Below are 48188 nucleotides of genomic sequence, written 5' to 3'. Positions count from 1 at the left end.
AGTGGATGCGCCATCGTGTGAGGGTAATCCAGCTCAAGCAATGGAAGCACGGCAGGACGATCTTTCGGGAAATGATGGCAAGGGGAGCGAAACCTGGGGTGGCCCAGCAAGTGGCAGCAAATGCCGGTCGCTGGTGGCGCAACAGCGGCAAGCTCCTTAACGCCACCCTCACCATTAGATGGGCTGACCAACTTGGAATGCCCAGGCTCGTCTAACCTCAATCTCTCGAACCGCCCGGTGCGGACCCGCATGCCGGGTGGTGTGGCAGGGGTGCGATCACATCGATCGTCCCCTATGCCGATTTGGAGCTGTATTGGTAAGTCGCGGACGGGATCAATCGCTGTCGAGTTCGATACCCTGCACCTTCTTCAGCGGGCTGAAGGTCATCCTGTGCAGCGAGCAGGGACCGTGCTTTTCGATACCGGCCCGATGTTGCGCGGTGCCATAGCCGGCATGCGCGGCAAAGCCGTAAGCCGGAAAGGTGCTGTCGGCGCGCGCCATCATCCGGTCGCGCGTCACCTTGGCGACGATCGATGCGGCGGCGATCGAGACGGAGCGCGCATCACCCTTCACGACTGCCTGGCCGGGGCAGGCGAGCCCAGGCGGAACGTCAAGCCCATCGGTCAGGACAAAGCTAGCTGGTATCGACAGGCCGCAGATGGCGCGGCGCATGGCATCCAGACTGGCCTTGCGGATATCGGTCTCGTCGATGCGCGTCGAACTTGAAGAGGCGATCGAGACGGTCGCGGTTGCGAGAATCTGAACGAAAAGCTCTTCGCGCCTCAGGGCCGAGAGCTGCTTCGAATCGTTCAGGCCTTCAGGAAAGCGTTTCGGATCGAGAATGACGGCTGCCGCCACGACGGGACCGGCCAGCGGCCCCCGTCCGGCCTCATCGGCACCTGCAACCGGCCAGTGACCGGCCTTGCGCGCGTTCAGCTCCAGCCGGAAATCCGGCACGAGGGGGACATCTTCGAAAAGCATGGGAGAATCGGGTGACGTGCGACGGCTCATGAAGCTGACCCTCGCACGCCAACCCGATTTCCTGCAAGTCCCCGGATCAGGGCGGCGGGCCAGGGACTCGAGCGCGGAAGGGCAGGGCGACCATCCGCGAAGCTGAAATGTCAGAGCAGCGAGAGCTGGACGCCGCTGCCATCGGGCGGAACGAACAGGTCGTCCCGCAGCGGTATGCTGCGCCGGGTCATGCCTAGCCGTTTCGTCGCCATTTCGAAACGGCGCGCAATCTGCCAGGCATAGGGTCCGGCGCCCTTCATCCGCTTGCCGAACTCAGCATCGTAATCCTTTCCGCCGCGCATCGAGCGGACCAGCGACATGACGTGACGATAGCGGTCGGGATAGTTCTGCAGCAGCCAGTCGCGAAACAGTGGCGACACCTCGAGCGGGAGACGCAGGATGACATAACCCGCCTCGGTGGCACCCGCCGCGTGCGCCGCATCCAGAATTCGCTCAAGCTCATGGTCGTTGAGCGCCGGAATCATCGGGGCAGCCAGGACCGATGTCTGGATGCCTGCCTCGGAGAGCGCGCGGATGGCCTCCAGCCGGCGCGTCGGCGTCGAGGCGCGGGGCTCCATGGTCCGCGCCAGCTTTCGGTCGAGCGTCGTCACCGACAGTGAAACGCGGACAAGGTTTCTTTCCGCCATCGCCGAGAGAATGTCGAGGTCGCGCAGGATCATTACCGACTTGGTTACGATCGAAACCGGATGGTTCGCCTTTTCCAGCACCTCAAGGATCTGCCGCATGATACGCCATTCCTTTTCGATCGGCTGGTAGGGATCGGTGTTGGTGCCGATCGCGATCACCCGCGGCTTGTAACCGGGCTTCGCCAATTCTCGCTCCAGGAGTTTCGCCGCATCCGGCTTGGCAAACAGCTTGGCTTCGAAGTCCAGACCGGCCGAAAGGCCCATATAGGCATGCGTCGGCCGCGCGAAGCAGTAAATGCAGCCATGCTCGCAGCCGCGATAGGGATTGATCGAGCGGTCGAAGGGAATGTCCGGCGACTCGTTGCGGGTGATGACCGTTCGCGGCTTCTCGATCTGCACGTCGGTCTTGAACGGCGGCAGATCCTCAAGGTTCTGCCAGGCATCGTCGAACGCTTCCCGACGCAGAGGCTCAAAACGCCCGCTCGGATTAAGCCCGGCCGCACGCCCACGGCGGCGGTCGACATCGATCCGCAGGCCGGCAGATACGATCATCGTATCGGCAATATCTGCCGTATGGGCAGGCGCGAATGCGGCCTGCCCTGCAAGGGACTGCTCATTCATCGGATTCTCCGCTGGCGGAAGCTTTGCTTCCATCCGTTCTGATGATTAAATTCCTATCGGCAAAAAGAGAACAATGCAAGAACAAAATGAGGAAAGTGTCGCTGGCAAATTTTTGTGCGGCGCTCTATGAATAGGCAATGTTGACAGTTGTACTGGAATGCCAGGATCAGGAACCGGAACTGGCGCAGACATTATCGGTGTTGGTTGCAGGCGCAGTGGAGGGGCTCGTCAGCGACGTCGTGGTGCTGGACCACGACTCGCGGGATGGAACGTCGAGGGTGGCCGACGCCGCCGGCTGCCGCTTCCATTCACAATGGGATATCAAGGACATAGTGCATTCGGCGCGAGGCGAGTGGCTCCTTTTCGTGGAACCGGGGGCGCGACCGCAGACCGGCTGGATCGACGAGATTGCTGAGTATATGACCCTGAACAAGCTACCGGCGCGGTTCACCGCGTCGCGCGGATACCGACGGCCGTTCCTGCAGCGTATCGGGCGTGCTTCGTCGCCGCTGGAGCTAGGGCTTCTCCTTCCGAAGGCGCAGGCGATCGCTGCCGCAAGAAGCGGAATGCGTCTCGCGGAATTCGCGAAGGGGCAAAAGCTGCGCAAGCTCAGCAGCGAGCTGATTCCATCCTGGGTCGCGCGCGCGGCGCGATAGTAGGTAGGGCGCTGCTCCGCGTGCTACCCATGCAGATAATTGGCGCCCGATACAATTTTGCGCTATAATTTCATCATGGCGCCGCCCGAGCGCCTCGCTTCGTGACGGTCGACCATGGAATGCCGGCAGACGGCAGAACAGGTCAGCGGAAGTCTCCTCTTCTGCCGGTTTCCGGCAAAAGGAGGTGCGTCATGAAACGCAATATGATCCGCGGCCTGATAGCGGCCGTCATATTGACGACATCGATGATCGCGCATCCGCATTCGGCAGCATCGCAGATGATGCGCAGTTGCGCAGGCCGATCCGAGGTCGTCAATTTCCTCGACAAGAATTTTGCCGAGAGACTGACGGCGGTCGGGCTGATCAACCAGAACGCCATGCTTGAGGTCTACGCCGCGCAGAGCGGCACGTGGACGCTGCTCGTCACGGATGTTCACGGCGTAAGCTGCATCCTGCTGTCGGGTGATAGCTGGGATACGATGCCTGCTCTGCCGGGCATAGGGGCATAGAGCGGCAGACGGTCGCCTGCCGAAGCAGTCCGTTACTTGCCGGCGCCGCGCTTCAGATGCTCATCGAGGCGCGGCATGATCTCCACGAAATTGCAGGGCATGTGGCGGTAGTCGAACTGGGATTTCAATATGCCGTCCCAGGCGTCCTTGCAGGCGCCAGGTGAGCCCGGCAGCGCGAAGATGAAGGTCGCGTTGGCAACGCCCGCCGTGGCGCGGGACTGGATCGTCGAGGTGCCGATCTTGTCGTAGGAGATACGGTGGAACACTTCCGAAAAGCCATCCATCCTCTTCTCGAAGAGCGGCTCCAGAGCTTCCGGGGTGACGTCGCGGCCGGTAAAGCCGGTTCCCCCCGTGGTGATGACGACGTCGATATCGTCGCGTTCGGTCCACGCCTTCACGCGGGAAGCGATCGCCTGCCGATCATCGGGGACGATCGCGCGGTCGACCAGCCGGTGCCCCGCCTCCTTGATCCTGGCGGCCAGCGTATCGCCGGAGCGGTCATCGGCAAGCGTGCGTGTATCCGAGACCGTCAGCACGGCAATGCCGACAGGAATGAAGGGACGCGTTTCATCCAAACCCGGCATCATGACCTCCCGCAGTCGTTTCCGTGGCTTCGAAATACCAGTCCGGCCGTTCGCTGTGAAGCGCGGCGGCGGCGTCTTCCGCCGCCGCAAGCGTAGGGAATATACCGTAGCAGGTCGCACCGGAACCAGACATGCGAACGAAAGATGCGCCCTGCTTCTTGAGCATCGTCGAGATCTCGGCAATTTCGGGGAGCAGGCCGCGAGCGACCGGCTCAAGGTCATTGCGCGTAGCGCGTATCGCCTCGACCCAGTTGAAACGCGGCGTCATGTCGAGCGGCGGATTGGCCTTGTTCGTCAGCCTTCGGAAAACCTCGGGCGTTGATACGCCTTTCAACGGGTTTGCCAGCACCATGGCAAAGGCCGGCATGTCGTCGACAGGCACGATTTGATCGCCAATGCCCCTGGCGATCAGCGGTCTGCTCGCCAGGCACATAGGCACGTCGGCGCCAAGTCGAATGGCGATTGCCTCGATGGTCGCGTTCAGAAGCGAGACATTCCAGAGCCGCATCAGACCGCGAAGCGTAGCCGCCGCGTCGGCCGAGCCGCCGCCGATACCGGAGGCAATCGGCAGGTTCTTTTGGAGATGGATGCGGACGGCGGGAGCGGAGCCGCCCTCGCGAGCGATCGCCTCGCGCATAAAGTCCCGAGCCTTCAGGACGAGGTTGTCGTCGCGGCTGTCGTCAAGCGCCTCGGCAAAACGCCCGGAGATCACGAATTCATCTTTATCCGCCAGCGCAAAGCCCAGCCGGTCACCATGTTTGGTGAAGGTCACGAGCGTGTCGAGCCGATGGTAGCCATCGGATCTCTGGCCCGTCACATGCAGGGCCAGATTGATTTTTGCCGGAGCGTCCTCGATGACAGTCACGTCATCGCCCATACTCGCCTCTGGCATCGCCGATCAGGACTTCTTATCGGTAGGCTTCGGTTGGATCGGCGCCGGGTCAGGCTGTTTCTTGTCCGCAGCCTTGGAGTTGTCTGTATCCTGCGGCAGGCCGTTGGCGATCTTGTCCTTGATCTTCGGGATCTCGGATGCCTCAGGGTCGGAGCCGAGCGCGCGGTTCCACTGGTAGACGGCTTCGAGCTTGCGTCCGACGCGCCAATAGGCATCGCCCAGATGGTCGTTGATCGTCGCGTCGCCGGCCTTGATCTGCGCAGCCTTCTCCAACTCCTCCACCGCCTCGGCGAAGCGGTTCAGCCGGAAATAGGCCCAGCCGAGAGAGTCGATGATGTAGCCATCGTCGGGACGCAGGTCGACCGCCTTCTTGATCATCGCCAGCCCCTCGTCGAGGTTCCGGTTCATGTCGATCCACGAGTAGCCAAGGTAGTTTAGAACCTGCGGCTGATCCGGGTTGAGCTCCAGCGCCTTGCGGAAATTCGGCTCGGCCTGGTCCCATTTCTTCAGGCGCTCATAGGCAATGCCACGCTGGAAGAAGACAGTCCACGCGCCCTTGCCCGGCAGTGGGCCGATAACTTCGACAGCCTTGTCGTAGTTTTCGGCCATCGCGGCGTAATCCTTCACGTCCGACAGCACGCTGCCATAGGCGAGGTAGCTGCGAACGTCGTTCGGATCGGAGGCAATCAGGTTCTGAAGGTGCTTGCGTGCCTCTTCCACCTTACCGCCCTGTGCAAGCGCAAGGCCGAGCTGAAGCTCGGAGATGCGGCGCATCGGCGAGTTTTCGGGTACCTGCTGATAGAGCGCGATGGCGCGGTCCATCTGCTCCTGTTTCTCGGCAATGCCACCGAGCATGACGAGCGTATCGGCGCTATCGGGATCCAGCGTCTTGGCGGTCTGCAGGTAGAGCGAAACAATATCCTCGGCGCCGTCGCGGTTCAGCGCGCCACCGATGGAGAAGAGCACGCCGGCAGCACCCTGCTTGGCCGTCTGGATCTGCTGCTCCTGCTTCTCGCCCTTTTCGATGCTCTGGCGCAGCGCTTTGAGCGGCGCGTAGTTGGGCAGCAGGTTGTCGCCGACGGAAATTGCGTCGAGCGCCTTCTGCTTGTTGCCCTGTGAGGCTTCGAGCCGGGCAAGAGCGATGACGGCGCGCATGAAGGTATCAGGAGCGGTCGCGCCGCCGTCCTTGTCGAGCACGGCGTCGTTGAGGTTCTGGCGAGCGGCCCTGATGTCGCCGTTCACGATCGCGATCGCGCCGGCATTGTATGACTTGAAGATGCCGACCCAATCCGGTCCCTTCATCTTCTGGATCGTGGTGAGGGCTTCCTTGCCACGGCCGGCGCCGACGCGGGCCCAAGCGGCGAGCAGATCGTTCATCATCCGGTCGAGATCGTTCGGTCCGGTATATTTCAGAAGGGATTCAGCCGTCTTATATTCGCCACGGCGAATGGCATCCATGCTGCGCACGATGGTCGTGATGCGCTCGACGGTCGGATCACCCTTCAGGTCGTTGGCGTATTTCACGCCGTCCTGGATGTCGCCGTTCAAAAGCAGCGAGATCATCAGGCGCTGGCGGATTTCCGGATTTCCCGGCTCGATCTGCAGCGCCTTCTTGTAGAGTTCGATCGCCGTCTCGTAATCGTGATCGACATCGGCGGTCCGGGCAGCCAAAAACGCACCGGAGAAGCTCGTGACGCTATCCGGATCGAAGATCACTGTCGCGGCATCGTCCTTCTTGGCCGTCTCTTCGGCATTCACGCCGCCGAGCGCTGCCAGCGATATGACCGCTGCCATGGCTGCGCTCGAAAGAAGACGGATGGCAAGTTTTTGCCGCATTAGAAAACCTCTCTTGTGGCAGCCGGCCTCGTCCGACTGCAAATCAGTTGAAATGACTGACTCACAACAGGATGGCTTTTTTGAAGCGGTCCTGCAATAAAATCAGCCCGCGATCAGTGACCGTCGATTAATTGACGCGCTCGATGCAAAAGTCGATGACTTCCATCAGGGCCGATTTCCATGCCGTGTCGGGAAGGGGCGCAAGCGCATCGCGTGCGATCGTGCCGTAGTGAACTGCCCGGGCGATGGTATCGTTCAGCGTGCCGTACTTGGTAATCAGGCCAAGTGCCTTTTCGAGATGCTGGTCGCTGCTTTCGCCGCCTTCAATGGCCTGACGCCAGAAGGCGCGTTCTTCCTCGGTGCCGCGGCGATAGGCCAGGATCACAGGCAGCGTGATCTTGCCCTCGCGGAAGTCGTCGCCGACATTCTTGCCGAGATCGGCTGCCTTTCCGCCGTAATCCAGCGCGTCGTCGACCAGCTGGAAGGCCAGCCCGAGGTTCATGCCGTAGGACTTCAGCGCGTTACGGCCGGATTTGCCGGCATCGGCGACGATCGGGCCGACTTCGGCAGCCGCGGCAAACAACGCCGCCGTCTTCGCGCGGATGACGGCGAGGTAGTCGTCCTCAGTAGTTTCCATGTTCTTGGCGACGGAGAGCTGCAGCACTTCGCCTTCCGCGATCACGCAGGCAGCTGAGGAGAGCACGTCGAGCGCTTCGAGCGAGCCGACCTCGACCATCATGCGGAACGCCTGGCCGAGCAGGAAGTCTCCGACGAGCACGCTGGCCTGGTTGCCCCAGATCATGCGAGCCGTGGACTTGCCGCGGCGAAGGTCGCTCTCGTCGACCACATCGTCATGCAGCAGCGTCGCGGTGTGCATGAACTCGACCGATGTCGCAAGCTTGATGTGGTTTTCGCCCTTGTAGCCGAACAGCGCAGCCGAGGCCAAAGTCAGCATCGGGCGCAGACGCTTGCCGCCGGACGAGATGAGATGGTTGGCCACCTCAGGAATCATCTGGACGTCGGAACCGGCCTTGGAGAGAATAAGCTGGTTGACCCGTTGCATGTCCGCCTTGGTCAAATCGACCAGCGGCTTGACGGATGCCAGTTTGTTTTTGCTTTCTTCAAGCGGTATGACCACGCCCAACGACCCGGACTCCTGTTAAATTATTGGGTTCGACAATAGAAAGGGGCGATTGGCGCGGCAAGGGGTGAATTGTCGCGTCGCGCAAATTTGAAAGGGATTTTCCCGCAAATGCATGAACTTATTCGCGCCAATGATCCCGTACTGCTCTCCTTTGCGGAAAGTCTGCTGAAGGATGCGGGGATTCACTGCTTCATCGCCGATCAGGGCATGAGCATTCTGGAAGGGTCACTCGGCATGCTGCCGCGCCGGCTTCTCGTCGATGATGACGAGGCGGATCGGGCGCGCCGCATTCTCGTGGATGCCGGGCTCGGCGACGAACTGCGGATGCCGAAGTGAGCTTTTGATGACGGAAGATGTTGCCGAGACCATAGATGCCTTTCACCGGGGGCTGTTCCATGTGGTGCAGCCGAAGGGCAGGGGGCATCGCTCCGGCATGGATGCAATGCTGCTCGCAGCGCTCGTTGCCGACGATCGTCCGATCAAGGTTGCCGATCTCGGTGCCGGCGCGGGTGCTGCAGGCTTGGCCGTCGCGTCACGGCTGCCGGCCGCGGAAGTCGTGCTCTTCGAGCGCTCGGGCGAGATGGCTGACTATGCGCGCCGCAGCATCCTCCTGCCTGACAATGCGCATATGGCCGGCCGCGTTTCAGTCGTCGAGGCGGATGTGACGCTAAGGGCGAAGGCGCGAAACGAAGCCGGTCTTGTCGATGAGAGCTTCCATCATGTCATCATGAACCCGCCGTTCAACGATGCAGGCGATCGCCGGACGCCCGATGCCTTGAAGGCGGAGGCGCATGCGATGACGGACGGACTGTTCGCAAGCTGGGTGCGGACGGCCGGGGCGATCATGATCCCCGGCGGACAATTGTCCTTGATTGCGAAGCCGGAATCGATCGCCGAAATCATCGATGCCTGCGGACGCCGTTTCGGCGGCATCGAGGTGACCGCAATCCATCCGCGCGAAGGCGAGAACGCCGTGCGCATCCTCGTCACGGCGATAAAAGGATCGCGCGCGCGGCTTTCGCTGCGCGCGCCACTCATCATGCACGAGGAGGGGACGCATAAATTCTCCCCCTTCGTGGACGATCTCAACAATGGCCGGGCGGCCTATGCCAGGCGCTAGCCGGTCACGAAGTCAAACAGCAGCTTGACGTTCAGGCCGGCAATCAGGACCGCGATCACATAGGCGATGGCGCTCAGCCAGCGCGGGGCGACCAGCGCACCCATCTTCGCCTTGCTGGTGGTAAACATCACCAGCGGGAAGACGGCGAAGGAGAGCTGGAGGCTGAGCACGACCTGCGTCAGGATCAGCAGTTCCGCCGTCCCTTGGTCGCCATACCAGATCGTGACGAAGGCGGCCGGAATGATGGCGATCGCGCGGGTGATGAGGCGGCGAACCCATGGCTGAAGCCGGATCTTCAAGAAGCCTTCCATGACGATCTGGCCGGCAAGGGTTGCCGTTACCGTCGAATTCAGGCCGCAGCAGAGCAAGGCGATGCCGAAGAGCGTTGGCGCGATTGCCAGGCCGAGCAGCGGCGAGAGCAGCGCAGATGCTTCGCCCAGTTCCACGACATCCGTCTTGCCGTTGGCATGGAAGGCGGCTGCTGCAAGGATCAGGATCGATGCGTTGATCAGCAGCGCAAAGCACAACGCTATGGTCGAGTCGATCGTGGCGTAGGTCAGCGCCTCGCGCTTCTCCGGCACCGAATGGCCGTAAGCGCGGGTCTGGACGATGCCGGAATGCAGATAGAGATTGTGCGGCATCACCGTGGCGCCGAGAATGCCGAGCGCGAGGTAGAGCATCTCGGGGTTGGAGACGATCTCGGTCGTCGGGAAGAAGCCCCGGATCACGGCGCCCCATTCCGGATCGGCAAGGAAGATTTGCACCCCGAAGCACACCGCAATGATACCGAGCAGAGCGATCACGAAGGCTTCCACCCAGCGGAAGCCGATCTTCTGCAGATAGAGAATGAGGAATACGTCGAGCGACGTGATAAGCACACCGAGCTCGAGTGGGATTCCGAAAAGCAGATTGAGGCCGATCGCCGTGCCGATCACTTCGGCAATGTCGGTGGCGATGATGGCGACTTCGGCAAAGGCCCAAAGCGGCACGGAAACATATTTCGGGAAGGCGTCGCGGCAGGCCTGGGCGAGGTCGCGACCGGAACCGATGGCAAGGCGCGCACAGAGCGACTGCAAAACGATCGCCATCAGGTTGGACAGCAGAGCAACGGTCAGCAGCGCATAGCCGAACTTCGATCCACCGGCGAGCGAGGTTGCCCAGTTGCCGGGGTCCATATAGCCGACGGCAACCATGTAGCCGGGTCCGAGGAACGCTGCGATCCGTCGCCAACGTGTGCCATGCTTGTGCGTCTGGACGGAACGGTAGACATCGGAAAGCGATGCCTCTTCGCGCTCGTGTCGCCAGCCGGTCTTTGCGTTCGGATTTACGATGTCCATGCAGTGTCCGCCTACTATCAATGCGGCCAGTATGTCTGATTAGAATGATAATGCAAGTCATTCGCAACAAGAATTCTGAGGTGGCAGATGTTTTCTGCGCCGGCCATTGCGTTTGTCGCGCCGTTGCATACATGGAAGACGTTCGCTGATCTTGTCGCAAAGGATGGAAAATGGCCGGATTTTTGAAGAGGTTGCTGCCGAAGCGGTTCCGCAAGGAAGGCGTGGTCATCCCCGTCGTTCGACTTCACGGTCCGATCATGAGCGGCGGAAGCCAGTTCCGGCCGACCCTCAATCTCGCCGCAACTGCACAAGTCCTCGAAAAGGCTTTCAGCTTCAAGGATGCGCCGGCGGTCGCCATCTCGCTTAATTCACCCGGCGGCTCCCCGGTCCAGTCGCGGCTCGTCTTCGCGCGCATTCGCGATCTTGCGCGTGAAAAGCAGAAGAAGGTTCTCGTCTTCGTCGAGGATGTTGCGGCATCCGGCGGTTACATGATCGCTCTTGCTGGCGACGAAATCATTGCCGACCCCACCTCCATCGTCGGCTCGATCGGTGTCGTCTCCGGCGGCTTCGGCTTTCCCGAACTCTTAAAGAAGATCGGCGTAGAGCGCCGCGTCTACACGGCCGGGGAAAACAAGGTAATCCTTGATCCGTTCCAGCCCGAGAAGGAAAAGGACATCGAATACCTGAAGACCCTGCAGCTGGAGATTCATCAGGTCTTCATCTCCATGGTTCGTGAACGCCGCGCCGGAAAGCTGAAGAGCGACGAAGTGGTCTTCTCCGGACTTTTCTGGACCGGCACGCGTGGTCTCGAACTCGGCCTCATCGACGGGCTCGGCGACATGCGGCAGGAGCTGAAGCGTCGCTATGGGGCGAAAACCAAGCTCGAGCTAGTGATGCCCGCGCGCGGCCTTTTCGGAAGGCGCATTCCGGGTATATCGTCAGCCAACTTGGAAGGCGCCGGAGCTGGCCTTGCGACTGGACTTGTCGAGGCCGCCGAGGAGAAGGCATTGTGGAGCCGCTACGGGCTCTGAGGGATAAAAGGCTGGCATTATGCCGCAACTGATAATCATCATCGTGCTGGTGGTCGGAGCCTGGCTTCTCTACCGCCGCTTCGTTGCCGATGCACAGCGGCTCGCCGAGCGATCCCGGCGTGCCGAGAAGGAGCGCCAGACGGGCGCCATCGGCACGCTGGTCAAGGATCCGGTCACCGGCGAATATCATCTGAAGAAGGACGAGGACGAGTAGGGCCGCAAAAGCCTTGACCCGTCTGGCGCGGCGTGGCACCTGTCCGCGCACTTTTTGTACGAATTCGGAAGCCGTTCCATGTCTGCAGCAATTCCCGACCACATGAACCCGAAGCGCTCGTTCCAGGCGCTGATCCTCACGCTCCATAATTATTGGGCGGACAAGGGTTGTGCGGTGCTGCAGCCTTACGACATGGAGGTCGGTGCCGGCACGTTCCACCCGGCAACGACGCTGCGCGCGCTCGGCCCCAAGCCGTGGAAGGCCGCCTATGTGCAGCCGTCGCGCCGCCCGTCGGACGGCCGCTACGGCGAGAACCCGAACCGTCTGCAGCACTATTATCAGTACCAGGTCATCCTGAAGCCGAATCCGTCGAACCTGCAGGAGCTCTATCTCGGCTCGCTGGCTGCGATCGGCCTCGATCCGCTGCTGCACGACATCCGTTTTGTCGAGGACGACTGGGAAAGCCCGACGCTCGGTGCCTGGGGTCTCGGCTGGGAATGCTGGTGCGATGGCATGGAAGTGTCGCAGTTTACTTATTTCCAGCAGGTCTGCGGTATCGAATGTTCGCCCGTCGCGGGCGAGTTGACCTATGGTCTCGAGCGTCTGGCGATGTATGTGCAGGGCGTCGACAACGTGTACGACCTGAACTTCAACGGCCGCGAAGGCGACGAGAAGATCAGCTACGGCGATGTCTTCCTACAGGCCGAACAGGAATATTCTCGCCACAATTTCGAATACGCCAATACGGAAATGCTGCATCGCCACTTCATCGATGCCGAAAAGGAATGCCAGGCGCTTCTCGCCGCCGGCGCTCCTGGCGACAGCGGTAACCAGAAGCTGCACAAGTGCGTCTTCCCGGCTTACGATCAGTGCATCAAGGCGTCACACGTTTTCAATCTGCTGGATGCGCGCGGCGTCATCTCGGTTACCGAGCGTCAGAGCTACATCCTGCGTGTGCGGACGCTGGCGAAGGCCTGCGGTGAGGCCTTCCTGCAGACGGATGCGGGTGGGGTCAACTTGGCGAAAGCCGCCGCTTGAAGAGCGGCAGTCAGCGGCGCTCGTCGCTTCTGATCTCGACCCGGCGTTCCACCGGACGAGCCTTGCTTTGGAGGAAAAAGTACGTTGCGATGGCCAGTATGTTGAGCAGGAAAATAAACGCGCTCATGGTCTGAATGATCCTTGTCGCAGTTTGCGTATGCACGCTAGTTCAACGTGCAGAGTGAAAATAAGGCTTCGGCCGGTGCGACGGTATCGTGATTTTTCACTACCCCCGTCCAGTGATTGCCCCGAAAGAGGGCCGGAAAGCGGGATGACAATCTGCGGTAACCCGCATAGTCTCCGGGCATACTTTCGGTCGTTGCGGGGGATTCGCGAATGTATGTAATTCTTGGCCTTATTGTTCTGGTCGCGCTCTATGCCGTCTTTGTCTACAACGGCCTTGTTCGCGCGCGGCAGATGGCCGAGGAAGCCTGGTCCGGTATCGATGTGCAGCTGAAGCGCCGCGCCGACCTGATCCCGAACCTGATCGAGACGGTCAAGGGCTATGCCGCCCACGAGAAGACGACACTCGAAGAGGTCGTTGCCCTCCGCAATAAGGCGCAATCGGTTCCGACGGGCGACGTCGCCGGTCGCGCTCAGGCAGAAGGCCTGCTCGGCCAGGCGCTTGGACGTCTGCTGGCACTCGCCGAAGCCTATCCCGACCTGAAGGCAAACGAGAATTTCCGCGAGTTGCAGACCTCGCTGGAGACGATGGAAAGCGAAATCCAGATGGCCCGCCGTTATTACAATGGCGCCGCCCGTGATCTGAATGTCAGGGTCGAAAGCTTCCCCTCCAACCTTGTCGCTGGCCAGTTCGGGTTCCAGAAGCGGGACTATTTCGAGATAACCAACGAAGCGGATCGCGCCGTTCCGACCGTAAAGTTCTGATATCCGCCATTTGCCTTTGCGTAAAAACTGCTATGAGCAGGGCATGATCGTGGCCTGATGTGGCCCTCGCGCAAAGACGGAAAAGACAGGCAATGAGTAAAGACAAGCTCACCATCATCCCGCCGGACAAGCCGCTGACAGGTCGCGCCGTCCCGCCCGGCTCGAAATCGATCACCAACCGCGCGCTGCTCCTGGCAGGTCTCGCCAAGGGCACGAGCCGCCTGACCGGCGCTTTGAAGAGCGACGACACGCGCTATATGGCCGACGCTCTCCGCGCCATGGGTGTCATCATCGAAGAGCCGGATGATACGAGCTTTGTCGTCACGGGCAGCGGCAAGCTGCTGCCGCCGCAGGTGCCGCTTTTCCTCGGCAACGCCGGAACGGCGACGCGCTTCCTCACGGCCGCTGCCGCCCTGGTGGATGGCACCGTCGTCGTCGACGGCGACCAGCACATGCGCAAGCGCCCGATCGGTCCGCTGGTCGATGCACTGCGTTCGCTCGGCATCGACGCGTCGACCGAAACCGGCTGCCCGCCGGTCACCGTCAAGGGCACTGGCCGTTTTGAGGCGAGCCGCATCCAGATCGATGGCGGCCTGTCGAGCCAATATGTCTCGGCGCTGCTCATGATGGCTGCTGGCGGCGACAGGGCGGTGACGATCGAACTGCTAGGCGAGGACATCGGCGCGCTCGGCTACATCGATCTGACCACAGCGGCGATGCGCGCCTTCGGCGCCAAGGTCGAGAAGACGAGCGCGGTGACCTGGCGCGTCGAGCCGACCGGCTACGCGGCAGCAGATTTCGTGGTCGAGCCCGACGCCTCTGCCGCGACCTACCTCTGGGCTGCGGAGGTGCTGACATCAGGCAAGATCGACCTCGGCGTTGCAAACGGCGCGTTCACGCAGCCGGACGCGAAGGCCTATGACCTGATCGCCCAGTTCCCGCATCTTCCCGCGGTTATCGACGGCTCGCAGATGCAGGATGCGGTTCCGACCCTTGCTGTGCTCGCCGCCTTCAATGAGACGCCGGTCCGCTTCGTCGGCATCGCCAATCTGCGCGTCAAGGAATGCGATCGCATCCGCGCCGTCTCGACCGGCCTGACGCAGATCCGCCCGGGTCTCGCTCACGAGGAAGGCGACGATCTGATTGTCCAGTCCGATCCCTCGCTCGCCGGACAACGTCTGCCTGCCAAGATCGATACCTTCGCCGACCACCGCATCGCCATGAGCTTTGCGCTCGCCGGTCTGAAGATCGCGGGCATAACGATCCTTGATCCGGACTGCGTCGGCAAGACCTTCCCGGCCTATTGGCGGACACTGGCCGGGCTTGGCGTGACTTATGCCGATGAGAGCTGACATTATCTGACGCGGCCAGGACGCCGCAGGCGAGGGGTATGATGATCCGACGGCTTTCCGGCCTTTGCTTCGTTCTGTTTCTGATGCTTGCGGCGCGTGGCGCCATCGCTGCGGAGGTGATCAACGCCTTCGCGTCAAACATTGCGCTGGAGAAGAGCGGCGCGATGACGGTGACGGAGACGATATCAGTTACCGCCGAAGGCAACCGCGTTCGGCGTGGCATCTTCCGCGATTTTCCGCTGACTTATCAGGATGAAAAGGGCCGCCTCCGCCGAGTCGATTTCGACGTCATCGCGGTCAAGCGCGATGGCCGCGACGAGCCCTGGCACACCGAATCCATCAGCGGCGGCATCCGCATCTATGCCGGCTCGGAAGACGTTACGGTGAGCTATGGCCGGCACGAGTATGTCTTCACCTACCGCACCAATCGCCAGATCCGCTACTTCGACGATCACGACGAACTCTACTGGAACGTAACCGGCAATGGTTGGATCTTCCCGATCCTGATGGCGACGGCGACGGTGAACCTTCCAGATGGCGTCAGCTCGATCGATACTGCTTTCTTCACCGGCCCGCAGGGCGCGACGGACAGGAATGCAAAGATTTCAGGCGGCGGAAGTCGACTGTTGTTTTCGACGACCCGGGCGCTGAACGCAGGCGAAGGGTTGACGATCGCAGTCAAGATGCCGAAGGGCTCGATCAATCCGCCGAGCGCTGACGATGAGCGGCGCTGGTGGCTCAGCGACAACCGCGACTACTTCCTCGGCTTTGGCGGTCTCATTCTGGTCTTCCTCTATTACACGCGCTCCTGGCTGAAGGTCGGCCGTGACCCGGCGCGTGGCGTGCTGGTGCCGCGCTGGGATCCGCCTGATGGAATCTCGCCGGCGCTGGTGAACTACATCGACAATCGCGGCTTCTCCGGGCAGGGCTGGACGGCGCTGTCGGCAACGGCCCTCAATCTCGCGGTGCGCGGCTTTGTCGTGCTGGAGGACCTCAAGAACGCGATCGTCATCCGCCGCACCGACAAGCCGGTCGGCAAGGATAAGCTGGAAGCAGGGGAAGCCAGCCTGCTTAACTCAGTCGGAGCCAAGGGCTCGCTGACGATCGATGAAGCCAACGGAACGAAGGTGAAATCAGTCGGCGACAGCTTCCGCACAGCTATCGAGCGCGAGCACCGCGGCAAGTACTACAACGCGAATGCCGGCTACACGACCGGCGGCATAGCGCTCAGCGCCGCTTCATTGGTGGCCCTCTTCGTCTTCGGAACGCTGGAACCCGATGCGATCGCCCTGATGATCATTCCGATTGGCGTCGTCGTCTTCATCTCGGTGTTCGTCGCTGGCTTCGCCAAGTCGTTCCGCCCCGGCAGATCGCTCGGCGCGAAGATCATGTCGGTGATCGCGATCGCTATTGCTGTCTTCATCGGCTTCAGCATCGTCTCGTCGCTGGTTTTGGCACTGTTCTCCTCGCTGGTCGAACTCCACGAGACGCCGATGTTGTTTGCGATCGGCGGCATCATTCTCCTGAACCTGCTCTACGTCTTCATCATGGGTGCGCCGACCCCGCTCGGGGCCAAGCTGATGGATGGCATCGACGGTCTGCGCCAGTACATGACGCTGGCCGAAAAGGACCGCATGAACATGGCGGGCGCCCCTGAGATGTCGCCCCAGCATTTCGAGAAACTGCTGCCCTATGCCGTGGCGCTCGGCGTCGAAAAGCCATGGTCGCGTGCCTTCGAGACATGGCTTGCGGTAGCCGCAGCGGGAGCGGCGGCTGCCTACGCTCCCTCATGGTATTCCGGCAATTTTGGCAGCGGCAATTTCTCCGGTCGCATCGGTGGCTTCTCCTCGTCCATGGCCTCAACGATCGCCTCCACCATTCCGGCTCCGCCGTCCAGTTCGTCCTCCGGCTTTTCCGGCGGCGGCTCGTCGGGCGGCTTTTCCGGCGGCGGGGGTGGTGGTGGCGGTGGCGGCGGCTGGTAAGGCGTCCTCAAGCATTCCTGCTTGAGCCCCCCGGTCAAGCGCTCCGCTTGACGTGGCAAGCATTCCTGCTTGACCCCGGGCAAGCATTCCTGCTTGACCTTTCGACGCTCTCCCCTTAACCGCCAGACGGAAACGCGAAAGGGACGGGCATGAAGGTTCTGTTGATCGGATCGGGTGGACGCGAGCACGCATTGGCCTGGAAGCTGGCGCAATCGCCTCTCATGACGGAATTCTACGCCGCGCCCGGAAATCCCGGCATTGCCGACCACGCGACCCTGGTTGCCGTCAATGTCGACGATCATGATGCCATCCTTGCCTTCTGCAAGGACAAGGCGATCGACTTCGTCGTGGTTGGCCCGGAAGCGCCGCTCGTCGCCGGCATTGCTGACAAGCTGCGCGCCGCAGGCTTTGCAGTCTTCGGCCCATCGGCAGCGGCAGCCCAGCTCGAGGGTTCGAAGGGCTTCACCAAGGATATCTGCTCCCGCTACGACATTCCGACCGGCGCCTATCAGCGCTTCAACAACCCGCCGAAGGCGAAGGCCTATATTCGCCAGCAGGGCGCCCCGATCGTCGTCAAGGCGGATGGCCTTGCTGCCGGCAAGGGTGTGACTGTTGCCATGACCGTTGATGAGGCGCTTGCTGCCGTCGACGGTTGCTTCGAGGGTGCCTTCGGTGCCGCTGGCGCCGAGGTCGTTATCGAAGCCTATCTCGATGGCGAGGAAGCGAGCTTCTTCTGCCTCTGCGACGGCATGCATGTCCTGCCGCTCGCAACCGCCCAGGATCACAAGCGGGTGGGCGAGGGCGATACCGGCCCGAATACTGGCGGCATGGGCGCCTATTCCCCGGCGCCCGTGATGACCAAAGAGATGGTCGAGCGCACGATGAAGGAAATCATCGAGCCGACCATGCGCGGCATGGCCGAGAGCGGCTATCCCTTCTCCGGCGTCTTCTTTGCCGGTCTGATGATCACCGCCAAGGGCCCCGAGCTTATCGAGTACAATGTCCGCTTCGGCGATCCCGAGTGCCAGGTGCTGATGATGCGTCTGAAGAGCGATCTTCTGCCGCTTCTCCACGCCACCGCCACCGGGACGCTCGATCAGGTGTCCGCCGAATGGACGGATGATCCGGCCCTGACGGTCGTCATGGCATCGGAGGGCTATCCGGGCTCCTACGACAAGGACACGCCGATCCGCCATATCCCGGAAGCGGGCGAGGGCGCCAAGGTGTTTCATGCCGGCACAGCGCTCAAGGACGGAGCGCTGGTCGCAACGGGTGGCCGCGTGCTGAACGTCACCGCCACAGGGAAGACGGTTGGCGAGGCGCAGACGCGTGCCTATGCGCTCCTCGACAAGGTCGATTGGGACAATGGCTTCTGCCGCCGCGACATCGGTTGGCGCGCGATCGACCGCGAAAAAGCGTGAGCAAACCCGAAATCGGGTCAGTTCTCTAAATTTTTACCCTTTCCCCTGACGGGATGGAAACAAAGCCACGCTAGTCTCTTCTCAACGTGAGACGGAGTGTTCCATGCGTCAGGTCATCTTGGGTGCGATAGCTGTGTTTACGGCAGGGTCTGCCTGTGCCTCCTCGATCGAGGTCGTGGGCAAGGACGCGCGCACCAATGGCGGGAGCATCAGCCAGGAAAGCTGCCAAACCTGCCCGCCGCTTGAAAAGGTCGAGCGCAAGAAGGACTACACCGTGCCGACGCTGGCACCTGGCGCGCTGCAATCCTCGGAAGTTCGCGACGTCAACGGTGAGAAGAAGCTCTATCGCACCGAAGGCTGGATGGGCGGCTCGCCCGTCGTTTTTGTAACCAAGGCGCCAGCCGAACCAATGACAGCCGCCACGCAGCCGGCCGACAACATCGACCGCGCCTCGACGACGGCTGCAGTCGTCGGTGGCGACGTCAAGCCGGTCGCGGCAGGCGTGGCAGGCGTGCCGAAGGAACAAAAGGCGCCGCTCGACGTTTTCAACTTTGAACTTCGACCCTGATTTCCATTTCCCTGCCCCAGCCTGACCAAAGTTTCGGTCGTCCGGGGTCCACCCCGCGGTGGATAAAATGCGTCCCTGAGAGAAGCAGGGACGCATTTTTTCTAGTGAGCTTTGCCGAACGGGGAGTTGCCAAAGCTCGGCGCAAGCAGGCGCGCAAGTGCGTGCAATCCAGTCGAAACATCCAGCCAACGCAAATGGTGTTTGGTGCCCTGGGTATCAGCAACGGCAGCGGCAGCTTCAACAGCCGTCAGCTCGGGAACCGGCTCCGGCGGAGGGGAGTAGATGCGTCCCTGATCGAGGGAAAGGATGGTCAGCGTCGTAATCATGGCCGTCTCCCACTTGCGGTTTTGCTGTGGGAAGCAGTCTCTGCCGGTTGCGGCCTTCCGGTCCTGAAAGGCCCAAGGAAAAGTTCCGAAACGATCCGAAACTAGCGCTCAGGGACACCCGCCAACCTCAACCCGTCGAGGAGGGCAGCAATGCGATCCGGATATTTGCCGGGTTGGCCGGCACGGATGCGCTCGACGGTTATATCAGGCGTCAGTCGTCTCAACGCCGCTAGGTGGCGATGGGCTTCCTCCATGCGGCCGAGATGCGCACTTGCAGCAATGAGCACCCATAGCGTTGGCTCGAAATTCGGATTGCTGGCCAGCGCTCTCGAAGCCCAGGCCACCGCCTGCTCGTATTCTCCGAGGATCACGTGGGCATGTGCGATGCCGCAATGCGAGAAATGCGCGCCGCGGTCACCTGGGGTCAAGCGATTGGCCCTGTGGAAGTGGCTGAGTGCGTCGTTGACGTTGCCGCAATGAAGATGCCCGATGCCGGCCCTGACAACGACCATCGGGTTGTTGGGATTGGATTCGGCGGCCGCCTGCAGAACTGCAGGACCCCAATCGTAGTCTTTCACCGTCTGCATCAGGGCGACGCCGCAATGAGCCATAACCATGGCGTCGCCGGCGCAGTGCTCCAGCGCCCGCCGCGCCAGTGCGCCGCAGGTTTGCACGTCGTCCTCGGTGAGCGACGGCCAACCCATCGTGTAGCGATGCTCGAGCGCCCATGCCGCATGGGCAAGCAACTGCGCATTGTCAGGCTCGACGGCCAGCCCTTGCATGAGAAGCGCATAGGCGGCAGCGTTATCGCTTTCGATTTCGGTCGAGATCTTGGCCAGCGCCTGCAGGTAGATGTCGTAGGTGGCTACGCTTCCGGGCCTTTCACGTCGTGACCGCTCGATCTCGGCCGTCTGGATCAGCGGTTCGATCAGCGTTGCGACGCGCTCGGTGATGCGATCCTGAAAGTCGAATATCTCGTCCAGCGTCCCGTCGAAGGTCTGCGCCCACATATGCGTGCCGCCTTGACCCTCGACGAGTTCGGCGACAATGCGCAAGCGGTTGCCCTGCTGCCGGATGCTGCCTTCAAGCACGTAGCTGACACCGAGTTCCGCCGCGATCTTGCGCACATCCATCCCGCTGCCCTTGTAGGCAAAGGAGCAGTCCCGGCCGACGACGGCAAAGCTTCGGAACCGGCTGAGGGCTGCAATAATGTCGTCGACGATCCCATCGGCAAAGTAGTCCTGGTTTGGATCGCCGCTAAGATTGCTGAAGGGGAGGACAGCTAGGGTCGGCTTCAACTCCGGGGCTGGAACAGCGGCTTTCGTTTCAATGTTCGCGCGGATGAAGCGGTAACCGACACGCGGCACCGTCGCAATCCATTCCTGCCCATCGGGTGTAAGACCGAGCACTTTGCGAAGCGCCGCCACCTGGACAGTCAGGTTGCTTTCCTCGACTGCGGTTCCGGGCCAAACGCGCTCCATCAGCGCATCCTTGGAAACAACATTGCCGCGGGCTTCAAGTAACACTTCAAGAAGAGCCGCGCCGCGTTGGCCAAGCGCGACTGCCCGCCCATTCCGCAGCAAGCCGCAGCCGGGATCGAGAACGAATTCACCGAAGGCATGCGAAGCCTCAGCCATGCAGCAAGTATAGCGCAACCGCCAGAGTCGGAAAACTGTACGGCGTGCCTTGCGACACCACTTCAACTTAAGGGCGCGCAGATGAATCAAACTTGCCGCACACTGCAAGAATGCACTGATTATATTTGATAATCCTTTGAGCGCCCGCACTTGGCAATTGTTAATTCATTCACTCTAACTCTAACAACCAAAGCCGGAAGACGCATGATTGTCGTCGCCACGCGTGGTCAACGCAGAGGTCGGGAGTTCACCGATCCGGGATTGCCGAACCCACCGATTTTGCGAGACATTCATGAAGAAACTTAACATCGCCCATCAACTCTTTGCCCTCGTGGGCGTCCTCATGGCGGCTTTCGCCATTGCCACCTATTTCCAGATCAGGACGACGTCGCAGGCGATCTACGACGACCGCTTCGATCTTTTACAGGCGCAGGTCCAATCCGGTATCTCCGTCCTCGATTCCTACTACCAGCGCGAAAAGTCCGGCGAGATGACGCATGAGGTCGCGCAGGCCGAAGCCTTCAAGGTGCTCTCCGAGGTCAAGTTCGAGCCGGCAGGCTATCTCTTCGGCTACGACTACGACGTCATCCAGCGCTTCCACCCAAAGCCTGACAACATCGGCAAGAACATGAGCGCGCAGGTGGACCAGAACGGCACCTATTTCAGCAAGGACATGGTCGCCAAGGGCCGGGCCGGCGGCGGTCGCACCATCTACTACTGGAGCAAGCCGGGCCAGCCCGACGACAAGCTGTTCGAGAAAGGCTCTTACTCGGCAGCCTTCGAGCCGTGGCAGTTGGTCGTGTCCAGCGGCGTCTACCTCGATGACCTGCAGGCACAGATCAATGATGCGATCTGGAAGGCTCTGATTGCCTGCGCGATCATCGCGGTTGCCGGTGTCGCTGCCGCCTTCTATTTCATCCGCGGCATCTCCAAACCGCTACAGGATGTTCATCAGGCGCTGGAAGCGGTTGCCGACGAGAACGTAGCAGTCTCCATCCCGCATGCCGACATGAACAACGAAGTCGGCATGATGGCCAAGGCGACAAAGTCGCTGCAGCAGAAGGTCAAGGAGCGTCACGCCATGTCCGAGCGTGAGGCCGCGCAGCAGATGGCCCTCGACGGCGAGCGTGAGAACAGCCAGCGCCTGCAGCGCGAGGAAACGGTCGCCCAGAACCATGTTGTCTCGACTATCGGCCAGGCGCTGGAGCTGATCGTCCGAGGTGACCTGACGGTCCGTTGCGCCGATCTAGGCCAGAAGTACGCAGCTCTTCGCGACAACTTCAACGATGCGCTTGCGCATCTCGAAGCTGCCATGGCCAAGGTCAGCGCCAAGGGCGGCGACATTGCCGTCAGCAAGGAAGAGATCCGTCGCGCCTCAAACGATCTGTCGCAGCGCACAGAGCGTCAGGCCGCGAGCCTCGAAGAAACCTCCGCAGCTCTCGATGAACTGACTGTCGCCGTCCGCCAGACCGCCGAAGGCGCCCATGAAGCCAGCAAGCGTGTCGAGGCCGTCAGCGGCGAGGCGAGCCGTAGCGATGCCGTCGTCTCCGAAGCGATCGAAGCGATGAGCGGTATCGAGAAGTCGTCTGCCGAGATCGGCAAGATCATCGGCGTCATCGACGACATTGCCTTCCAGACGAACCTGCTGGCTCTGAACGCCGGCGTCGAAGCGGCCCGTGCCGGCGAATCCGGCAAGGGCTTCGCGGTCGTCGCTCAGGAAGTGCGCGAACTGGCACAGCGCTCGGCTGCGGCTGCCAAGGAGATCAAGGATCAGATCGCCCGTTCGTCCGGCCAGGTCGATCAGGGCGTCCGTCTGGTCGGCGAAGCCGGCGAGGCGCTGAAGCGTATCTCTGACCAGATCAAGGCCGCCAACGAGATCGTTGCGAAGATCGCCCACAGCGCCTCCGAGCAGGACACCACGCTGCGGTCGATCTCGTCCTCGATGAACCAGCTCGACGCTGCGACGCAGCAGAACGCCGCGATGGCCGAGGAAACCACTGCGTCGGCCGAGTCGCTGGCAAGCGACACCGACGAGCTTCTGAACCTCATCCGCGGTTTCCGCGTTGGTGACAGCCAGGATTACAGTGCGCAGGTTCGCCGGGCCGCCTGAGGTTCGGCCGCCAAGCAAGAAAACGGTCGTCGGGCGATCCGACGGCCGTTTTGCATTAAGGGGAGTCGGCCGTCGCGGCCTCGTCGGCAGTAAGCCTTGCGACAAGTTCCTCAATTTCGCGATCGGAGTAGACGGCAATGCCAGCCTGCTTCAGAAGCGCGGCCGTCACGCCATTTGCTGCGAGCTTCTGCCCGGAAAACGTGCCGTCATAGACAAAGCCCGAGCCGCAGGAGGGGCTGCCATCGATCAGCAGCGCATAACGGCAGCCTGTTTCGATCGCGAGCGCCAGTGCATTCTCGGCAGCCCGCTTGAACTCGCCCGTCACATCGCCGCCGCTGACCTCGACGACGCGCGCACGGCCGGAGAGGACATCCTCGCCCGTGGCTGCGCCTTCAATTTCGGCGGGTGGACGCGGCACCGGCATTCCGGCGGACATCTCGGGACAGATTGTCACCAGCCGGCCTTCCTCGATCCAGCGCGAGATCGCGGGATGGGCGAGCGGCTTCGACTGGCCGTCATAACGGACGGCATGGCCCATGAGACAGGCGCTGACGAGGATCTTGTTCATGACTTTGGCATAACGCCAAAGACGTGATAGTTCCAGTCCGCCGTAAGACTTGATGAAGGGATGCAGGGTGCAGCGAAGCATTGGCGCGGACAAGCCATGACCAATCTAGCGGTTTATGCCGCGCTGTTCCTGGCGGCTTTTGCGGCTGCCACGATATTCCCGATGCAGTCGGAAGCCGGCCTCGTCGCGCTCATCCTGGCGAAGCAGCATCCGGTCATTGCGCTGATCGCGGTGGCGACAATAGGCAACGTCCTCGGCTCGGCCGTCAACTGGCTGCTCGGCGTCGGCATTGAACGATTTCGCGACAAGCACTGGTTTCCCGTCCGCCAGCCTGCGCTCGACAAGGCGCAAAGCTGGTATCGGCGCTATGGCAAGTGGTCGCTGCTTCTGAGCTGGATGCCTGTTATCGGCGATCCCATCACCATCGTCGCCGGTGTGCTACGCGAACCGCTTCCGATGTTCCTGCTGCTTGTGACCATTGCCAAGGCCGCGCGTTATGCGGTTCTCTCGGCGGCTACAATCGGAGTTGCTGGCTGACGGAAATCAGAGATTTCCATCCTTGAATCAAAATCTGAGCAAGGAAGGAAATACGCAGCAAATGTCGGATGTTAAGGCGTCATCCGCACGCCGCATCTGATGCGCTTAACCCGAGATCTTCGAGAAGTCGGCGACCGTGCCGGTTGCCTCGCGGATCAGGCGAAGCAGGGCAAGGCGATTGGCACGGATTGCAGCGTCTTCGTCATTGACCAACACGTCGTCGAAGAAGCGGTCCACCGGAGCACGCAGCCTGGAGAGCGCTTCCATCGCCGAGCGGAAGTCTTCCTTGTCGACGGCCGCAGAGGCTTCTGCGGAAGCGGTGGTGATGGCGGCAAAGAGCTGCTTCTCGGCGTCGAGTCGGAAGAGATTTTCGGAGACGCCGTCGGCGATCACCGTGCCCTTCTTTTCCTCGGCAGCCAGGATCTGCGTGGCACGCTTGGTGCCGACCAGGAGGTTCTTGCCATCCTCGGACGTGATGAAGGCCGTTAGTGCCTCGACACGGCGGGCGATCATCAAGAGGTCGTCGGCCTCCGGCGTCAGCACGGAATCGATGAGATCGTAGCGCGCGCCCTGATCGCGCAGATAGACCTTCAGGCGGTCATGGAAGAAGGAGAGGAGGTCGAACTGGCGTGACAGGTCGTTGTCGTCAACAGTCTTGCCGATATCCGTATCGATGCGGCCCATGTGGCTGGTGATGCGCGGCAGCAGCGTCAGGCGCACACGCCGCTCGAGAAGGATGCGGATGACGCCAAGGGCAGCCCGGCGCAGCGCAAACGGATCCTTCGAACCGGTCGGCTTTTCGTCGACAGCCCAGAAGCCGATCAGCGTGTCGAGTTTGTCGGCAAGCGCCACTGTGATCGCGACCTTGTCCTGTGGCAGCTGGTCGGACGGGCCTTGCGGCTTGTAGTGCTCCTCGATCGCGGTCGCGACAACGGCATCCTCGCCCTGAAGGGCGGCATACTTGCGCCCCATGACGCCCTGCAGTTCCGGAAACTCGCCGACAGCCTCGGTGCGCAGATCGGCCTTGGCAAGCACCACGGCCCTATCGACCAGCTTGTAATCAGCACCGACCGGGAAAGCGACCTTTGCGGCCATGGCGCGGATGCGCTCCACGCGCTCGCCCTGTGTACCCAGTTTGGCGTGGAACGTCACATCAAGCGCATCGAGCTTCGCCATGCGCTGGTCGAGCGGCTTCTTGAGGTCGAGGTCGAATTTCTTTGCCGAAGCCTCCAGCGTCTCCAGATCAGGCAGATCGCCCTGGTCGCGCTTCCAGAAGTGCAGGGCGTCGGACAGGCGCGCGCGCACGACCTTGCCGTTGCCGTGGATGATTTCCTTGCCGCCGTCGCTGGCTTCGATGTTCGAGACGAGGATGAACTTGTTCGACAGCGTGTCGCCGCCAACAGGGCGCGTCACGAAACACTTCTGGTTCGTCTTGATCGTCAGGCGGATGATCTCCGCCGGAATCGAGAGGTAGTCTTCCTCGAAGCTGCCCAACAGGACCTGCGGCAATTCGACGAGGCCCGAGACCTCTTCGAGCAGGCCTTCGTCCTCGACCAGTTCCAGTCCGTTTGCAAACGCGACATCGCGGGCATCATGCAGGATGATGTCCTTGCGGCGTTCGCCATCGAGGATCACCTTGGCCTTTTCGAGGTTCGCGATGTAATCGCCGAAACGCTTGACGGTGATGGCGCCGGGCGCATGGAAACGATGGCCGTAGGTCACGTTGGAGGCGACGATGCCGTCGATCGAGAACGGAATGACGACGGTCTCTTCATGCTCCGTGCCGAACGTGCAGACGATCGATTGCAACGGCCGGACCCAGCGCAGCGAGCCTGGCTGAGCGGAAGCCGCGCCCCAGCGCATTGGCTTAGGCCAGGGGAAATCGCGAATGATGCCGGGCATGACATCGCTGATGATCTCTTCAGCGGCGCGACCGGGCTTGGAGATGATGGCGATGTAGAAGTCGCCCTTCTTCAGGTCGCTCTGGATCTGCGCCTCGGAAACCGAGGACAGGCCGGCGCCACGCAGGAAGCCTTCGATCGCCTTCTCGTTGGCGTCGGTGCGGGGACCCTTCTTCTCTTCGCGCACATCGGCGGAGCGCGCCGTCAGGCCGCGGATATCGAGCGTCAGCCGGCGTGGCGTCCAGTATTCGCGCGCACCCTCGTAGGAAAGTCCTGCTTCGACAAGCGCATCGGTCACGAGCTTCTTCAGGTCGCCGGCAGCCTTGCGCTGCAGGCGGGCCGGGATCTCTTCGGAGCGGAGTTCTAGGAGCAGATCTGGCATGTCACTTTCCTTGCCTTCTCTGGGGAAGGCGCCACAAAGGCGGGGCTAAAAACGGTCGCCTCTGCTAGCAAAGAATGCCGCACATGCACAACCGCAAAAACGGCCGCTGGCCGTGCTATGTTGCTGTGGATAGGGACGGCGGGCATTGCCTTGTCGTTTTTCGCCGCTATGGTCCCGCAAATTTTGTGAACCGCAGGAATTCTCATGGCCGCTGACCTTCGCTCGCTCGCCGCTGTCATCTCCTCCGAAATCAACGCCCGGCCGGACCAGGCCAAGGCGGCGATCGAGTTGCTCGACGAAGGGGCGACCGTGCCCTTCATCGCCCGCTACCGCAAGGAAGTGACGGGTGGGTTGGACGATACGCAGCTGCGCAATCTGGCGGAGCGGCTGGTCTATCTGCGTGAACTGGAAGCCCGCCGCGATACCATCGTCGAATCCATAACCGGTCAGGGCAAGATGACCGACGACCTGCTTGGCAAGATCGCCGATGCTGCCACCAAGGCCGAGCTTGAAGATCTCTATCTCCCGTACAAGCCGAAGCGTCGCACCCGCGCCGAGATCGCCCGCGAGCGTGGCCTCGGACCGCTGGCGGAGGCGATCCTGGCTGATCGCTCAAAGGAGCCTGCGACGCTGGCGGAGGGCTACATCACCGCCGATGTGCCGGATGTGAAGACGGCACTCGAGGGCGCGCGCGACATCGTCGCCGAAGGCATCGCCGAAAATGCCGATCTGCTTGGCAAGTTGCGCGCCCATATGCGCAGCGCTGCCCTGCTGAAGGCCAAGGTGGTCGATGGCAAACAGGCCGCTGGCGAGAAGTTCTCCGACTACTTCGACCATTCCGAGCGCTGGGCGACCGCCCCCGGTCACCGCGCGCTAGCCATGCTGCGCGGCTGGAACGAAGAAGTGCTGACGCTGACCATCGAGGCCGATGCCGAGACCGTCTCTCCCAACAAGCCGGTCGAGCGCATGATCGCCGCCGCCTACGAGATCGGCGCGAGCCGTCCCGGCGACCGCTGGCTGATGGACGTCGCAAGCTGGACCTGGCGCGTCAAGCTCTCCATGTCGCTGTCGCTCGACCTGATGCGCGAACTTCGCGAACGTGCCGAGGAAGAGGCGATCCACGTCTTCGCCCGCAATCTCAAGGATCTGCTGCTGGCAGCGCCGGCCGGTTCGCGCCCGACCATGGGCCTTGATCCAGGCATCCGCACCGGCGTCAAGATCGCCGTAACCGATGCAACAGGCAAGGTCGTGGCGACCTCGACCGTCTATCCCTTCCAGCCGCGGAACGACGTGCGCGGCGCGCAGCTGGAGCTTGCTTCCCTGATCCGTAAGCACAATGTCGAGCTGATCTCGATCGGCAACGGCACCGGCAGCCGCGAGACCGAAAAGCTGGTCGCCGACATGCTGGCCGAACTGCCGGCGCCGAAGCCGACCAAGGTGATCGTCTCGGAAGCCGGCGCTTCCGTCTATTCCGCATCCGAGACCGCTGCCCTTGAGTTTCCCAACCTCGACGTATCGCTCCGTGGCGCCGTTTCCATCGCCCGCCGCCTGCAGGATCCGCTGGCCGAACTCGTCAAGATCGAGCCGAAGTCGATCGGCGTCGGGCAGTATCAGCATGATGTCGACCAGCAGAAGCTGTCGCGCTCGCTCGATGCGGTCGTCGAAGACGCGGTGAATGCCGTCGGCGTCGATCTTAACACCGCTTCCGCGCCGCTGCTCTCCCGTGTCTCCGGTCTGGGCGCCTCGATTGCCGACGCGATCGTCAAGCATCGAGACAGCGAAGGTCGCTTCGAGACCCGCCGTGACCTGTTGAAGGTCGCCCGCCTCGGCCAGCGTACCTTCGAGCAATGCGCCGGCTTCCTACGCATTCGCGATGGCAAGGAGCCCCTCGATGCCTCCTCAGTCCACCCGGAAGCCTACGGCGTCGCCAAGAAGATCGTCGCCGCCTGTGGCCGCGACCTGCGTTCGCTGATGGGCGATACCGCCGTGCTGAAGGCCGTCGATCCGCGTCAGTTCATCGATGAGAAATTCGGCCTGCCGACGGTGAAGGACATCCTGGCCGAGTTGGAAAAGCCCGGCCGCGACCCGCGCCCGAGCTTCAAGACAGCAACCTTCGCCGAAGGCGTTCATGAGATCTCCGACCTCACGCCGGGCATGTTGCTGGAAGGCACCGTGACCAATGTCGCGGCCTTCGGGGCTTTCGTCGACATTGGCGTCCATCAGGACGGTTTGGTGCACGTTTCGCAACTCGCCGATCGCTTCGTCAAAGATCCTCACGAAGTTGTGAAAGCTGGCGACGTTGTGAAAGTTCGCGTCGTCGAGGTCGATGCCAAGCGTAAGCGCATCGGCCTGTCGATGAGAAAGGACGATGGCTCGCAGGCCTCCGCTCCGCGTGGCGAGCCACGTGGAAACCCGCCGGTTCGCGGCCAGAATGACCGGCGGTCGGCTTCGTCAAAGCAGGAAAGCCAAGGTGCGTTTGGAGCCGCACTGGCTGAGGCCATGAAGCGAAAATAAGCGCTTAGCAACCAAATTTGCAAAAATGTCACACTTCGGCGACCATGTTGCCGAGGTGCGAATTACGGCGCTTGTAAGGCGGATGAGAGATACTAAGTTGATCGGATCATCCTGTCACATTGCGAGGCCTTACTTATGGCGTCGGCTTTCTTATCGATTGTCCAAAAAATCATCCGTAAGGGTAATCTGAGACTCACTCTCGCCAATGGCGAGACGCATGCGGTCGGTGATGGCACAGGCGAACTCGTTGTCGCCCGCGTTGCCGATGAAGAGGCGGAACAGCTGATCCGCCGCGATCCCACCCTGAAGCTAGGCGAAATGTACATGGAAGGCCGGTTCATTCTCGAACAGGGCAACATCTACGATTTCCTGGCGATGGTGAAGCAGAACACCACCAACGAGATCTTCGATATCCCGATGGCGGCTCTCCTGATCGGACGCATCGCCCTGCAGCAGCTGAAGAGCCGCATGCCGATCAACCGCAACAGGCGTAACGTTGCCCACCATTACGACCTGTCCGAAAAGCTCTTCGAACTCTTCCTCGACGAGGATTGGCAATACTCCTGCGCCTACTACAACCCACCCGGCATCAGCCTGGAGGAGGCGCAGGTCGCCAAGAAGCGGCACATTGCCGCGAAGCTTCTGCTCGAACCGAACCAGCGTGTCCTGGAGATCGGCTCCGGCTGGGGCGGCATGGGCATGTACCTGGTGGAATCCACGCCGGGACTGGAGCTCACCGGCATCACGCTCAGCAAGGAGCAGCTGAAGATCTCGCGGGAGCGAGCTCAGAAGCGTGGTCTTGGCGATCGCGCGCGCTTCGAACTGCAGGACTACCGCACGATGACGGGCAGGAAATTTGACCGCATCGTATCGGTCGGCATGTTCGAGCATGTCGGCATCGGCAATTTCGGCAAGTTCTTCAAGAAAGTGCATGAATTCCTAGACGATGACGGCGTCATGGTGTTGCACTCGATCGCACGTCCGAAGCCAAGCTTTGCGACCAATGCCTTCATCGAGAAGTACATTTTCCCGCAGGGCTATATCCCATCGATTGGCGAGACCATACCTTTCATCGAAAAGGCGGGACTGCTCGTCCGCGATGTCGAAGTTCTGCCGCTGCACTATGCCTACACACTGCGTCACTGGCGTGAACGCTTCGTGGCGCGCAGGGCCGAGGCGGTTGCGCTTTATGACGAGCAGTTCTTCCGCATGTGGGAATTCTACCTTGCGGGGTCGGAAATGGGCTTCCGCTGGGACGAACTTTTCATCATGCAGATCCAGATTTCCAAGAACCAGTATTCCACCCCCGATAACCGCGGCTACATTGCCGAGAACGAGGCGAAGCTGAAAGAGTTCGAGGCGACGCGCACGCCGCTCGAAAAAGTCATTCTCTGATCCAGATCAAAAGGCGCGGCAAAGGCCGCGCCGTCTTTAAATTCGGAGCTTGATGACAATGGCAAGCACCCTTCCGGAAATCCATCTCGTGCGTCACGGCGAAACCGAGTGGAGTTTGTCTGGGCGGCACACCGGTCGCAGTGACATTCCGCTCACGGCAAAAGGCGAGGCCGCAGCACGTGACGTCGGTTCGCGCCTTGCGGGTAGAGGTTTTGCGGCCGTGTGGTCGAGCCCGTCGCAGCGCGCGCGCGACACCTGCGAACTCTCGGGCTTTGGCGCCGGCGCGATCGTCAAGGATGACTTGGCGGAATGGGACTACGGCGCCTACGAGGGTATCACCACCAAGGAAATCCAAGCGAGCCGACCCGGTTGGCAGCTGTTTCGCGACGGCTGCCCCAAGGGCGAGGCGGCGGGCGATGTCGGCGGGCGAGCAGATCGGATCATATCGGAGTTGCGGCTGGCCAATGCCCCGATCCTGATCTTTTCCAGCTCGCACTTCCTGCGCGTCCTTGGCGCGCGCTGGCTCGGATTGCCGCCGACCGATGGCGCGCGCTTCATCCTCGACACGGCAAGCATCAGCGTTCTCGGCTACGAGCACGACCTGACGGAGCCGGTGATCAGGCGGTGGAACCAGCGCTGAAAGGTCGCCCCGGCGGCCGTGAATTGACCTTGACCCGCGCCTCGACGGCTCGCTAGATGGCGTCATGCAACAGATCGGCGGAATAAACGGGCGCGTTGCGGATGCGCCTTCGAACAACTGGGTTTACCGGGTCCTGCCTCCCTGGCTCTGGCCCTACGCGCAGCTTGCGCGCTGGGATCGGCCGATCGGCTGGCAATTGCTGATGTGGCCCTGCTTCTGGTCGGCTGCCATGGCCGCGAATGCGGCGGCTCATATTGGCCAGTTTTCCGGCGGCCAGCTGATTTTCCATCTCGTGCTCTATTTCATCGGCTCTGTCACGATGCGCGGGGCTGGGTGCACATACAACGATCTCGTCGACCACAAGATCGACATGGAAGTGGCGCGCACCCGCTCGCGGCCGCTGCCATCGGGTCGGGTGACACGCACGCAGGCCAAGGGGTTCATCGTCCTGCAGGCGCTGGTCGGGCTGCTGGTCGTGCTGCAGCTGAACTGGTTTGCCGTCATTCTCGGCGTCCTCTCGCTCGCTATCGTGGCGCTTTATCCTTTTGCCAAGCGCTTCACGGATTGGCCGCAGTTCTTCCTTGGCCTTGCCTTTTCCTGGGGTGCTTTGATGGGCTGGGCGGCGATCTTCGGCGGCCTTTCACTGGCGCCAATCCTCCTCTACGTCGCCTCGGTGGTCTGGACGATCGGTTACGACACGATCTATGCCCACCAGGACAAAGAGGACGACGAGCTGATCGGTGTCCGCTCGACCGCGCGGCTGTTTGGCGACAAGACGAAACAGTGGCTGGTCGGCCTCTATGGCCTGACGCTCGTGCTTGCCTTCTGCGCCTTCCTGTCTGCAGGCGTCGGCCTGTTCGGCTATCTCGGCCTGCTCATCGCGGCCGGCATGTTCGCCTGGCAGATCGTGACGCTCAATATCGACGATGCCGACCAGTGCCTTGCGCTGTTCAAGTCGAACAATCGCGTCGGCCTGATCATCTTTCTTGGCCTCTTCCTGTCGCTTCTCTTCGTCCTGCCCTGAGGCGGAAATGAAAATGCCCGGCACAATGGCCGGGCATTGATGGTCTGAAATGACGCACCGCTTAGTTGCGGGCGATGATTTCCTTGCCTTCGATCTTCATGGCGACGCCGAGCTTGCCCGTCGTGCGGCGCACGAGGAAGCGCGGACGCCGGTTTGCGAAGTAGGAATGCCGGCGGCGCGGCTTCAATGCGCTGGTGCGCAGGTCGCCAAGATGCTCTTCCAGCGGGCGGGCAACGCCGTCGGCCTCGACCATCAGCATCGGAATGCGGAAGGCCTCGGACCAGCTTCGCCAGTCGGCTGCGATATCTGCGAGGTCGTGGGCGACCAGCAGCGGTATGCAGAGCTCGGGGTCCTCGTGGTGAAGCTCCAGCGTGACAGTGACTTCGCCGTTGCCATGGTCGATGGCCCGGGCGGCTACGCCCTTGAAGGCGCGCTTGGGCAGGGCAATCGAAAGCGGCAGACCGCTGGAGGAGAGAACCTTGCGCAGGATGGCGCCACGTTCGTCGATCGTTATGTTCACGTCACTTGAGGAGTCATGGATGGCGTAGCTGACCTGCTGGGGAAAGCGAGACGGATCGAGACGCAGCGTCGTTCCAGCCCATACGGGCTTCATAACGGTGTTGTTCATGTTCATTCTACCCTTGTCTTACCTGAGAGCCGGTTTCCGGTCTTCTCCTCGGGGCTTTGCGCCCTCTATGGCCCGACAATAGGCGCCGCCTGTTCGAGACAGCTTAAAAATCGCGGTTAAGAAAACTTTGCCTCCCTGGATGGTTATCAAAACCGAAGCCGGCAAGGTTTCCGGAGGGTGAACGCCTGCTGTGCCATATTGCAACGCTGGATGGGTAAGTCTCGGGTAAGCTTTTTATCGCAAAATGGCGCAGAACCAATCGGTCATGCTTGAAGACTTTGCCGGAAAAGGACGCACTATGATCTCGGCTTCGATGGCCTACAATTTGTTGTCCGGGAACATGAAGCAGAGCCTGGATCGCGTCGCCTCCCAGGCGACGGTCAAACGCGACGCCGAGTATTACAAGGACAACATCAACAACGTCAAAGACGTCGACGATTTCCTCGGCGACTATCGGCTCTACAGCTATGCGATGAAGGCCTATGGCCTCGAAGACATGACTTACGCCAAGGCCTTCATGAAAAAGGTGCTGGAAAGCGATCTGACGGACGCCAATAGCTTCGCCAACAAGCTTTCCGATTCGCGCTACAAGGAATTCGCTGCTGCGTTCAATTTCAACACGCCCGCAGCGGATGCCCAGAGCGACGCGCAGGAAGACGACCTGATCGGTCTCTACACGCAATCCTTCGCCGACGAAGGCAGGAATGCCGCGGCCGAAACGAAATACTACAGCAACGCGATAGACGCGGTTCAGAACGTTTCCGATCTCGTCGGCGACAGCCGCGTGCGCACCTATGTTCTCAAGGCCTACGGCATCGATCCCACTTATGTTTCCAAGGATTTCCTGGCGCAGGTTTTGACGAGTGACGTCAACGATCCCAATAGCTTTGTCAATCTCAACGGCAACGACAAGTATAAGGCGCTTGCCGCACAATTCAGCTTCAATGCAGATGGCACCGTCAACGGCACAGCGCAGACGGCCACCCAGAAAGACGCCGTCATGGAGCAGTACAATCTGACTGTCCCATCGATCACGACCTCGGCGGCTGCCGACTACAACAAAGCCTACTATCTGTCCAAGATCGGAACCATCACCAATGTCGACGACATCATCGCCGACAAGCGGCTGACGTCCTATATCAAAACGGCCTTCAGCATGGGCGACGATTTCAGCAACGCGGCACTCCGGTTGGTTCTTACCGATGCGAGCTACGCAAGCTTGCTGGATTTCAGCAACGTCAATCAGAGCTTCAATTTCAACGCGGACGGTACCATCAATTCCGCTGCGGCGTCCTATGCGGCACAGACGTCGGATCAGATGAAAGCGATGTCCGACCAGGCCGCAAACACCACGGGCTATTATCAATCAAAGATCGTCAGCATCACCAATGTCGATGACCTGATCGCTGATACCAAGCTGACCCAGTACATCAGGGATGCCTATTCGCTTCCCCAGAGCGTCAGCGATGCCGACCTTCGCAGCGTCTTGACGGATGCGAGCTACGCCAGCTTGCTGGGTTACGACGACGTCCACTCGGCCTTCAACTTCCAGGCCGACGGCAGCGTTGCCACTGGCGCCGGGGCGCAAACAATCGCGCAGGCACGGGCCACGAGTTCGCAGGTCCGCGCCAATCTCGATTACTTCCAGGCTGTGATCCCGACGATCTCCAATGTCGATGACCTGATCGCTGACGGGCAAATGATGAACACTCTGCGGTCGGCCTATGGCGTCCCCACGAGCGTCAGCGACGCAGACATCAAAAGCATCCTGACTGATGCCAGCTTCGCCGCTAGCCAGGGGCTCAGCGCGCTCAATGCCGCGTTCAGCTTCGCGGCCGATGGTTCGGCCGCCGCTGCATCCGGCCCGCAATCGAGCGCTCAGTTGATGGATACGACGACGTTCTACGGCGTGCGATATGCGGACGCGCAGAACGAGGCGATCGACGAGGCCGTGGCAAACTACAAGACGCGAATGGCCGACGATAAGATCAAGAAGGTTGACGACCTGCTGCGCTCGAACGCCGCCGCAGACTTTGACAAGAAGAACGACGACCTACCTGAACTTTACGATATGGCGCTTCGCGCCTACGGACTGACGGAACAGGACGTGTCTCGTTCCATGTTCCGCAAGCTGCTGAAGAGTGACCCCTACGATCCCGACGGCTACGTCGCCTCGTTAAAAGACGAGCGGATCACCAATCTGGTCCGCGCCTTCAATTTTGGAGCTGACGGCAAGATATCCGCGGAGATACAGCCGCTGCCGTCCGCCGTGATGGCGAAATATGCGACGAACTATAAGTCGCGCATGCTGATGGGCATGAGCGACGGCCCGCTCAGGGACAAGGCTTCCGAGGATGCGACGAAAGCCGTCGATGCATTCGCCAAAGGCATGGCGGAGGTGAAGTCTCTCGACGACTTCCTGTCGAACGACAAGCTGACCAGCCTGGTCTTGACGGCAAACGGCCTCGACCCGAAGAAATACGACGAGGAGACGCTGCGCAAGATCTTTGCCTCCGATCCGTCCGATCCCAAGAGCTACCTCAACACGAAGGCGGAGTCGAAGTTCAAGGAGATTGTCTCGGACTTCAACTTCGATACCGACGGTAACCTGACGCGGGCCAAGATCGGGACAGTCCAGAATGTTGGCGCCGAAGACCGGACGGAGCAAAAGTACGTTCAGCAGACGCTGGAATCGCAGGAAGGTGAAACGAACGACGGCGTACGCCTCGCGCTGTATTTCGCGCGCAGCGCACCCGACATCACATCGCTCTACACGATTCTAGGCGACAAGGCGTTGTTCCAGGTGATTACAACCACCTTCAGCCTGCCGACCAGTGTCTCGAACATGGATGTCGAAAAACAGGTTTCCATGCTTGGGAAGTTCGTCAATCTCGAGGATCTCCAGGATTCCAAGAAGGTCGACAAGCTCATGAAGCGCTTTACGGCAATGTATGATCTGCAGAACAACTCTGGCACATCCCCGGCGCTCACCATCCTGACCAATGGCGGCACGACCAGCACAAGCCTTCTTTAAATCGTCGCCCCTTAGTCGACGTTGACGACCTTGCCGGGGTTCATGATGCCGGCCGGGTCGAAGGCGTGCTTGATCCTGCGCATCAGCTCCATTTCAATCGGCGGGCGGATCGAGGCCAGTTCGTCGCGCTTCAGCTGACCGATCCCGTGCTCGGCGGAAATCGATCCTCCGTGCGCCAGCACGAAGCCATGGACGATGTGGTTCATTTCACGCCAACGCGCCAGGAAGGCCTGTTTGTCGGCGCCAACTGGCTGGGAAATATTGTAGTGAATATTGCCGTCGCCCATGTGGCCGAAGGCGCAGATGCGAGCGCCGGGCATGGCCGCCACGACCGCACCGCCGGCCTCGTGCATGAAAGCCGGGATTGCGGAAACCGGCACGGAAACGTCGTGCTTGATCGATCCGCCTTCGGGTTTTTGCGCGTCCGACATGCTCTCGCGCATATGCCAGAGCGCCTGCTGCTGCGCGACCGACGAGGCGATTGTTGCGTCTTGAACCAAACCTGCCTCGAAGCCCTGCTCAAGCAGCGCCGTCATCATGCGCTCGGCGGTTTCGGCAGAATCGGACGTGGAAATATCGACAAGGACATACCAGGGGTGCGCCGATTCCAGTGGATCGCGTACCCCCTCGATGTTGCGTGCGGTAATCTCGACGCCGAAGCGCGGCATCAGCTCGAAGCCGGTCAGCGAGGTGCCGCAAAGGCTGGATGCGAGGTTGAAAAAGGCAAGGGCATCCTCGACCGAGTTAAGGCCGGCAAAAGCGACCTGCTTTCCGAGAGGCTGCGGAAAGAGCTTGAGCACGGCGCCGGTGATGATGCCGAGCGTGCCTTCCGCGCCGATGAAGAGGTCGCGCAGGTCATAGCCGGTGTTGTCCTTCTTCAGGCGGCGCAGGCCGTTCCAGATTTCGCCGGTCGGCAGCACGACCTCGAGGCCGAGGCAGAGCTGGCGCATGTTCCCATAGGCAAGCACCGCCGTGCCACCGGCATTCGTCGACAGATTGCCGCCGATGCGGCACGAACCTTCGGAGCCAAGCGAGAGAGGAAACAGCCTACCGTATGCCTCTGCCGCCTTCTGCACGTCCGCGAGGATCGCCCCGCCATCGGCGACGAGGACATTGGCGACGGGATCGACATCACGAACCTTGTTCATGCGTTCGAGCGAGATGATGATGTCGGACTTGCCTTCGCGCGGCGTCTGGCCACCGACGAGACCCGTGTTGCCCGTTTGCGGCACGACCGCGGTTCCGGTCTCGGTTGCGAGCTTCAGGATCGACGACACTTCTTCGACCGAACCGGGCTTCAGGAGAAGAGGGGACGAGCCGTGGTAAAGGCCGCGGTTTTCAATCAGATGCGGCGCGAGATCGGCTTCGCTCCTAAGCGCATGCTTCTCACCGATGACGGCGGCGAAACGGTCGAGAAGTTCGGGGGAAACGCTGCTCATCGAAACATGATCCTTCTTGCTTACTCACGTGGCGCGGCTGCGCGGCGGAGCCGATCGTTGATTGCCTCGCCGAGTCCCTCGTCGGGAATGGCTGCAAAGGCGATCGTCTGCGCGCCGCTGGCGTCGGCTTTCTTCATATAGTCGAAGAGGTTCGCCGCGGCTTCCGCGAGATCGCCGTCCCGGCTGAGATTGAGGACGATCCTGGCGTCGTCGGCACCGGCAACGGCCGTCTTGCCGAAGGCAATCAGCGCCTCGTCGGAATCGACATGCGTTGCGTCCAGCCGGACGGTTGCGCCGGGCGCGTAGTGGGATGCCAGCATCCCCGGCGCCTCGATGGCCGCGGACGCCTTCCTGGCTCGCACCAGCTTTTGACCGGCCACGCGCTCGATCTCCGAGGCAGGCAGCCCGCCCGGCCGCAAGAGCCTGAGCTTGCCATCCTCGACCTTGACGATCGTGGACTCGACGCCAACGGTGCTTGCACCGGCATCGAGGATCAGTCTGATGCGCTCGCCGAGGTCGGCGTCGACATGGGCAGCGCTCGTCGCGCTGATCTTGCCTGACGTGTTGGCGCTGGGCGCGGCGAGCGGCCGCCCAAAGGCGCGGATCAGCTCTCCCGCGAAACCCTTCGGCACGCGGATGCCAACGGTATCAAGCCCTGCGGTCGCCAGCGAATGAATGGCACTCTCTGGCTTCAACGGCAGGACGAGCGTGAGGGGCCCCGGCCAGAATGCTTCGGCCAGTGCGCGTGAAACGGGGTCGAACTCCGCGTGCTTCTCAGCCATGGCAAGGTCGGCCATGTGGCAGATAAGCGGGTTGAAGCGGGGGCGGCCCTTGGTCTCGTAGATGTGGGCAATTGCGACCGGATTGGTCGCATCGGCAGCGAGCCCATAGACGGTCTCCGTCGGGATCGCGATCGGGAAGCCCTCGCCAAGCACTGCGCAACCGGCTTCGATAGCCTGCTGCCTGTCCTTCGTGATGTCGATCGATCGTGCCATGCGCTGTCCGGATTGCTGTCCGGCAGTCCTTATGCCTTCCCGGCGATCGGATCAATATCGAAGCGGGCCGATGATGCCGATCAGAGCTGGCGGATGATCGCGATCAGAGCTGGCGAATGATCTCGCGCAGCTGCTCGTTGCGCGCGCCGAGCAGCAATACGTTCTTGATGGCGATTTGCGGATCGTCGGTGCGGAAAAGCACCCCGTTGCCCCTCACCGAGCGGTCGATCGTCATCTTCTCCGGCGTATGTTCGCCGGGCTTGATCGCCACCGCGAAATACATGCGCGAATACTTCAGATCGATCTTGTGGAAGAAATTGTCGTTGTCGCCGATGTCGGCGTAGAAATTCGCGATGTAGAACGCCCAGCTGACTTCTTCGTAGCGGGCGAATTTCGTCCGCGACGCAGTCACGTGGCAATAGCCTAAATGCGGGCTGTCCTGCAGCGTGCGGTGGAAGAGCAGCTTCGGAAACTGGATCGAACGGTGAAATCCGTTGATATGTCGATGCGTCTTGGCGCCGGCTGTCTCCAGCTTGCGGCCCGTCTTCTCTGCGACTTCGTCATGTGTGAGGTAGCGCCGCTCCTCGGCGAGCCAGTGGGCCCGGGTGCGCGTGATCTTTCCGGTGCGCAGAAATTCAGAATGCGAGGTGACCGGTGCCGCGTTGCTGGAATTGCTGTTAGTGGCGTCGAAATAGCGAAGCTTCGCCATGAGAGATATCCACATGGATGATTGATGTGGAAAGGATAGGCAATCATGCTTAATGGCAGATTAAATTCGGCCGTCATGCGCGGGTTGGTGGACATTGGCCACCGCCGCCATGTCGCAAATACGATAGCTGTGGCAAGGTCGTGCCGAGAGCCCAAGTGTGAATTGGGTTGCGGCAATGTCGTAATTGGCCTTGCTGGCCGAGAATGAAGCATTTTTAGGCTGGAACCGCGTTCGATTCCGCACTCCTTTGCCGCCTGTCGTCATTTTCGAAGCCGATGTCGCTTTACAACCAAACGCCGCGCGCCAGCGGTGTTTAAATGTCTATCAAGAAAGTCTCCTGACGGAGAGGGAGCGAAGCTTCCGGCGGCTCTCGCCTTCGATCAAGCGGCGGCCCATTATACGAGGATATGCAGATGGATATTCGCAGCAACGTATTGCGGCAACTCAAGACCCGCCGGGAAGGCTTCAGTCTCGAGCGGCCCTTCTATATCGACGAGGATTATTTCAAGCTCGATATGGAGATGATCTATTATCGCGACTGGTTGTTCATGGGCCATGATTGCGAGCTGCCGAAGCCGGGCGCTTATTTCACAGTCCAGATCGGCGACTATCCCGTTGTCATCGTCCGTGGCCGTGACAACGTCATTCGCGCCTTCCACAACAGCTGTCGCCATCGCGGCTCGCGCGTCTGCACCAAGGAGCACGGCTCCTCGGTTCGCCTCGTCTGCCCCTATCATCAGTGGACCTACGACCTCGATGGCAAGCTCGCCTTTGCCCGTCACATGGGCGATGATTTCGACAAGAGCGGTTACGGCCTGAAGCCGGTCCATTGCGAGAGCTTCGGCGGCTACATCTTCATCTGTCTCGCGCAGAATACACCGGATTTCCAGCCGATCCGCGACATGGTCGCGCCCTATATGCTGCCGCATCGTCTGAGCGAGGCGAAGGTCGCCTTCCAGAGCACGATCATCGAGAAGGGCAACTGGAAGCTCGTCTGGGAAAACAACCGCGAATGCTATCACTGCGCGGCCAACCACCCCGAACTCTGCCGCACCTACCCGGAAGCGCCGAGCGTCACCGGCACGGACGGCGGTGCCGACGATCCCGAGATTGCGGGTCACTGGGCACGCTGCGAGGCGGCTGGCTTGCCGAGCAAGTTCCAGATTTCCCCCGACGGTCAGTTCCGCACGGCCCGCATGCCGTTGATCGAGGACGCAGAGAGTTACACCATGTCCGGCAGGCGCGCCGTCGAGAGGCCTCTTTCGGACGACGTGACGCTTGATCGCATCGGCACGATGCTGCTGTTCCACTACCCGACGACCTGGAACCACATTCTCGGCGACCATGCGATTTCCTTCCGCGTACTGCCGCTCAGTGCCAATGAAACGGCCGTCACGACGAAGTGGCTCGTGCACAAGGATGCCGTCGAAGGTGTCGACTACGATCTGGCCGAGCTCACGCATGTGTGGACCGAAACCAACGATCAGGACCGTCGCATCGTCGAAGAGAATGCCTTCGGTATTCACTCGCCGGCCTACGAGCCTGGGCCTTATTCGATGGCGCATGAAGGCGGCGTCATGCAGTTCCTCGAATGGTACTCGAACTTCATGGTCAACCGCCTGCAGGGCGATCAGGCGAAGCTCTCCGTCGTCGCCTAATCCAAAAGACTCCCTCCCAAGTGACCTCGTCTCTTGGAGACGGGGTCTTTTTTGTGCGCACGTTTCTCAGAAGTCTCGACGCGTGCGCACGACGTCGCTCTGCGGTATCGAGGATGTGACGATAGGATCCGGCGGAAGCTGTGCGAAGGTTGCCGGGCCTTGGGCAGGCATTCCGCGCGGCTCCATCTCGATCTTGGCAAGAATGAGGGGCGGGTCCGGTTCGCGCGCCGGCAAGAGGTTGCCCCGCGCCCACACCTTTGCGAGTTCGGCGCGGCTCATGGGCGCGACGTTGACATCGATATCCGTCAATGTGCCTGGAACGCGGTAAGGGCAGCGGCGCTTGCTGCAGTTCTGTCCCGACGAGAACTGCCACATCAGGTAGTTGTCCCAGTTTCCCATCGGGAACACGCCCTTCACGTCGGGCCTGTATCGCGCATACCAGATCGGTAGCCGCGCCAGCACGGGATAGTCGTTGCGATATGCGGCAATATATCGGGCGGTGTTGTGATTGGTATAGAGAACCGGGTATCGTCCGGTCCTTGCCCTGATATGGCCTGCGAATATCTGTGCGTCCTCCAGCGACATGAATTTCTGCGAATCGATGCCCTCGAGATCGAGGATCATCATCTCGTCGTCCTTGGGATCGGCGTATTCGAGGAAATGGTTGGCCTGGTCGACCGGGTTGCCGGGACGGGCGAGGTGATAGGAGCCCCAGAGGAGGCCGGCCGCCCGGGCAACCAATCGCCGCGTCTGAAAGAGCTCACGGCTCACCGCATATTTGCGCCACATGGTCTTGCAATGCGCGACGGTGTCCCCGGCATGATCGCCGGTACAGGAGAAGCTCTCCGGAAGTCCGTCGGAAGCTTTCGAAATGAAGGCGGCGATGCGCTTGTCCGAAAGCAGGGAATCCCAGTCGATCGTATTGAGTTCGTACGCGTCGATGACGAGCGCGTTGTTGGGGTTGTTCCAGGGCAGGGTGTCAGCCGCCACAGCCATAGTCGGAGGTCCCGCGACAAGCGCCGGAACCATCAAGCGAAGCAGAAGATTTCTCCAGGATTGCTTCATGGAATGAGCGTGGTGAAAGGCGGTTAATGTCCAGTTAATCCGCGATCGCTTAAAAACGGAAAGTCGCACCGACAGCATGAAAACTGGTCATTGGAACGTTTTCAGTGCCTTGGCGGTATCGTGCGCGCGTATTCCAACTGGAAATGGAGCTTCCATGACTGGGTTTTTTAAGAAGATAGCGATTGCCGCCGTTTCTTTTGTCACGCTGGCAAGTGCCTATGCGCCCTCGCAGGCGATGCAGATGCCGGCTCTGCCGCAGGTCGAAAAATCTGGTGACGTCCAGAACGTCCAGTATTGCCGTGGCCCCTATTGTCACCCCGGTTTTCGCCCCGGATACCGGCCGGGCTACTATCCAGGCTATCGCCCTGGCTATTATCCGGGGTACCGCCCGGCTTATCGCCCAGCCTATCGCCCCGGCTGGTACGGTGGCTATCGCGGCTATCCCTACTATCGCAGTGGCTACCGCTACTATGACGGCTACTGGTTCCCGCTGGCCGCCTTCGGCGCTGGTGCGATAATTGGTGGTGCTATTGCATCGCAGCCGACCTATGTGGCTCCTCCGCCGGCTGCTTCGCTCGGCTCGGGTCACGTGGCCTGGTGCCAGGCGCGTTACCGTTCCTATCGGGTCTACGACAACACCTTCCAGCCGTACAATGGCCCGCGCCAGCAGTGCGTTTCGCCGTACTACTGAGTGAAGCAAGCTTTCGCTCTCGGGGCCGGCAGCAATGCCGGGTCTTTTTGCGTTAGAGGATGCGGACGCGCTTCAGCAGCCACCATGCGAGCACGATGGAGGCGATTATGATGGCCACGGCATATTCGGTGCCGCCGCTACCTTCGGCAAAAGGTAGATTGGCCGTGTTCATGCCGAAGAAGCCCGTCACCAGGGTTGGCGGCAGCAGGAAGGCCGTCATGATCGACAGAATGTAGAGGTGCCGGTTCGTCTCCGAGGACGCCTTCGAGTCGATTTCTTCATGCAGCAGCCGAGCGCGGTCCTGCAGCGCGTAAATGTCGTGATCGACGGTTTCGAGGCGGCTCGTCAGCCGTCCCGCGACATCATCGAAGCCGAAGGGCATTTCATCGTCATGCGAGGCGGCAGCGCGACGCATCAGGGCCAGCACGGTTCTCAGGTGCCGGTGCAGCCGGACGACCGTACGTCGGACCGGCGCCAGCCGCCGGCGCTCGTCGCGTGGCGAGTTGTCGTAGACGAAATCCTCGATAACGTTGAGCTCCTCGGTCATTTCCATGACGATGGAGATCAGTGTCCGCTGGAACTCGATCACCAGGATCTCGAACAGGTCGACAGGCCGTTCGAATTTTGCCGGGTTCTTCTCCACTAGCGCGCGGGCGCGCTCGATGCTGCGTAGCGGCTGCAGCCGCGTGGTAATGATAAAGCGGTCAGAGATCGCAAAATGCAGCCAACCAAGATCGGCGGTTTCACGATCGAATTCGCGCTGGCAATCAACAAGCGTGCCGTAGAGCAGCTGTTCGTCGACCGTTATCGCGGCATGCGTGTCACGGGTGGTCAAGGCTGCCTTGGCATCGTCGTTCAAGCCAACGATACTGTCGAGCAGGCCGGGCACCCTGGCATCTGCGAGATTGAGATGCAGCCAATAGAAGCCGCCGCCGTCGGTCAACTCGGCCTGCGGCGCGCTGTTTGGGAGACGGATTGCCTTGCCGCCGTCCGGCGGAAAGCGGTAGGCCCACACGAGTCCGGGGATGTTGGCGGGCAAAGTATCCATTGATGCGCCGGTCCTCTTGCGATGGCGGTGAGTGTCCTTAGAGATTCTCTATGACGGTTGTTTGTGCAAGTGCGTAATAATTCAAGACATGTGTAACTCCGTGGCAGCTTGTCGCTGGAAGTTTGAAATTGACGTTTACGTAAAAATCAATTAGCTCTGCCCTTGGAGAGGCTGGAGGGCTGTTCAATCGGCGGCCAGCGATGCGAGGAGATCACTGATGTACAAGGCGCCGGTCGAAGAGATTGCGTTTACGCTGAAGCATGTTGCCGGCCTGGGCGATGCAATCGAAGCTGGTTTGCTCGGTGACCTTGGTGATGATCTCGTCGACGCCATCCTTCATGAAGCGGGACGATTCGCCACGGATGAAGTTGCGCCGCTCGCCGAGGTTGGCGACCGTCAGGGTTCGCGCCTCGTCGACGGCAGGGTAGTAACGCCCGATGGTTGGCGCGATCTCTACAAGAACTGGATCGCCGGCGGCTGGAACGGCCTGACCGCACCAGAAGACTTCGGTGGGCAGGCGCTGCCGCATATGCTGAACGTCGCCGCCCTGGAAATGTGGAATTCCGGATCGATGGCGTTCGCGCTCTGCCCGACGCTGACCATGGGTGCGATCGAAGCGATCAACAGCCATGCGTCCGGCGAACTCAAGAATACCTACCTCGCAAAGCTCGTCTCGGGTGAGTGGACCGGCACGATGAACCTGACGGAGCCGCATGCCGGCTCCGACCTCGGCGTGCTCAAGACCCGTGCCGAACGCCGGGACGACGGCACCTACCGCATCTTCGGCCAGAAGATCTTCATCACCTGGGGCGAACACGACGCCGCCGACAACATCATTCACCTGGTCCTCGCTCGCCTCCCGGACGCACCGGCCGGAACGCGTGGCATCTCGCTGTTCCTCGTGCCGAAATTCCTCGTCAATGCGGACGGATCGCTTGGCGCCCGCAACGATCTCTTCGCGCACTCGCTGGAGCACAAGCTCGGTATCCACGGCTCGCCGACCTGCACCATGATCTATGGCGACGGCAAGTTCGGCGAGGAGAAGGGGGCAATCGGCTGGCTGGTCGGCGAGGAGAACAAGGGCCTCGCCTGCATGTTCACGATGATGAACAATGCCCGCCTTGCCGTCGGCATGCAGGGCGTCGCGATCGCCGAGGCGGCGACGCAAAAGGCAGTCGCCTATGCGAGAGAGCGGGTTCAGGGCAAGGCGCCGAACTGGGCGGGTGGCGGCATGAGCCCGATCATCGACCATCCGGATGTTACCCGCACGCTCCTGACGATGAAGGCGTTGACGCAAGGCGCCCGCGCAATTTCCTATACCTGTGCCCATGCCATCGACATGTCGCATCGCGCGGCGGATCGAAAGCAGCATTGGCAGGAGCGCGCAGCACTGCTGACGCCGATCGCCAAGTCCTTTTCCACCGATGTCGGCGTCGACGTCGCCTCATCAGGCATTCAGGTGCATGGTGGCATGGGCTTCATCGAGGAGACGGGAGCCGCGCGCTATCTGCGTGATGCGCGCATTGCGCCGATCTATGAGGGCACGAACGGTATCCAGGCGATCGATCTCGTCACCCGCAAATTGACGCTTTCGGACGGCGACCAGGTGCACGGTTTCATCGCCGAGCTGAAACAGATCGCCGACCAGGTCCGCCATTCCAACCTCGGCGGCTTCGGCGCGACGGCAAATCGCCTCGATTCCGCAATAACCGACCTCGGCGAGGCGACAGACTGGCTGCTGGCGCAGGTTCGCGATGCTAAGGTGGCAGAGGCGCTGGCCGGCGCGACACCGTATCAGCGGCTCTTCGGCCTTGTCCTGACCGGCTGCTATCTCGCCAAGGGCGGGCTCGCGCAGGCACCGGCGGGAGGTGCCGAAGGGCGCATCGCACTCTGCCGTTTTGCCGCGGAAAATCTTCTTTCGGAAGTGACGGCGCTGAAGGACAGCGTCATCAACGGCGCCGCAAGCCTTGCGGCTGCCAAAATAGTTCTCGCCTGAGGAACCATCATGACAGAGCAGGTCATCGTCGAGCAGGATGCGGCACACCCCGGCATCCAGATCATCCGTTTCAACAGGCCGGAAAAGAAGAATGCCATCACCCGCGCCATGTATCGGAAAATGGCGGAGGCGTTGATTGCCGCCAATGGCGATGCGGCGATCAAGGCGACGGCTTTTCTCGGCACCGAAGGTTGCTTTTCCGCGGGCAATGACCTCGGAGATTTCCTCGCAGCGGCGATGGGCGGTGCCATGCCTCGCGAGATCGTCGAATTCCTCTACGCCATGGTTCGCTCCGAAAAGCCGATCGTGTCAGGTGTCGACGGGCTGGCGATCGGGATCGGAACCACAATGCACATGCATTGCGACCTGACAATCGCCTCAGCGCGCAGCCAGTTCCGCACGCCGTTCGTCGACCTCGCCCTCGTTCCGGAAGCGGCGTCCAGCCTGCTTGCGCCGCGGATCATCGGACACCAGCGCGCCTTTGCGATGTTGGCTCTCGGTGAGGGCTTCTCCGGCGAGGAAGCACGGGAGGCGGGACTTGTCTGGAAAGTCTGTGCGCCCGATGAGGTCGAAAGGACAACGCTCGCAACCGCTGCCAAGCTTGCCGCCAAGCCGCCAGAAGCGCTGAAGATCGCGCGCAACCTGATCCGGGGCGATCGGGAAGAAGTCATTGCGCGCATCGATGACGAGGCGCGTCACTTCTTCGACCGCCTACACAGCGCCGAAGCGAAAGCCGCCTTCGAAGCCTTCATGCGCCGCTGACGTGGGAATAGTCGAGTTTCGTCAAATTTTAAGCCAGTTTTAAATACCCCTCTAATATTAGGGGTATGACGGCGCGCTGATGGCGCAGTCGTCCGGGCGCATGAGGCGCTTTGTCCCGTTTTGCCCATAGCCTGCGCATCGAGTAGCCCGCGCTTCGTCAAGTACGGCGCGGACCACTCACGAAAGGAAAATCCTTGAAAAAGAAGACGAATTTGATGACGCGCATCCTCGTTGCCGCGTCTGCCGTTGTTCTTGTGGCCTTTGCCGCCTTTTCCTACTACATCAATTCCGTCGAACGGAGCACCGCGACTGCCGCGATCGAAGCCAACATCAGCTCGTCCGGTGAGCAGGCTGCAAGCAGCCTGGCCAACTGGATGAATGGTCGTGTGACGCTGACCGCCATGGTCGCGAACGCCATCGGCCGCGCCGCCGATCAGAAGGGCGTCGAAGCCGTGCTCCAGAACGATGTTCTGACCAGCCAGTTCGTCAGCACCTATTTTGGCGACGAGCAGGGTGTCTTCACCATGTGGCCGAAGCTGCCGATGCCGGACGGCTATGATCCGCGCAAGCGCCCCTGGTATCAGGATGCCGTCAAGGCCAACGCCAGCGTCATGACCGAGCCCTATGTCGATGCGTCGAGCGGCGATCTCATCATCAGCTCGGCCGTTCCCGTCAGCCACGGCGGCAAGCTGGCCGGCGTGACCGGCAGCGACTTCTCGCTGAAGACCATGGTCGACATGATCAAGGAGATCGATCTCGGCGGCAAAGGCACGGCCTTCCTCGTCAACAAGAGCGGGCAGATCCTGATCCACCCGGATGCAAAGCTGGTGACAAAGACGCTTGCCGACGCTTTCCCGGCTGAGACACCGGCGATCAAGGCCGGGCTCGTTCCGACTGAGTTTGCCGGCAAGGATGTCCTCGTCAGCTTCATGCCGGTTGCAGGTTTGCCGTCGGTCGAATGGTACCTCGGCTTCGTCGTGGACAGCGACGCCGCCTTCGCTTCGCTGAACGAATTCCGCATTGCCGCAACCATTGCCACGATTCTCGCCGTCGGCCTGATGATCTGCGCCATGGCCTGGCTGCTGCATGGCCTGGTGATCCGTCCCGTCACCGATATGACCGCCGCGATGCAAAAGCTTGCCGCCGGCGATCTGTCGGTCTCCATTCCTGGCGAACAGCGCCGCGACCAGATCGGCTCGATGGCCGAGGCTGTGGCTGTCTTCAAGAAGAACGCGGTTGATCGAGAGCGCCTTGAGGGTGAAGCCGAAACCGGCCGTGCCCTTACCGAGCGTGAGCGTCATGAGCGTGAGCAGCAGAAAAACCGCGAGGCAACCGAAATCCGTCATGCCGTCGATGCGCTTGCCAGTGCCCTCGGCGCGCTGTCGGATGGCAACCTTGCGCATCGCATCGACGCGCCGTTTGCCCCGCATCTCGACCGCCTACGTAATGACTTCAACAACGCCGTCACCAAGCTCCACGGTGCTTTGCATGCCGTGGGCAACAACGCGCACGCCATTGATGCCGGTGCGAGCGAAATCCGCACGGCCGCAGACGGCCTTGCCCGCCGCACCGAGCAGCAGGCAGCCTCGGTCGAGGAAACGGCTGCAGCGCTCGAGGAGATCACCACGACGGTCAAGGACACGGCACGTCGCGCTGAGGAGGCCGGCAATCTCGTCTCGCGCACCCGCAACGGCGCCGAAGAGTCCGGCAACATCGTCCGCAAGGCGGTCTCGGCAATGACCGAGATCGAGCAGTCGTCGCAGAAGATCGCCAATATCATCAGTGTCATCGACGACATTGCCTTCCAGACCAACCTGCTGGCGCTGAATGCCGGTGTCGAGGCGGCACGCGCAGGCGAAGCCGGCAAGGGCTTTGCTGTCGTCGCCCAGGAAGTGCGCGAGCTGGCACAGCGTTCTGCCCATGCCGCGAAGGAAATCGAAAGCCTGATCACCGCCTCGAACTCACAGGTTCGCTCGGGCGTCACGCTCGTCGGCGACACCGGCAAGGCGTTGGAAGCAATCGTCGGTCAGGTTCAGGAAATCAGCCGTCACGTCGACGCAATCGTCACGGCAACCCGTGAGCAGTCGACGGGGCTTGCCGAGATCAATACGGCCGTCAACACGATGGACCAGGGCACGCAGCAGAACGCCGCCATGGTCGAGGAGCAGACGGCAGCGAGCCATGGGCTGGCGCAGGAAGCAGCAAAGCTGATGCAACTCCTTGCCCAGTTCAACCTGCAGGCAGCATCCCACGGCGCATCATCCTACAGCCGTCGCGC

At 61.2% G+C, this 48188-nt stretch carries 42 protein-coding genes; 25 read left to right on the top strand and 17 right to left on the bottom strand.

Translation table 11 applies throughout. The features are described from left to right. Positions 1-215: hypothetical protein (locus RHIBUN_RS37135; protein WP_025661928.1), on the top strand; the 215-nt coding region annotated here is incomplete at its 5' end. A 118-nt stretch (positions 216-333) separates the two neighbouring features. Here RHIBUN_RS37135 and RHIBUN_RS0126815 read toward each other — a convergent pair. Beyond that, positions 334-1011 (bottom strand): ribonuclease HII, encoded by a 678-nt coding sequence (locus RHIBUN_RS0126815; RefSeq protein WP_025661927.1) that lies wholly within the window; start codon positions 1009-1011, stop codon positions 334-336. A 110-nt stretch (positions 1012-1121) separates the two neighbouring features. Continuing rightward, the gene (locus tag RHIBUN_RS0126810; protein WP_025661926.1) at positions 1122-2279 is read right to left on the bottom strand and encodes a PA0069 family radical SAM protein; all 1158 of its coding nucleotides are present in this window, start codon (positions 2277-2279) and stop codon (positions 1122-1124) included. Positions 2280-2416: 137 nt separating this feature from the next. Here RHIBUN_RS0126810 and RHIBUN_RS0126805 point away from each other — a divergent pair, with 137 nt between their 5' ends. Together RHIBUN_RS0126805 and RHIBUN_RS0126800 are read left to right on the top strand one after the other, a co-directional pair. Then, positions 2417-2935 (top strand): glycosyl transferase, encoded by a 519-nt coding sequence (locus RHIBUN_RS0126805; RefSeq protein WP_025661925.1) that lies wholly within the window; start codon positions 2417-2419, stop codon positions 2933-2935. Positions 2936-3126: 191 nt separating this feature from the next. Next, on the top strand, positions 3127-3444 hold the full coding sequence (locus tag RHIBUN_RS0126800) for a hypothetical protein (protein ID WP_025661924.1): 318 nt from the start codon (positions 3127-3129) through the stop codon (positions 3442-3444). A gap of 32 nt (positions 3445-3476) precedes the next feature. Here the strand turns inward: RHIBUN_RS0126800 and moaB are convergent, their stop codons facing one another. The 4 genes from moaB to RHIBUN_RS0126780 form a co-directional block, all read right to left on the bottom strand. Further along, the gene (gene moaB / locus RHIBUN_RS0126795) at positions 3477-4028 is read right to left on the bottom strand and encodes a molybdenum cofactor biosynthesis protein B (protein WP_025661923.1); all 552 of its coding nucleotides are present in this window, start codon (positions 4026-4028) and stop codon (positions 3477-3479) included. Further along, the gene (locus RHIBUN_RS0126790) at positions 4012-4920 is read right to left on the bottom strand and encodes a 4-(cytidine 5'-diphospho)-2-C-methyl-D-erythritol kinase (protein WP_025661922.1); all 909 of its coding nucleotides are present in this window, start codon (positions 4918-4920) and stop codon (positions 4012-4014) included. Before RHIBUN_RS0126790 ends, moaB begins: the two co-directional genes overlap by 17 nt. A 6-nt stretch (positions 4921-4926) precedes the next feature. Then, positions 4927-6756: a tetratricopeptide repeat protein gene (locus tag RHIBUN_RS0126785; protein ID WP_025661921.1), complete on the bottom strand. Its 1830-nt coding sequence runs from the start codon at positions 6754-6756 to the stop codon at positions 4927-4929. A gap of 127 nt (positions 6757-6883) precedes the next feature. Beyond that, on the bottom strand, positions 6884-7900 hold the full coding sequence (locus RHIBUN_RS0126780) for a polyprenyl synthetase family protein (RefSeq protein WP_025661920.1): 1017 nt from the start codon (positions 7898-7900) through the stop codon (positions 6884-6886). 108 nt (positions 7901-8008) lie between these two features. On the opposite strand from RHIBUN_RS0126780, the gene RHIBUN_RS0126775 reads away from it, so the two are divergent. Next, a complete protein-coding gene (locus RHIBUN_RS0126775; protein WP_018859327.1) occupies positions 8009-8236 on the top strand; it encodes a DUF2007 domain-containing protein in 228 nt (75 codons plus the stop codon). A gap of 7 nt (positions 8237-8243) precedes the next feature. Continuing rightward, complete coding sequence (locus RHIBUN_RS0126770; protein ID WP_025661919.1) at positions 8244-9020, top strand: methyltransferase; 777 nt, start codon at positions 8244-8246, stop codon at positions 9018-9020. Here RHIBUN_RS0126770 and RHIBUN_RS0126765 read toward each other — a convergent pair. Then, positions 9017-10357: an Nramp family divalent metal transporter gene (locus RHIBUN_RS0126765; protein WP_025661918.1), complete on the bottom strand. Its 1341-nt coding sequence runs from the start codon at positions 10355-10357 to the stop codon at positions 9017-9019. The genes RHIBUN_RS0126770 and RHIBUN_RS0126765 overlap by 4 nt on opposite strands. Positions 10358-10527: 170 nt before the next feature. Between RHIBUN_RS0126765 and RHIBUN_RS0126755 the strand changes: the two genes are divergently transcribed. The 8 genes from RHIBUN_RS0126755 (at position 10528) to RHIBUN_RS0126715 (ending at position 18851) form a co-directional block, all read left to right on the top strand. Next, a complete protein-coding gene (locus tag RHIBUN_RS0126755) occupies positions 10528-11388 on the top strand; it encodes a S49 family peptidase (RefSeq protein WP_025661917.1) in 861 nt (286 codons plus the stop codon). 19 nt (positions 11389-11407) lie between these two features. Further along, the gene (locus tag RHIBUN_RS0126750) at positions 11408-11602 is read left to right on the top strand and encodes a membrane protein (RefSeq protein ID WP_018116661.1); all 195 of its coding nucleotides are present in this window, start codon (positions 11408-11410) and stop codon (positions 11600-11602) included. 78 nt (positions 11603-11680) lie between these two features. Then, positions 11681-12640, top strand: coding sequence for a glycine--tRNA ligase subunit alpha (locus RHIBUN_RS0126745; protein ID WP_025661916.1), 960 nt, complete (start codon positions 11681-11683; stop codon positions 12638-12640). Between the two features lie 336 nt (positions 12641-12976). Beyond that, a complete protein-coding gene (locus RHIBUN_RS0126735) occupies positions 12977-13528 on the top strand; it encodes a LemA family protein (protein WP_025661915.1) in 552 nt (183 codons plus the stop codon). A 92-nt stretch (positions 13529-13620) separates the two neighbouring features. Next, positions 13621-14880 (top strand): 3-phosphoshikimate 1-carboxyvinyltransferase, encoded by a 1260-nt coding sequence (gene aroA, locus RHIBUN_RS0126730; RefSeq protein WP_025661914.1) that lies wholly within the window; start codon positions 13621-13623, stop codon positions 14878-14880. Between the two features lie 41 nt (positions 14881-14921). After that, positions 14922-16862 carry a DUF2207 domain-containing protein gene (locus tag RHIBUN_RS0126725; RefSeq protein WP_025661913.1) on the top strand — a complete coding sequence of 647 codons (1941 nt, stop codon included), beginning with the start codon at positions 14922-14924 and terminating at the stop codon, positions 16860-16862. Between the two features lie 149 nt (positions 16863-17011). Continuing rightward, a complete protein-coding gene (gene purD, locus RHIBUN_RS0126720) occupies positions 17012-18283 on the top strand; it encodes a phosphoribosylamine--glycine ligase (RefSeq protein ID WP_025661912.1) in 1272 nt (423 codons plus the stop codon). Positions 18284-18386: 103 nt separating this feature from the next. Beyond that, complete coding sequence (locus tag RHIBUN_RS0126715; RefSeq protein WP_025661911.1) at positions 18387-18851, top strand: plant virulence effector HPE1-like domain-containing protein; 465 nt, start codon at positions 18387-18389, stop codon at positions 18849-18851. Positions 18852-18952: 101 nt separating this feature from the next. Here RHIBUN_RS0126715 and RHIBUN_RS0126710 read toward each other — a convergent pair whose 3' ends face one another. Beyond that, positions 18953-19177, bottom strand: coding sequence for a hypothetical protein (locus tag RHIBUN_RS0126710; protein ID WP_025661910.1), 225 nt, complete (start codon positions 19175-19177; stop codon positions 18953-18955). Between the two features lie 101 nt (positions 19178-19278). Continuing rightward, the gene (locus RHIBUN_RS0126705) at positions 19279-20814 is read right to left on the bottom strand and encodes a winged helix-turn-helix domain-containing tetratricopeptide repeat protein (protein ID WP_025661909.1); all 1536 of its coding nucleotides are present in this window, start codon (positions 20812-20814) and stop codon (positions 19279-19281) included. A gap of 292 nt (positions 20815-21106) precedes the next feature. Here RHIBUN_RS0126705 and RHIBUN_RS0126700 point away from each other — a divergent pair, with 292 nt between their 5' ends. Continuing rightward, complete coding sequence (locus tag RHIBUN_RS0126700) at positions 21107-22924, top strand: methyl-accepting chemotaxis protein (RefSeq protein ID WP_025661908.1); 1818 nt, start codon at positions 21107-21109, stop codon at positions 22922-22924. Positions 22925-22979: 55 nt separating this feature from the next. On the opposite strand, the gene RHIBUN_RS0126695 is transcribed toward RHIBUN_RS0126700, so the two are convergent. Next, positions 22980-23492 carry a DUF523 domain-containing protein gene (locus RHIBUN_RS0126695; protein ID WP_025661907.1) on the bottom strand — a complete coding sequence of 171 codons (513 nt, stop codon included), beginning with the start codon at positions 23490-23492 and terminating at the stop codon, positions 22980-22982. 96 nt (positions 23493-23588) lie between these two features. Between RHIBUN_RS0126695 and RHIBUN_RS0126690 the strand changes: the two genes are divergently transcribed. Next, positions 23589-24029 carry a YqaA family protein gene (locus RHIBUN_RS0126690; RefSeq protein ID WP_018116650.1) on the top strand — a complete coding sequence of 147 codons (441 nt, stop codon included), beginning with the start codon at positions 23589-23591 and terminating at the stop codon, positions 24027-24029. Between the two features lie 105 nt (positions 24030-24134). Here RHIBUN_RS0126690 and glyS read toward each other — a convergent pair whose 3' ends face one another. After that, the gene (glyS, locus tag RHIBUN_RS0126685; RefSeq protein WP_025661906.1) at positions 24135-26312 is read right to left on the bottom strand and encodes a glycine--tRNA ligase subunit beta; all 2178 of its coding nucleotides are present in this window, start codon (positions 26310-26312) and stop codon (positions 24135-24137) included. 204 nt (positions 26313-26516) lie between these two features. Between glyS and RHIBUN_RS0126680 the strand changes: the two genes are divergently transcribed. The 4 genes from RHIBUN_RS0126680 (at position 26517) to ubiA (ending at position 31885) form a co-directional block, all read left to right on the top strand. Beyond that, positions 26517-28826 (top strand): Tex family protein, encoded by a 2310-nt coding sequence (locus RHIBUN_RS0126680; RefSeq protein ID WP_025661905.1) that lies wholly within the window; start codon positions 26517-26519, stop codon positions 28824-28826. Between the two features lie 135 nt (positions 28827-28961). Then, the gene (locus RHIBUN_RS0126675; protein WP_025661904.1) at positions 28962-30221 is read left to right on the top strand and encodes a cyclopropane-fatty-acyl-phospholipid synthase family protein; all 1260 of its coding nucleotides are present in this window, start codon (positions 28962-28964) and stop codon (positions 30219-30221) included. Between the two features lie 58 nt (positions 30222-30279). Next, positions 30280-30861: a histidine phosphatase family protein gene (locus tag RHIBUN_RS0126670; RefSeq protein WP_025661903.1), complete on the top strand. Its 582-nt coding sequence runs from the start codon at positions 30280-30282 to the stop codon at positions 30859-30861. Positions 30862-30925: 64 nt separating this feature from the next. Then, on the top strand, positions 30926-31885 hold the full coding sequence (gene ubiA, locus RHIBUN_RS0126665; protein WP_025661902.1) for a 4-hydroxybenzoate octaprenyltransferase: 960 nt from the start codon (positions 30926-30928) through the stop codon (positions 31883-31885). A 61-nt stretch (positions 31886-31946) separates the two neighbouring features. Here ubiA and RHIBUN_RS0126660 read toward each other — a convergent pair whose 3' ends face one another. Further along, positions 31947-32513: a DUF6101 family protein gene (locus tag RHIBUN_RS0126660; protein WP_025661901.1), complete on the bottom strand. Its 567-nt coding sequence runs from the start codon at positions 32511-32513 to the stop codon at positions 31947-31949. 298 nt (positions 32514-32811) lie between these two features. On the opposite strand from RHIBUN_RS0126660, the gene RHIBUN_RS0126655 reads away from it, so the two are divergent. Next, complete coding sequence (locus tag RHIBUN_RS0126655) at positions 32812-35547, top strand: DUF1217 domain-containing protein (RefSeq protein WP_025661900.1); 2736 nt, start codon at positions 32812-32814, stop codon at positions 35545-35547. A gap of 11 nt (positions 35548-35558) precedes the next feature. Here the strand turns inward: RHIBUN_RS0126655 and RHIBUN_RS0126650 are convergent, their stop codons facing one another. The 3 genes from RHIBUN_RS0126650 to RHIBUN_RS0126640 all read right to left on the bottom strand — a co-directional run bounded on the left by RHIBUN_RS0126650 (position 35559) and on the right by RHIBUN_RS0126640 (position 38690). Further along, positions 35559-36986, bottom strand: coding sequence for an FAD-binding oxidoreductase (locus RHIBUN_RS0126650; RefSeq protein ID WP_025661899.1), 1428 nt, complete (start codon positions 36984-36986; stop codon positions 35559-35561). Between the two features lie 20 nt (positions 36987-37006). Continuing rightward, positions 37007-37981, bottom strand: coding sequence for an L-threonylcarbamoyladenylate synthase (locus RHIBUN_RS0126645; protein WP_025661898.1), 975 nt, complete (start codon positions 37979-37981; stop codon positions 37007-37009). 103 nt (positions 37982-38084) lie between these two features. Further along, the gene (locus RHIBUN_RS0126640) at positions 38085-38690 is read right to left on the bottom strand and encodes a DUF6656 family protein (RefSeq protein ID WP_025661897.1); all 606 of its coding nucleotides are present in this window, start codon (positions 38688-38690) and stop codon (positions 38085-38087) included. Positions 38691-39103: 413 nt separating this feature from the next. Here RHIBUN_RS0126640 and RHIBUN_RS0126635 point away from each other — a divergent pair, with 413 nt between their 5' ends. After that, positions 39104-40348: an aromatic ring-hydroxylating dioxygenase subunit alpha gene (locus tag RHIBUN_RS0126635; protein WP_025661896.1), complete on the top strand. Its 1245-nt coding sequence runs from the start codon at positions 39104-39106 to the stop codon at positions 40346-40348. Positions 40349-40414: 66 nt separating this feature from the next. On the opposite strand, the gene RHIBUN_RS0126630 is transcribed toward RHIBUN_RS0126635, so the two are convergent. Next, positions 40415-41377, bottom strand: a complete 963-nt coding sequence (locus RHIBUN_RS0126630; protein ID WP_025661895.1) for a GH25 family lysozyme — start codon at positions 41375-41377, stop codon at positions 40415-40417. Positions 41378-41567: 190 nt separating this feature from the next. Between RHIBUN_RS0126630 and RHIBUN_RS0126625 the strand changes: the two genes are divergently transcribed. Continuing rightward, the gene (locus tag RHIBUN_RS0126625; RefSeq protein ID WP_025661894.1) at positions 41568-42104 is read left to right on the top strand and encodes a BA14K family protein; all 537 of its coding nucleotides are present in this window, start codon (positions 41568-41570) and stop codon (positions 42102-42104) included. A 52-nt stretch (positions 42105-42156) separates the two neighbouring features. Here RHIBUN_RS0126625 and RHIBUN_RS0126620 read toward each other — a convergent pair whose 3' ends face one another. After that, positions 42157-43152: a transporter gene (locus RHIBUN_RS0126620; protein WP_025661893.1), complete on the bottom strand. Its 996-nt coding sequence runs from the start codon at positions 43150-43152 to the stop codon at positions 42157-42159. A gap of 217 nt (positions 43153-43369) precedes the next feature. Between RHIBUN_RS0126620 and RHIBUN_RS0126615 the strand changes: the two genes are divergently transcribed. The 3 genes from RHIBUN_RS0126615 to RHIBUN_RS0126605 all read left to right on the top strand — a co-directional run. Continuing rightward, complete coding sequence (locus tag RHIBUN_RS0126615) at positions 43370-45148, top strand: acyl-CoA dehydrogenase (protein WP_025661892.1); 1779 nt, start codon at positions 43370-43372, stop codon at positions 45146-45148. Between the two features lie 9 nt (positions 45149-45157). After that, complete coding sequence (locus RHIBUN_RS0126610) at positions 45158-45910, top strand: crotonase/enoyl-CoA hydratase family protein (protein WP_025661891.1); 753 nt, start codon at positions 45158-45160, stop codon at positions 45908-45910. Positions 45911-46125: 215 nt separating this feature from the next. Then, positions 46126-48188 (top strand): methyl-accepting chemotaxis protein (locus tag RHIBUN_RS0126605; RefSeq protein WP_245271727.1); only part of this gene is annotated, 2063 nt, incomplete at its 3' end.

Source organism: Rhizobium sp. IBUN, from assembly GCF_000510625.1.
Taxonomy (GTDB): domain Bacteria; phylum Pseudomonadota; class Alphaproteobacteria; order Rhizobiales; family Rhizobiaceae; genus Rhizobium; species Rhizobium altiplani.
The sequence above is the reverse complement of the archived record's forward strand: the minus strand, read 5'-3'. Positions and strand labels throughout refer to the sequence as shown.

What these genes read in the sequence shown, in the direction of transcription:
- RHIBUN_RS0126640 (WP_025661897.1), bottom strand. Translation starts at nt 38,690, where the DNA reads ATGGCGAAGCTTCGCTATTTCGACGCCACTAACAGCAATTCCAGCAAC.
- aroA (WP_025661914.1), top strand. Translation starts at nt 13,621, where the DNA reads ATGAGTAAAGACAAGCTCACCATCATCCCGCCGGACAAGCCGCTGACA.
- RHIBUN_RS0126630 (WP_025661895.1), bottom strand. Translation starts at nt 41,377, where the DNA reads ATGGTTCCGGCGCTTGTCGCGGGACCTCCGACTATGGCTGTGGCGGCT.
- RHIBUN_RS0126655 (WP_025661900.1), top strand. Translation starts at nt 32,812, where the DNA reads ATGATCTCGGCTTCGATGGCCTACAATTTGTTGTCCGGGAACATGAAG.
- RHIBUN_RS0126680 (WP_025661905.1), top strand. Translation starts at nt 26,517, where the DNA reads ATGGCCGCTGACCTTCGCTCGCTCGCCGCTGTCATCTCCTCCGAAATC.
- moaB (WP_025661923.1), bottom strand. Translation starts at nt 4,028, where the DNA reads ATGCCGGGTTTGGATGAAACGCGTCCCTTCATTCCTGTCGGCATTGCC.
- RHIBUN_RS0126785 (WP_025661921.1), bottom strand. Translation starts at nt 6,756, where the DNA reads ATGCGGCAAAAACTTGCCATCCGTCTTCTTTCGAGCGCAGCCATGGCA.
- RHIBUN_RS0126770 (WP_025661919.1), top strand. Translation starts at nt 8,244, where the DNA reads ATGACGGAAGATGTTGCCGAGACCATAGATGCCTTTCACCGGGGGCTG.
- RHIBUN_RS0126710 (WP_025661910.1), bottom strand. Translation starts at nt 19,177, where the DNA reads ATGATTACGACGCTGACCATCCTTTCCCTCGATCAGGGACGCATCTAC.
- RHIBUN_RS0126700 (WP_025661908.1), top strand. Translation starts at nt 21,107, where the DNA reads ATGAAGAAACTTAACATCGCCCATCAACTCTTTGCCCTCGTGGGCGTC.
- RHIBUN_RS0126790 (WP_025661922.1), bottom strand. Translation starts at nt 4,920, where the DNA reads ATGCCAGAGGCGAGTATGGGCGATGACGTGACTGTCATCGAGGACGCT.
- ubiA (WP_025661902.1), top strand. Translation starts at nt 30,926, where the DNA reads ATGCAACAGATCGGCGGAATAAACGGGCGCGTTGCGGATGCGCCTTCG.
- RHIBUN_RS0126735 (WP_025661915.1), top strand. Translation starts at nt 12,977, where the DNA reads ATGTATGTAATTCTTGGCCTTATTGTTCTGGTCGCGCTCTATGCCGTC.
- glyS (WP_025661906.1), bottom strand. Translation starts at nt 26,312, where the DNA reads ATGCCAGATCTGCTCCTAGAACTCCGCTCCGAAGAGATCCCGGCCCGC.
- RHIBUN_RS0126690 (WP_018116650.1), top strand. Translation starts at nt 23,589, where the DNA reads ATGACCAATCTAGCGGTTTATGCCGCGCTGTTCCTGGCGGCTTTTGCG.
- RHIBUN_RS0126750 (WP_018116661.1), top strand. Translation starts at nt 11,408, where the DNA reads ATGCCGCAACTGATAATCATCATCGTGCTGGTGGTCGGAGCCTGGCTT.
- RHIBUN_RS0126650 (WP_025661899.1), bottom strand. Translation starts at nt 36,986, where the DNA reads ATGAGCAGCGTTTCCCCCGAACTTCTCGACCGTTTCGCCGCCGTCATC.
- RHIBUN_RS0126620 (WP_025661893.1), bottom strand. Translation starts at nt 43,152, where the DNA reads ATGGATACTTTGCCCGCCAACATCCCCGGACTCGTGTGGGCCTACCGC.
- purD (WP_025661912.1), top strand. Translation starts at nt 17,012, where the DNA reads ATGAAGGTTCTGTTGATCGGATCGGGTGGACGCGAGCACGCATTGGCC.
- RHIBUN_RS0126610 (WP_025661891.1), top strand. Translation starts at nt 45,158, where the DNA reads ATGACAGAGCAGGTCATCGTCGAGCAGGATGCGGCACACCCCGGCATC.
- RHIBUN_RS0126615 (WP_025661892.1), top strand. Translation starts at nt 43,370, where the DNA reads ATGTACAAGGCGCCGGTCGAAGAGATTGCGTTTACGCTGAAGCATGTT.
- RHIBUN_RS0126815 (WP_025661927.1), bottom strand. Translation starts at nt 1,011, where the DNA reads ATGAGCCGTCGCACGTCACCCGATTCTCCCATGCTTTTCGAAGATGTC.
- RHIBUN_RS0126765 (WP_025661918.1), bottom strand. Translation starts at nt 10,357, where the DNA reads ATGGACATCGTAAATCCGAACGCAAAGACCGGCTGGCGACACGAGCGC.
- RHIBUN_RS0126725 (WP_025661913.1), top strand. Translation starts at nt 14,922, where the DNA reads ATGATCCGACGGCTTTCCGGCCTTTGCTTCGTTCTGTTTCTGATGCTT.
- RHIBUN_RS0126660 (WP_025661901.1), bottom strand. Translation starts at nt 32,513, where the DNA reads ATGAACAACACCGTTATGAAGCCCGTATGGGCTGGAACGACGCTGCGT.
- RHIBUN_RS0126810 (WP_025661926.1), bottom strand. Translation starts at nt 2,279, where the DNA reads ATGAATGAGCAGTCCCTTGCAGGGCAGGCCGCATTCGCGCCTGCCCAT.
- RHIBUN_RS0126715 (WP_025661911.1), top strand. Translation starts at nt 18,387, where the DNA reads ATGCGTCAGGTCATCTTGGGTGCGATAGCTGTGTTTACGGCAGGGTCT.
- RHIBUN_RS0126670 (WP_025661903.1), top strand. Translation starts at nt 30,280, where the DNA reads ATGGCAAGCACCCTTCCGGAAATCCATCTCGTGCGTCACGGCGAAACC.
- RHIBUN_RS0126745 (WP_025661916.1), top strand. Translation starts at nt 11,681, where the DNA reads ATGTCTGCAGCAATTCCCGACCACATGAACCCGAAGCGCTCGTTCCAG.
- RHIBUN_RS0126625 (WP_025661894.1), top strand. Translation starts at nt 41,568, where the DNA reads ATGACTGGGTTTTTTAAGAAGATAGCGATTGCCGCCGTTTCTTTTGTC.
- RHIBUN_RS0126755 (WP_025661917.1), top strand. Translation starts at nt 10,528, where the DNA reads ATGGCCGGATTTTTGAAGAGGTTGCTGCCGAAGCGGTTCCGCAAGGAA.
- RHIBUN_RS0126800 (WP_025661924.1), top strand. Translation starts at nt 3,127, where the DNA reads ATGAAACGCAATATGATCCGCGGCCTGATAGCGGCCGTCATATTGACG.
- RHIBUN_RS0126635 (WP_025661896.1), top strand. Translation starts at nt 39,104, where the DNA reads ATGGATATTCGCAGCAACGTATTGCGGCAACTCAAGACCCGCCGGGAA.
- RHIBUN_RS0126705 (WP_025661909.1), bottom strand. Translation starts at nt 20,814, where the DNA reads ATGGCTGAGGCTTCGCATGCCTTCGGTGAATTCGTTCTCGATCCCGGC.
- RHIBUN_RS0126675 (WP_025661904.1), top strand. Translation starts at nt 28,962, where the DNA reads ATGGCGTCGGCTTTCTTATCGATTGTCCAAAAAATCATCCGTAAGGGT.
- RHIBUN_RS0126695 (WP_025661907.1), bottom strand. Translation starts at nt 23,492, where the DNA reads ATGAACAAGATCCTCGTCAGCGCCTGTCTCATGGGCCATGCCGTCCGT.
- RHIBUN_RS0126805 (WP_025661925.1), top strand. Translation starts at nt 2,417, where the DNA reads ATGTTGACAGTTGTACTGGAATGCCAGGATCAGGAACCGGAACTGGCG.
- RHIBUN_RS0126645 (WP_025661898.1), bottom strand. Translation starts at nt 37,981, where the DNA reads ATGGCACGATCGATCGACATCACGAAGGACAGGCAGCAGGCTATCGAA.
- RHIBUN_RS0126775 (WP_018859327.1), top strand. Translation starts at nt 8,009, where the DNA reads ATGCATGAACTTATTCGCGCCAATGATCCCGTACTGCTCTCCTTTGCG.